The following is a 55,712-nucleotide window of genomic DNA, read 5'->3' as shown; positions in this document are numbered from 1 at the left end:
TCCAAGAACATGATCTCCATTCGCATCTTGCAAGCCGTGGGCACACGCAACGCACAAGAGTGGGTCACCAAGTTTGGCTTTGATGAAGAGAAACACCCCGCCTACCTCACCATGGCTTTGGGTGCGGGCTCTGTCACCCCCATGCAAATGGCCACGGGTTACTCGGTATTTGCCAACGGCGGCATGCGCGTGCAACCTCACATGATCACTCGCGTCACCGACCACAAAGGCAAAATTTTGGTCGACAGTCCGCCGGTGCCCGTGGACGAAAGCCATCGCGCCATCTCACCGCGCAATGCCTTTGTCATGACCAGCTTGCTGCAAGAGGTGACGCGCTCGGGTACTGCGGCCAAAGCCCGTGTGGCTTTGAAACGAGATGACATCTACGGCAAAACCGGTACCACCAACGATTCCATGGACGCTTGGTTTGCAGGCTACCACCGCAACTTGGCAGCTGTGGTCTGGATTGGTTACGACACGCCCCGCAAGTTGGGTGATCGCGAAACCGGGGGCGGCCTGAGCTTGCCTGTGTGGATCAGCTTCATGGAAACGGCCCTCAAAACACTGCCTGTGTCTGACGCCGTCGCGCCTGAAGGCGTTTTACACATCAATGGCGAATGGTATTTTGAAGAATATGCCAAGGGCGGTGGCGTCACCAGCTTGGGCCTTGGCAATGACAAAGGCGGTGCGCTGCCTGAAGCAGACGAGCGCAAGAAAATCTTAGATTTGTTCCGCAACTGATCAGCGGCGAAGCCGCCGCTGGTCAGAAACTCAGGCGCACACCCGACTGCTCTGTCGCGAAACGCGAGAGGTTTTCAAAGAACTCGCCTTGGCCCTTGGTGTCTTGCCACTGGCCCTCTTTGAACTTGTAGTGGTAGCCACCCGACTTGGCGGCCAGCCACACTTCATGCAAGGGCTTTTGCAAATTCACAATGATTTGGCTGCGGTTGCTGAAGGTGATGGTGATCATGCCGCCCACCCGCTGGTTGTCGATGTCAGCATCGGTTTCGTCATTGATGCGATCGCAACTGCCCTCAATGCGTGACAAAAGGCGTTCAGCAGTATCCAGAAATTCGAGGTCGGTCATTACAATCCGTCACATGTTCAAAGTTTTGAGAATTTTAGTCATTGCCCAAATCCTTGGGGTTTGTGCGGTGGCTTTGAGCGCCTGTGGCCAAAAAGGCCCGCTGGTTCACCCACAAGACCCCTTGGCGGCAGACCGCGCCACCTTGCTTCAAACTTTGATCCCTCAGACCCCTTCCAAAACTGAACCATGACAGCCAACGCACTTCCCGGTCAACCTCACATTGCTTACCAAGGCGAGTCCTTGCACATGGAAGGCGTGGCCATGGCCGACGTGGCCGCACAATTTGGCACCCCTGTGTTTGCCTATTCCAAAGCGTCTATGTTGTCTGCCTTGGCAGCATACCAGCGCGGTTTTGCGGGTCGCAAAGCGCAAATATGCTATGCCATGAAAGCCAATTCCAACTTGGCCATCTTGCAAGTGTTTGCCCAAGCGGGTTGTGGCTTTGACATTGTCTCGGGCGGCGAATTGGCGCGCGTTTTGGCTGCTGGCGGTGAACCCGCCAAAATCATTTTCTCGGGCGTGGGCAAAACTCGCGACGAAATGAAGCAAGCTTTGCAAATTGGCATTGGCTGCTTCAATGTGGAAAGTGATGCAGAGCTTGAAGTTTTGAACGAGGTGGCCTTGTCGCTCAACACTCGGGCACCAGTTAGCCTTCGCGTCAATCCCAATGTCGACCCCAAAACCCACCCCTACATTTCCACCGGTTTAAAGGGCAATAAGTTTGGTGTGGCGCACGAGCATGCGCTCCAAACCTATCAACGCGCTGCGGCCCTGCCTGGTTTGAAAGTGGTGGGCATTGACTGCCACATTGGCTCCCAAATTACCGAAGCCACGCCGTACCTCGATGCCATGGACCGCATCTTGGATTTGGTGGCCGAAGTTGAGGCTGCAGGCATTCCCATTCACCACATCGACTTTGGCGGTGGCTTGGGCATCAACTACAACGGCGATACACCGCCTGCTGCCGATCAACTGTGGCACCAGTTGTTGGCCAAACTGGATGCACGCGGCTATGGCGATCGTCAACTGATGATCGAGCCGGGTCGCTCCTTGGTCGGCAACGCTGGCGTCTGCTTAACCGACGTGGTGTTCATGAAACCCGGCGAGCAAAAAAACTTTTGCATCATTGACGCGGCCATGAACGATTTGCCGCGTCCTGCCATGTACCAAGCCTTCCACCACATCGTGCCCGTGTCACCTCGCGCCGGCGCCACCACCTTGGTGGACGTGGTGGGCCCCGTGTGCGAAAGCGGCGACTGGATTGGCCGTGACCGTGAATTGAATGTTCAAGCAGGCGACACCTTGGCCGTGTTGTCAGCGGGTGCCTACTGCATGAGCATGGCCAGCAACTACAACACCCGTGGCCGTGCAGCCGAAGTGTTGATCGACGGCAAGGCTGTGCATTTGATTCGCGATCGCGAAACGCCTCAAGACACTTTCCAAAGCGAACGCTTGGTGAAGTGAACCACGCGAAAGCCCAGAAGCACGCCTAAGATACCGGCGTAGAGCCAGACCTCATCGAAATTTCTTTTGGTGGCACGCATCCAAAAGAAATGCAGAATGGCCAGCACCGCGATGCCATACACCGCACGGTGCAATTGCCGCCAACGCTTGGCACCCATGGCCTTCACCGCAGCATTGAACGAGGTTGCGGCCAAGGCGGTTAACAACATCATGCCTGCCACACCCACTGCAATGAAGGGACGTTTGACAATGTCTTGGGCAATCTCATCCCATGCCCATGACATGTCCAGCAGGCTGTAACACAGCGCATGAATGCAGGCATAGAAAAAAGTCAGAAGCCCCAAGCTGCGTCTGAACAGCAGCCATTCTGGCCATTGGGTGATGATGCGCAAGGGCGTGATCAGCAGCGTGATGAACAAAAACCGCAGCGTCAAATCACCACTGGCGCGAATCAAATACTCCGCCGGATTGGGGCCTAAGCTATCAAAGTAGACACCGGCGCACAGGTAGGCAAACGGCACCAAGGACAACACGACCAGCACCCACTTGGCCAGGGGCTGGCGCAAGCGGTTTCTCAACATCAGAAGTTCTTGGCCAAGTCCATACCGGCATAGAGCGAAGCTACCTGCGCTTCGTAGCCATTGAACATGAGGGTCTTGCGCTTCTTGTCGAGCAAGCCCCCTTCGCCGATGCGGCGCTCGGAGGCTTGGCTCCAACGTGGATGGTCAACCTTGGGGTTGACGTTGGAATAGAAACCGTATTCTTGCGGTGCCGCTTTTTCCCAGGAGACCAGGGGTTGCTTTTCAACGAAGCGAATTTTGACAATGCTCTTGCCACTTTTGAAGCCGTATTTCCATGGCACCACCAAACGCACAGGCGCGCCATTTTGTTTGGGCAAGACCTCACCGTACATGCCAAAGGTGAGCAGCGTTAAGGGGTGCATGGCTTCGTCCATGCGCAGGCCTTCCACATAGGGCCAGTCCAAATAACCACCGCGCAGGCCCGGCATGGTTTGCGGGTCGGCCTGCGTGATGAACTCGACATACTTGGCACTGGGCAAAGGCTCAACGCGGCGAATCAAATCTGACAAGGAATACCCAATCCAAGGAATGACCATAGACCACCCCTCAACGCAGCGCAGCCGGTAAATGCGCTCTTGCATGGCGCCCCACTTCATGATGTCTTCCAAGTTGAAACGGGTGGGCTTTTTCACCAAACCTTCCACTTCAATCGACCAAGGTGAGGTTTTGAGGGTGTGCGCTTTGCGAGCGGGATCGGATTTGTCCGTGCCAAACTCATAAAAGTTGTTGTAGGTGGTGGCGTCTTGTTGAGACGTCAATTTCTCAACGGTCATGGCGCCTTGAATTTGCGACTGGGTGGCAGGCAAAGCCGCCAGCTTGGCCGCAACACCGCCGCCCTGCGCAAAAGCTTCGCGCTGCGCCCAGCCAGACAAGCCCGCAGCAGCAGCCCCCGCCGTCCATTGGCGCAGCAATTGGCGACGGGTGGCATAGGCCTCAGGCGAGGTGATTTCGCTGCTGAGCGGGTGAATGAATCCATCTTGATGGGTGCGAATGAGCATGGCGGACTTTCAATGTGTGAATGTCATTGGAAAACTTCAGGCATAACCCCGTGTAAGCAAGGGTTAAAGCGCCTCCTAGGGCATCTGTCACGGCCAAAAAAAATGGGCCCGAAAGGCCCATTTTGCAGGTTGACGGCTAACTCGCCGTCAAGCCTATGTGATTAACGCAAACCAGCGATGTAGTCTGCCACCGCTTTGATTTCACGGTCGTTCAACTTGGCTGCAACTTGCGTCATTTGCAGGTTGTTTTTGCGAATACCGTCGCGGAATTGTGTCAATTGGCTGACCGTGTAGTCGGCGTGTTGGCCAGACAAACGGGGGTACTGAGCAGGCATGCCAGAACCATTGGGGCCGTGGCAACCTGCGCAGGCAGCGATTTGGCGATCGGCAATGCCACCGCGGTAAATCTTTTCACCCAAAGCAACTGTTTCTTTTTCTTTGGCAAAACCGGGCGATGCTGTCTTGCTGGCCACGAAGTACGCCACGTTGCGCATGTCTTCAGGGCTCATTTGGGCGGCAAAGCCCATCATGACGGGGTTGGCACGCTTGCCTGATTTGAACTCTTGCAATTGCTTCAAGATGTACTCAGGGTGCTGCTGGGCCAATTTGGGGTTGGCGGGAATCATGGAATTGCCATCGGCTGCGTGGCATGCAGCACAGACACCGGCCACAATGGCTTCGCCTTTGGCCAGGTCTGGCTTGGCAGCTTTGGGGGCTGCGTCGGCGGCAAAAACAGAGCCAACCATCAAAACTGATGTGAAGGCGGCGAACAAAAATTTAGTCATTGACTTCATGGACGACATCCGAAATAGTGGGCGCTAAACCATGGGATTCTACAATGCCTGCTTGCGTCATTTCTGACGCCCTGAAAGTTTGACCTGAATGGCCACCAAAACCAGCCCCGTTTCCACCTCCAAAGCTGCCCCTGCCAAGCCGCGGAAAACCCCTGCCAAAGTGGCCTCTGCCCCCGAAACGCCAGAAATCAAGGCCATCACCCCCATGGGTTGGATGCACACAGCCCGGTTTCTGACCACGGCCGCCGAATTGTTCCATTTGCCCGAACTCGATGTCCCTGAAATTGCCTTTGTGGGCCGCTCCAATGCAGGCAAATCAACCTGCATCAACACCTTAACCCAGCAAAAACAGCTGGCTTTTGCCTCCAAAAAGCCCGGTCGCACCCAGCACATCAACCTGTTTGCCCTGGGCAAACAAGGCGTGACCGACGCTGTTTTGGCCGATTTGCCGGGCTATGGCTATGCAGCGGTCCCCAAGCAAGACAAGCTTCGCTGGCAAAAAGTGATGGCCAACTACCTGGTCACCCGCGAAAACCTCAAGGGCATCGTGCTCTTGTGCGACCCCCGCTTGGGCATGACCGAGTTGGACGAGGTGTTGCTGGAAGTCATTCGTCCCCGCGTTGAGGAAGGACTGAACTTTTTGGTGTTGCTCACCAAATCGGACAAGCTAACCCGCTCTGAAGGCGCCAAAGCTTTGTCCATTGCCAAACTGCAAGCCGGTGGCGGTCAAGCCAAACTGTTTTCTGCACTCAAGAAACAAGGCGTGGAGGATTTGGCGCAACTGATGTGGGATTGGACACACACCGATGATTGAAACCTGGCAACAAGACCTGCCGCATGGCATTCAATTGAGTTGCCGCGCGGCAGGCGCCAAAGGTCAACCCGTGCTGATGTTTTTGCACGGATTTCCCGAAGCGGCGTTTGTGTGGGACGAGATGCTGCTGCATTTTTCCAAACCCGAAAACGGCGGCTATCGATGTGTTGCGCCCAATTTGCGCGGCTATGAAAAATCCAGCCAACCTAAGGATGTGGCGTCTTACCGTGCCAAATTTTTGGTGCAAGACATTGCAGCCCTCATTCAAATTGAAGCGGGTGGAGCGCCCTTGAAAGCCTTGGTGGCGCACGATTGGGGCGGCGGTGTGGCTTGGAACTTGGCCAACCAATTGCCGCAGTTGATGCACAAGTTGGTGATCATCAACTCACCGCATCCGGGCACCTTCTTGCGCGACTTGAAAAGCAATCCTGCGCAAATTGCGGCCAGCGAGTACATGAACTATTTCTGTGAGCCGCAAGCGGCTGCAGAACTCAGTGCCAATGAATTTGAAGTGTTGTTTGGATTTTTAGCCAAAGGCGTCAAGCCCACTTGGCTCACGCCCGAAGTCAAAGCACACTACCGTGCCGCTTGGTCTTGCGGCCTGCAAGGAGGGCTCAACTATTACTGCGCCTCGCCCTTAAAGCCCAACAAGCCTGGTGAGAACACGCTGCAAAATTTGGAATTGCCCAACAGCATGTTGCACATCAACGTGCCCACTTTGTTGCTGTGGGGTTTGAAAGATGTGGCTTTGTTGCCTAGCCTGAATGAAGGCCTGGCCGAGCACATTCCCCAACTCACCTACGTGCCCATTGAAGAGGGCTCGCATTGGGTGGTGCATGAGCACCCCCACATCGTTCAGCGAGAAATCTCGGCCTTCTTGTAAACAGCCGGCGCGCCCTCGGGGCGCGTTTTAAATCGTTTGTGCACCCAGTAGTACTGGTCGGGTGTACGTTCAATGGCTTTGGCCAATTCATCGTTCATGCGCTGTGTGTCCGCTTGAACATCGGCGGTCGGAAAGTCTGACCACGCCTCGGACACTTCCATCTCATAACCTTGCGGCGTCATGCGCGTCACCAAACTCATGACAGGCGCACGGCCCAACCTGGCAAAGCGTGACAGTGAAGGCACGGTGGCCGCAGGCACGCCCATGAAAGACACAAAGACAGACTCTTCAGGCCCAAAGTCCATGTCGGGCGAGAGATGCAGCATCTCGCCCTGACGCAAACCACTCATGATGCGCTTGACACCTTCGTGACGGAAATAAGGTTTCACATTGCCCGTTCTTTGACGGCCCTTGTTCACCCACGCATCCATCACCTTGTTGTGTTGCGGCACAAAAATAAAGGCCACAGGCTTGCTGGCTTTCAAGGTCAAGGCCAACCCACCTGCGTCCAGACCGACAAAGTGCGGCGCAAACACAATCTTGGGGCCCTCTTGCGCCAGCTGCGCCATGGCCACGTCTGAACCGACCCACTTCAAACGCTGTTCAACCAATTGCAAAGGTGCGTGCCACAACCACGCACGATCGAGCAGGGATTGGGCAAACTGCACAAAATGCGCACGCGCCAAATGGTGAATCTCAGCGTCTGACTTGTGCGGAAAGCACAAACGCAAATTGATTTGCACAATGCGGCGCCGACTGGGGACCATTGCCCACAGCAACACGCCCAACACATGACCCAAAACCCGCAATGCAGGCAGTGGCCAGTGCGACAAAAACCGCATCAACGCAATGAACAGGACGCTCATGCGTGCGGCTCCTGCCGTGGTTGTTTGTAACGTGCGTAGCCCCACAAATACTGTTTGGGACGCGTCAAAATCAAACGCTCCATGGCTTGGTTGATTTGAAGCACCACAGCGTCGACGTCGCTTGCCAATTCATCTTGCAACACGCTGGCATGGATGCGATAGCCGCGCCCCCAAGACAAGCGCTCGCCCCAGACCAAAACCACCTTGGCACCTGTTTGCAAGGCCAAGCGCGCGGCCAAGGTCATGGTGTAAGCAGGCTTGCCAAAGAAAGGCACCCATTGGCCCATGCCTTCGGGGGGCACTTGATCGGGCAGCAAACCCACCGATCGACCTGCGCGCAAAGCCTTGATCATTTGCCGGACACCCGCCAAGGTGGTGGGTGCTGTTTCAAGCCCGGGTCGGGCACGCGAAGCTTCCATGACTTGGGCCAAGCCCTTTTGGCGAGACGGGCGAAACAGCACCGTCAAGGGACCTTGCGCAGCACTGAATGCGTTGGCCACCGCCTGCGCAGAAATTTCAAAACAACCCAAGTGGGGGGTTAAAAACAACACGCCCTGCCCTTCGGCATAAGCGGCTTCAATGACTTGAAAGGCGCCCTCGGTCCATTCGACTTTGGGCTGACGCCCCATCCACAAACGCGGCAACTCGGTCGACATGCAACCCGCTTGGCCGACGGCCCCCAGCACTTGCCAGCCACTCAGGCCCGCCGTTTTGACATTGGCCAAAAACCGGCGCCTGTAAGTGGGCGACAACAGCCATGCCAGCCAGCCAATCACTTGACCGATCGCATGCAGTGCCCACAAAGGCCAATGGGCCAAAAATCGAAACCAAAAGATCATGTTGTATTTGGTAAACTACGCAGGTCGCTGAGTTAAACAGAGCAACTTGCAGGGCGACACACACCGTCTGATCAGCATGCACCGCATGCCTCGGATTGTGCCTTGTCTTCGGACAAATCTGCTAAAGCGTTCGCCGAGGCCCCAAAGCTCAGGTAGCGCAAATCAACATGCATGCCAAACTTTAGGAGAACCCTCATGGCGAATGACTATCTTTTCACCTCAGAATCCGTGTCCGAAGGCCACCCCGACAAGGTTGCCGATCAAATTTCAGACGCCATTCTCGACGCGATTTTTGAACAAGACCCCCGCAGCCGTGTAGCCGCCGAAACCCTGACCAACACCGGTTTGGTGGTTCTGGCCGGTGAAATCACCACCAACGCCCACGTCGATTACATCCAAGTGGCGCGCGACACCATCAAGCGCATTGGCTACGACAACACCGAGTACGGCATTGACTACAAAGGCTGTGCCGTCATGGTTTGCTACGACAAGCAGTCCAATGACATTGCCCAAGGTGTGGACCACGCGTCTGACGACCACCTGAACACCGGCGCTGGCGACCAGGGTCTGATGTTTGGCTACGCTTGCAGCGAAACCCCCGACCTGATGCCTGCGCCTATTTATTACGCGCACCGTTTGGTGGAGCGTCAAGCGCAACTGCGCAAAGACGGTCGTTTGCCTTTCCTCCGTCCCGATGCCAAGAGCCAAGTGACCATGCGCTATGTCGACGGCAAGCCCCACAGCATTGACACCGTGGTGTTGTCGACACAGCACAGCCCCGACCAAAGCGAGTCGGCCACCAAAATGAAGGCCAGCTTCAATGAAGCCATCATTGAAGAGATCATCAAGCCTGTGTTGCCCAAAGAGTGGTTGCAAGACACCAAGTACTTGATCAACCCCACAGGCCGCTTTGTGATTGGCGGCCCCCAAGGCGATTGCGGCCTGACCGGTCGCAAGATCATTGTGGACACCTACGGCGGCGCTTGCCCACACGGCGGTGGCGCTTTCTCTGGCAAAGACCCTTCTAAAGTGGACCGCTCTGCTGCTTACGCCGCGCGCTATGTGGCCAAGAACATTGTGGCCGCCGGTTTGGCCACCAAGTGCCAAATTCAAGTGGCTTACGCCATTGGTGTGGCGCGCCCAATGAACATCACTGTCAACACCGAAGGCACTGGCGTGATTGCGGACGACAAGATTGCCGCCTTGGTAAACGAGCACTTTGATTTGCGACCCAAAGGCATTATTCAAATGCTCGACCTCTTGCGCCCCATCTACAGCAAAACGGCAGCCTACGGCCACTTCGGCCGCGATGAGCCCAACTTCACTTGGGAACGTACCAACTTGGCCGCCACACTGCGCTCTGCTGCTGGTTTGAAGTAATTTTCAAACGCCAAGTGCATCCCTTGCGATGCACATTAAAAAAGGGCAAACACCGCGAGGTGCTTGCCCTTTTTCTTTGTTCGATGTGATCTTTATTTAACGGGGTTCTCGATGGCGCCAATGCCATCAATTTCAACACGCACCACATCACCGGCCTTGAGGTATTTGGGCGGTGTAAAGCCAATGCCAACGCCCACTGGCGTGCCCGTGGCAATGACATCACCTGGGTACAAGGTGATGCCGGCGCTCAATGTTTCAACCAGCGTGGGAATGTCAAAAATCAAATCGGGCGTGGCAGCGTTTTGGCGCTCTTCGCCATTCACGTAGCAACGCACATGCGTGTTGGTGCCGTCGAGTTCGTCGGCACTCACCAGCCAAGGTCCCATGGGGCAGAAGGTGTCAAAGGATTTGCCCATGTGCCATTGCATGTGCTTGTTTTGCCAATCGCGCGCCGTCACGTCGTTGACGATGGTGTAACCCCAAACATGCTTCATGGCATCGGCTTTGGTGATGCCCTTGCCGCCTTTGCCAATGATCACGGCCAATTCGGCTTCGTAGTCAATGGCAGTTGACACTGCAGGCATCTCGATCGCCTCGCCCGTGGCGATGACGCACTCGGGCACTTTGGAAAAAATGATGGGCTCGGCGGGAATTTCGCCACCGGCTTTGGCGCTGCTGTCAAAACCGCTGCGGGCAAATTCTTTGGCGTGTGCGTGGTAGTTTTTACCGACGCAAAAGATGTTGCGGCGAGGGTGGGGCAGCGGCGCGCGCAACTGCACGTCTTTCAAAGCAATGGCAGCACCTTGAGGGGGCAATGCTTCACCGCGGGACAAGGTGTCCACCAATGTGAGTGCACCCAGTTCACGATCGGCCAATGGCAGATCAAAAGGCGTGACGGAATTCAGATCTTGAGACACCAAACCCACGTGAGGTTGGTCTTTGTAGAAGAAGGCTGCAATGCGCATGGTATTGGTTTGGGAAGTGAAATTGAGAACAGCCTCTATTGTGCCGTCATCCGCAATTTGTAGGGGTGAGACCAAGTCACCGGCCCACATGTCCCCTTGTGACATAGGTTCATGCAAAAAAGAAAGCGGGGTGTTAGAGTGCGTTTCAAAGGCATTGCACCCGAGCAATGCACCCCAATAAATAGCGCAGGAGACTTCATGAATTTCTTCCATGGGACCCGTCCCACCAAAGCAACTCGACGTCATGTGTTGGGCACTGCCCTCAGCTTAATGGGCGGCCTCTTTTTGCAGATGGGTTTGACTGGCAGCGCCGTTGCCCAAACTGCGCCCTACCCCAACAAATCCATCACCATGATCGTGCCCTTCCCGCCTGGCGGTTTGGCCGACATTGTGGCGCGCCCTGTGGCCGAGGCCATGAGCCGTGAGTTGGGACAACCCGTGGTGATTGAAAACAAAGCAGGTGCAGGCGGCGGCATAGGCATGGGCGTGGCGGCTCGCGCCAAGCCCGATGGCTACACCGTGCTGATGGCGCTGTCGTCTTTGACAGTGATTCCAGAGGCGGATGCCTTGTTGGGTCGCAGCCCTATGTTTTTGCTGAATGAATTGCGCCCCATTGCGCGCTACACCGCAGATCCCACTGTTTTGGCTGTGCGCGCTGACGCGCCTTGGAAAACCGTCAAAGAATTCATTGAAGACGCACGTAAACGACCTGGTGCCATCAACTATGGTTCGTCTGGTAACTACGGCACCATGCACGTCCCCATGGAAATCTTGGCGCAAACGGCTGGCGTCAAAATGACCCACATTCCGTTCACTGGCGCTGGCCCTGCTGTAGTGGCTATGTTGGGTGGACAAATCGACGCTGTTTCAACGGGGCCCGCTACCGTGTTGCAACATGTGAAAGCCGGCAAGATTCGCGTGCTAGGTCATTGGGGCAATGGTGCCTTGGCGTCCTTGCCCGACGTGAGCAGCTTGAAAGATGTGGGCTTCAACGCCGAGTACGCGCAGTGGTCTGGCCTGTTCATTCCCAGCGGCACCCCCGAGCCCATTGCACAGCGCATTCGCGCCGCCGCCAAAGTGGCGGCACAAGACGCCAAAGTGCGCGACGTGATTCAAAACACCGGCAGTCCCGTGGTGTATTTGGACAGCCCTGAATTTGAAAAATACGTGCAAGCCGATGCCAAACGCATGACCGATGTCGTCAAGAAAATTGGCAAAGTCGAATAAGCGCAAACAGAACTGCAACTCATCTTCAAAATTTCGGAGACACACATGAACTCTTACGGTCAATCGACTTATGGCAATGGCACACAGGCCAAAGCGCTGTCCAAGCATGCAAGCAAGCGTCGCAACATGGTGATTGCATTGGCCAGCCTTTTGGTCATGGGCACTGGCATCTTCTTGTCGCAACAAGCGCATGCGCAAAATTATCCCAACCATCCTGTCAAAATCATCGTGCCATTTGCCACAGGCGGTCCTGCCGACAACTACGCGCGGTTCATCGCGCAGCGTCTGCAAGAGAACTTAGGCCAATCATTTGTGGTCGACAACAAGCCAGGTGCAGGCTCTGTCATTGGCACCGACTTGGCAGCCAAAGCCCAACCCGATGGCTACACACTGCTCTTGATGTCCAACACCCAAACCGTGAATGAAACCCTCATTCCCAACAAGCCCTACGCGCTGATGAAGGACTTTGTGGGCATTGCCCCCATCAACTATTCAGACCTGGTGTTGGTGGTCAACCCCACCAAAGGCATGAACTCATTGGCCGACGTCATTCGTGTGGCCAAAGCACAACCTGGCAAGCTGAATTACGCATCGTCGGGTCCTGGGACGCCTTATCACATGGCCGGCGAATTGTTCAAGAGCATGGCCAAGATTGACATGGTGCACGTGCCCTACAAAGGCAGCTCTGGCGCGCGCACTGACGTGCTGGGTGGCCAGGTCGACATGATGTTTGATGCCGTCACCACCATGACAGAACAAGTCAAAGCGGGCAAAGTGAAAGCAGTGGGCACCAGCGGCAAATCTCGTTCAGATGTATTGCCCGACGTCCCCACCTTGAACGAAGCTGGCGTGACTGGCTACGAAGCCACCATTTGGTTAGGCCTGATGGCCCCCAAAGGCACACCAAAAGCCATCATCGACAAACTCAACGAAACCGTTTCAAAAATTGCATCACAAGCTGATGTGAAACAACAATGGGCCAAGCAAGGCGCTGTGCCCATGGTCATGAACCCTGCTGCGTTTGACAAATACTTGAACGACGACATTGCCAAATGGTCCAACGTGATCAAGTCGGCCAATATCAAACTGGACTAATTCTTTTGTCACGCTTTATTCATTTGCTCAGCGGCGGTGCCGCTCAAGGTTTGGTCAACGCTTTAAAGCCGTCCATTGAAACCGCCACCAACACCATGCTGTCCAACACCTTTGGTGCGGTGGGCTTGATGAAGCAAAAGCTCATCGATGGCGCGCCTTGCGATGTGGTCATTTTGACAGCGGCGCTGATTGAGCAACTCACTGCCTCAGGCCACGTGGTGGCTGGCAGTGCGCGCCATCTTGGCCCCGTGAAAACGGGCGTTGCCGTGAAGCACGGCACACCGCATCCCCAAGTAGAAACAGCCGAGCAACTCAAAGCCGCCATGCTGGCCGCCACAGGCATTTATTTTCCCGATCCCCAATTGGCCACAGCAGGCATTCACTTCATGAAGGTGCTCAATGGCTTGGGCATTGCCGAGACCGTGGCCAGCAAACTGCGCCCCTACCCCAACGGAAACACGGCCATGAATGCCATGGCAGCATGCGATGACCCGCATGTCATTGGCTGCACCCAAGTCACCGAAATTTTGATCACCGAAGGCGTTGATTTGGTGGCCAACTTGCCCCTCGAATTTGAATTGGCCACCATGTACACCGCAGGCGTTCGATCGACCAGCACATGCAAGGTCGAAGCGCAGGCCATGATTGACATTTTGACCAGTCCAGAGCAAGCAGCACTGCGCGCCAAGGGCGGCTTCTTGCCCCTGACCTGATTCAGTTCAGGCCAGCGCAGCTTTGGCCAAGTTGTCTGGCGTCATCGGCAACTGCCGCACACGCACGCCCACCGCATGAAAGACCGCATTGGCAATGGCCGCTGTGGTGGGGCCTTGTGTGGCCTCACCTGCGCCCAACGGCGGATTGAGTGATATTGCGTTGAGTGAATCTCCCGGCATCAAATGCACCTGCACTTCGGGCACTTCACTGAAACGCAAAATGGGATACGCGTCCCAATGGGTGCTGGTGATGTGGTTTGCATCCCAATGCGCTTGCTCTTTCAATGCCCAACTGGTGGACTGAATGGCGCCACCTTCCAACTGAGAGATGGCGCCATCGGCATGAATGATTTCACCAATGTCGGCCACCACCCACAATCTGCGCACGTTCACTTGGTGCGTCACCTCTACTTCGGCCACCACAGCGCAATAAGCGCCTTTGCTTTTGTAGCGTGCATACGCAATGCCCAAACCCCAGCCTTCTTTGTGCGCCAAGCTTTGACGACGTTCTAACCAATTCACTTGATCTGCTGCGGTTTGAACAACCGCTTTGGCGCGAGGATCTTCAAGCTTGCTCAAACGAAATGCCACAGGATCGCAATCTTGATCGTTGGCAATTTCATCCATGAAACTTTCGCAGGCAAACACATTGGCATGCGCGCCCAAACTTCTCAACGCAGAGGTTCTGAATGGCAAGCCCAACAAGCGGTGCGCATTCACCTTCACGTGTTGGCTGCTGTAGGGCGGTATGGCATTGCGCTCTGCACCAGCACCTGCTGCTGCGGCCACATTGATGGGCTCCAGCACAGGAAACTTTTGCGCTGTTTGCCAACTGTCTTTGAAGGCCGGCGTGGCCGCGCGGCCAGGCCTTGAACTGTGGCCTTGGCTCCAGACGTCGTGTTGCCAACTGAGCAACTCAACAGGGCCGCCATCTTTGGCCGCGCGAATGCTTGTTGTTTCAGCGCTGGCTTGCACCGTGGCCTGCAACTTCACGCGCATCGCAGGCGCCAAAGGCGATTGCTGCATCTCCTCTTCTCGCGTCCATTGCACACGCACGCACTGCCCTGGCACATGTCTGGCCATCCATGCCGCATCATAGGCCACATCGTCCGCACCGTTGTGTCCGTAACAGCCAGCGCCTCGCATGTGCTGCACTTCAATCTGCTCAGCCTTCACACCAAACGCCAACGCCAAATCTTTGCGCAAAGGGAAAATACCCTGCGTATGACTCCACACCTTCAAACCACTGTTGGTCTCAGCTGAGTCCCAAACCGCCAGCGCCACACTGGGCCCCATCGACCCATGGTGCAATGCGGGGCGGAAATAAACAGCTTCGTACACCTTTGCGCCGGTACTCGCTTCTTGAGGCTGACCTGCTTCATGAAACACCTGCGAATCCATCGCAGGCGCCACGTCAAACAAATCAACACCCCCCTCACGGCATTCAGGCAAGGTCTCAACATCCCATTTCAACAAACGCTGCAACTTGCTAGCGGCCTTCTCGGCCATATCTTCAGTAGGTGCAACAACACCTACCAAGCTGCCATCGCGAAACGCTTGGATCTCTTCAGACATTGCAGCCAAAGCGTCAGTCCACCCTTCGTCTCGCAACGTGCAACGTAAACCAGGCCCTCGCACCATCCGCCCATGTAGCAATTTAATGTTGATCTGACCCCCATTGTTTTTTATTGGGGTCAGATCAACATTAATTCCGAGGTCTTGGAGAAAGACGGGTTGGCCAAATACCAGCGCGGCCAAGTCTTCGCGGCCTTCTGTCAAATTCAAGGCGGAGGACTTGGTGGAGACAATGACATCCACAGGCAACTGCGCATCAAGCTGTGAACGCAATTCTGCGTAAGACGTGCATGCGTGCATTTTGAAAAGATGCGCTGCATGCGCACACGCTTGCCGAATGGCCAAACCGGAATCTTGAACGGACAAGCTGCCAGACGTCATGCCTTCATCGGGGCTATTGGCGGTGTTCGCTGCCTCTATGCGAATCCGTGTCAATGGCAGATCCAACTCGTGGGCCGCCATCAGCTTCAGTGCATGCCCGATGCCTTGACCCAATTCGGCTTTGCCAGTGAACACTGTCACAGAACCATCGGCTTCAAAGCGCAGCCAATGCGCCAGCAAAGGGTTGGCTTTGAGACTCACAGAAGTAGGCAAAGGCTGAATCATGCTGACACCTCGGCGTCGATCAGCTTCAAACCACACTGGCGCGCTGCTGTTTTCACTGCTCTGAGAATTCGGTTGTGTGCGCCACATCGGCACAAGTGCGGCTCTAAGGCTTCGCGAATTTGTCGTTCAGAAACAGTCGCTTGCGCATTCATCAGCAAAGCGGTCGCGCTGATCAGCAAGCCACTGGTGCAGTAGCCGCACTGTGCCGCTTGTTCGGCAATGAAGGCCGATTGCAGTGCTTTCAAGTAAGGCGTACTGGGCAAGTCGGGGTTCTGTGCCGACTCTAACGTCACAACACTGCGTCCCACCAATGCATCCACCGGTAATTGGCAGCTTGGCTTTGATTGGGCATCGATCAAAACATGACAGGCCCCACATTGCTCTTGGCCGCAGCCGTATCGACTGGCCGTTAAGCCCAATTGATTGCGAATAGTTTGCAGAGCGGTGCTGTCAGCGCCTGATTTGAAGGTGACAACTTGACCGTTGACATTCAACTGATGGGTTTGCAAGATGGTGGCTCTACTCTTTGTGAGCGGTCATATTAAAGGATCCTTTAATACGGCAGATCTAAATTAAAAAATACTTTAATTTGACCCGCGTAGAAATCATCGATTCCTATCATTTCAGAATTTTCCAAAAGCCGCCCTTTGACGGACCAATTCGCTCAAGTCGACCGTCAGCGCGCAAAGATTGAATGGCACGCTCGATGGTTCTCTCCGATAACTCAAGGGTGATTGCAAGCTCAGCTATCGTTAAGCTTGAGTCCTGCTTGATGAGACTCAAAATCTCCAAAGTAGGTTTCCCCGACAATTTCCCCGACATTTTCCCCGACATTTTCCCCGACACGGTCTCCAATGCACAGTCCATTGTCAGTAACGACTGGTCATACGGCTCAAATAACTCCTTCATTTTCAGCAACCGCCCCTCACTTTGCCAACTGGTCAAAATGCGGGGCAATCCTGATCCAGCGCGCTCGCCCAAGTTGATCATCAAGAACATTTGTTGCAGCGTGCGATTCCGGCAATCGCTTTCCCCGCCTTTAAGCGCCTGGGCAACGGGAACACGCAGCGCACCAGGATTGCGAAACTCAAAACCTGAAGGCCTTTTAATGACCCGCACCGAAGCCCGATCTGATTAGTCGGCATGGACCAAGGCCTCCCGCAGCGCTTGATGAATAGGCGTGTCGTCTACACGCTTGTCGCCCTGCAGATGAAATGGCACCTTTAAATCGGCCGTCAATTTGCGGATGACCTTTCTGTAAAAGTCAAATAAATTACCTGACCAAGTGCCGTCTGGCACCACCCTGTCTAGCCATCGAACAGAGGTATTGGGTTCATAGGGTTGTTCTTGGTAATCCACAAAATACATTGGGGCACAAGTCATGATGGCTGGCCATTGACCAAACATCAGCAAGCCAGCCAATGTGAGTCCGTTCTCTTTGGTTTCTCTGTCTTCTCGCCAGGCCCCTAGTAAGTGCAGAAACTCGGTGTCGTCCGCCCCTACCCATGGATGCCCGGACTTGTAACTTGCAAACTGATTTCGGTAAGCATGCAAACTCTCTAGGTCAATGTCATTCAAGCCATATCGATTGCAGATGTACGTATCTCGGCTGTCTTGCACCTGTTCTGCCAACATGCGTTTGACTGTGGTGTCATCGCACTTGCGGTCACCATCATTCAGCCGACGATAAGTGTTGCCAAGAGGCTGACCGTTCAGGTAAACCGGTTTGTCTTTTCGACCCGCCTGCGGTATGGACAAGATTAAAACAGCCTGACCCTACAAAATCACCTCCTGCACATCAATGTCGTTGAGTAGGTTGACGCTGACTTTGCCGGCATTGTTCAAGTTGTTGAACAAATCGGACCGCACTTTGTTGATGTCTTTCACCCCAAGCACACTGAATACGCCCGATTTTTCTTGGATACCCAAAATTACCAAGCCTCCATGCGCGTTAGCCATGGCAGAGTAGGTTGGCCAGAAATCCTTGGGTACTTCGCCTTGGCCAGAGGCACCTTGAGCAGCCTTGCATTCCAGTTCTAGGCTTTCGCGCAACAAACCTAAGTCCTCTAGTGAGGTTAGCTTGGTCATTCTGTATCTCTTTGCATGTTGAAGGCTCGCATAATTTATTAGAACTTTTTATTTCAATTAAAAGATTAACAAGCTATCAAGCAATTGCAAGCTTTGAAAGCAAATGCAAGATCTACCTAATAAAACTAAATCTGCCTGCTGCATAACCCCTTTCAAATCCCCTCATTTTTCAAGCCACCTCTTGAAATCCTCCCAAACACCCTTATCATTAGCACTCGCAGGAGATGAGTGCTAACAACCTCAGCACCCTCCAAAGAACCCTAAAGTATTCAATTTTGAATACTTTTTGTTTTTAACCTTGTTTCATATTTAGGAGATGCAATGAAACTACGTCCTCTCGGCGATCGCGTGATCGTTAAACGTGTCGAAAGCGAAACCAAAACTGCCTCTGGCATCGTGATCCCTGATGCAGCTGCTGAAAAGCCTGATCAAGGTGAAGTCTTGGCCGTTGGCCCAGGCAAGCGCAACGACAAAGGCGAAGTGTTGGCCATGAACGTGAAAGTCGGCGACCGCGTGTTGTTCGGCAAGTACAGCGGCCAAACCGTCAAGGTGATGGGCGATGAGCTGTTGGTCATGAAAGAAGAAGACCTCTTCGCGGTCGTGGAATAAATATTTTTTGTGGGACTGATCGGCCATCGCGCGAAGCGCATGACCGCTCTATCCCCAACTGATTAACTGAATTTAGGAGCTAAAAATGGCAGCAAAAGACGTAATTTTCGGCGGCGAAGCCCGCGCACGCATGGTTGAAGGCGTGAACATTTTGGCCAACGCGGTCAAAGTAACTTTGGGACCTAAGGGTCGCAACGTGGTGCTCGAGCGCTCTTTCGGCGCCCCCACCGTGACCAAGGACGGTGTGTCCGTGGCCAAAGAAATCGAACTCAAAGACAAGTTGCAAAACATGGGCGCCCAGATGGTCAAGGAAGTTGCTTCCAAGACTTCTGACAACGCTGGTGACGGTACAACAACTGCTACCGTGTTGGCACAAGCCATCGTTCGCGAAGGCATGAAGTACGTTGCCGCCGGCATGAACCCCATGGACTTGAAGCGCGGTATCGACAAAGCTGTCACAGCCTTGATCGAAGAGTTGAAGAAAGCCACTAAGGCCACTACAACCACCAAAGAAATCGCTCAAGTTGGTTCTATTTCTGCCAACAGCGACCACAGCATTGGCGAGATCATTGCTAAAGCCATGGACAAAGTGGGCAAAGAAGGCGTGATCACTGTTGAAGACGGCAAGTCACTCGACAACGAACTCGACATCGTTGAAGGCATGCAATTCGACCGTGGCTACCTGTCACCCTACTTCATCAACAACCCCGAGAAGCAAGCTGCTTTGCTCGACAACCCCTTCGTGTTGTTGTTCGACAAGAAAATCAGCAACATCCGTGACTTGTTGCCTACATTGGAAGCCGTTGCAAAAGCTGGCCGTCCTTTGTTGATCATTGCTGAAGAAGTTGAAGGCGAAGCCTTGGCAACTTTGGTGGTCAACACCATTCGCGGTATCTTGAAGGTTGTGGCTGTGAAAGCGCCTGGCTTCGGTGATCGTCGCAAAGCCATGTTGGAAGACATCGCGATCTTGACCGGCGGTAAAGTGATCGCTGAAGAAGTGGGCCTGACACTCGAAAAAGTGACATTGGCTGACTTGGGTCAAGCCAAACGTATCGAAGTGGGCAAAGAAAACACCATCATCATCGACGGTGCAGGCGCAGCTGGCGACATCGAAGCACGTGTGAAACAAATCCGCGTTCAAATCGAAGAAGCCACTTCTGACTACGACCGTGAAAAACTGCAAGAGCGCGTGGCCAAGTTGGCTGGCGGTGTTGCCGTGATCAAGGTTGGCGCGGCCACCGAAGTCGAAATGAAAGAAAAGAAAGCCCGTGTTGAAGACGCATTGCACGCTACTCGCGCTGCTGTGGAAGAAGGCATTGTGGCTGGCGGTGGCGTTGCCTTGTTGCGCGCTCGTCAAAACGCTGGCGCCATCAAAGGCGACAACGCTGACCAAGACGCTGGTATCAAGCTGGTGTTGAAAGCCATCGAAGCGCCTTTGCGCGAGATCGTGTACAACGCAGGTGGCGAGCCATCTGTGGTGGTGAACGCTGTGATGGCCGGCAAAGGCAACTACGGCTTCAACGCTGCCAACGACACCTACGGTGACATGATTGAAATGGGCATTTTGGACCCCACCAAAGTAACACGCACAGCTTTGCAAAACGCAGCATCCGTGGCTTCTTTGATGTTGACCACAGAGTGCATGGTTTCAGAAGCACCGAAAGACGACGCACCTGCCGGTGGCATGCCTGACATGGGCGGCATGGGTGGTATGGGCGGCATGGGCATGTAATTGCCCGCTGCCTCAAGGGTCTGCACAGACCTTTGACCTCGCACAAGAAACCCCGCAAGAAATTGCGGGGTTTTTTTTCGACCGCGCATTCTCAAAACAAGTCATCTAAGATGAGCTCGTGAATTACTTAACTTCTTATCAGGTAATCAAACACCCATGACCGCAAGCTTTCAAATTCAACACAGCGCCATGCTGCTCAAATATTCGGGCATCAGCTTTATTTCCGGCGCAGTGAACCATGGTTTCTTCAGTGGCGAACGTTCCCTCTGGACTGCAGCAATAGGCATCGTCCTTTTTGTGGCCGGCGCATGGATGGAGCACCGCAGTCAAAACAACACGCAAAGTTTGATTGAATCACTTTGGGTGGGCACGTTGCTGTCCATTGGTTTAGGCTTCTTCACAGGCGGACTACAACATTTTCCTGACTCGCCTGCGCGCAGTGCGTGGGTGGTGCCATTAGGATTCGCCATTTCTATTTTGGCGCTGATGTTCACACTCAAAATGCGCATGCAACGCGCATTGATCGTGTATTCATTGAGCTTGGGGCTTGCGGTTTGCGCCAGCAGTTGGGCCGCTTATCAAGCCTTCGAGCGCAACCCAGAATGGGCGGCTGGTGGTCATGCACATGGCGCAGAAGACGCGCATGACACACACAGTGCGCCCGACAGCACACCCATGCACAGCGCAATGGTGATCGATCGCACACTCCAAGTCGACATGAACGACACGATGCGCTTCACACCCGATCTGTTGCAAGTTGCAGCGGGTGAAACGCTCAAATTGGTGGTGCACAACAGCGGTAAATTGCCGCATGAAATGGTCTTGGGCTCTGAAGCCGCGCTCCAAGCCCACGCGGTTGAGATGAAACAATCGCCAGGGCACTCAGGCGGGCACGATCACGCTTCTGGCAATGACTTGCTGGCACTGAGCGTCAAACCAGGCGAAACCAAAGAATGGGTGATCAAGTTCGACCAAGCTCAAACTTTGCAGATGGCTTGCCTCATCCCAGGTCATTTTGAAGCCGGTATGAAGGGGCAAGTGATTGTGCAGGACAAGGGGGCAACAACGCCATCAGCGCAAACGAAAAAACCCGTCAACGAACACGATCACAGTAGCCACAAGCACTGAAGAAAGCTGGGCCAGAAATGTCTGGCCCTGTTCAAATTCAAGCTGCGCGAACCCTTTGCAGCAATTGGGCTGTAGAGGCATCTAGCCCGGCAACATCACCCGATTCAAAGCGAGCATGAATGTCTTTGGCCAACACTTTGCCCAACTCGACACCCCATTGGTCAAAACTGTTGATACCCCACACTGCACCGCTCACAAAGACGCGGTGTTCTTGCAAGGCAATCAAGGCGCCCAAATTGAAAGGCGTTAAGTCTTCCAGCAAGATGAAGGTACTGGGCCTATTGCCTGCAAAGTTTTTATGACCCCCTGCATCCGACTTGCCCACCATCAAGGCCTGCGCTTGCGCCAGCACGTTGGACAACAACAAAACTTGGTGATCGGGCAACGCATGCGTGGCATTTTTCACCGCCACAAACTCCAGCGGCACCACATCGGTTCCTTGGTGCAGCATTTGGAAAAAAGCATGCTGCCCGTTGGTACCAGGCTCGCCCCACAACACCGGTGACGTGCCATAAGGCAAAGCTTGTCCCGCATGGTCCACTTGCTTGCCGTTGCTTTCCATCTCGAGCTGCTGCAAGTAAGGCGCAAAACGTTTCAGGGCGCTGTGATACGGCGCAATGCACCGGCTGGTGTAGTGCAAAAAGTTGCGATACCAAACATCCAACAAGCCCAAACGGATGGGCAAATTCTGCGCCGCATTGGCATGCAAAAAGTGCTGGTCCATGGCGTGTGCGCCCGCTAAAAATTCACGGAACTTGTCCGCTCCAATGGCAATCGCCAAAGGCAATCCAATGGCCGACCACAATGAATAACGACCGCCGACCCAATCCCAAAAACCAAAACAAGTTTGAATGCCAAACTGGCCAGCGGCTTCGACATTGGTGGTGAGCGCTGCAAAGTGACGCGCCACATCGGTGCCGCCTTGCGCTTCAAACCATCGCTTGGCCGACAAAGCATTGGTCATGGTTTCCAACGTGGTGAAGGTTTTAGAGGCCACCAAGAACAAAGTGTTCTCTGACTTCAAGCCCTTCAAAACCTCATCAAGCTCATGACCATCCACATTGGACACAAAGTGAAAACGCTTGCCCTGCAGCGCATAAGACTGCAAAGCCATCACCGCCATTTGCGGCCCCAAATCAGAGCCGCCAATGCCGATGTTCACAACGTCGGTGATCTGCGTGTCCAAGCGAATCTTCTCAGCATACGACAGCATCGCATTCAAAGTCTGGTGCACATCGTTCAACGCTGCCTTGACTGGTGCTGGCAGCGCTTGCGCAGCGGCACCTTCAGCAGGATGGCGCAACAACCAATGCATCACAGCGCGTTGCTCAGTGTTGTTGATGGCCTCACCTCGGGACATGCGATCGCGATGCGTCAACACACCGGCTTGCGCCGCCAAAGCCAACAATTGCGATTCAACCTTGGCATCCCAATGGTTCTTCGACAGATCAGCAAACACGCCGGGCGCTTCTTGACTGAAACGCGACGCACGCTTTGCATCGGCTGCAAACGCATCGCGCAAATCAAATCCAGAAAACGCCTGGGCCAGTTCGCTCAGGCCCTGCCAAGCGGCTGTTTGATCTCCTCGCATCGCGGTCCTTTATGCCTTTTGCGCAGCCAACATCAAGCCTTCTAACTTGATGGCATCGACACAGAAAGCACGAATGCCTTCCGCCAATTTCTCTGTGGCCATCGCGTCTTCGTTCAACGCAAAACGGAAACTCGCTTCGTTGTATTGCACCAAAGGCAAGTCCATGCCTTTGGCCGCTTGCGCGTCCAGTGCAGGTGTCAAGGCCTTGTCATTGGCGGCCAACAAGGCCAACAAGTCGGGACTGATGGTGAGCAAGTCGCAACCTGCCAAAGCCACAATCTGGCCGACGTTGCGGAAGCTGGCGCCCATCACCTCAGTGGCAATGCCATTCTTCTTATAGTAGTTGTAGATGGCACGCACAGACTTCACGCCAGGATCGTTGGCGCCAGCATTTGTCGCTTCATCCCAAGCTGCGCCCGCTGTCTTTTTGTACCAGTCGTAAATGCGGCCCACAAAGGGCGAGATCAGTTGCACTTTGGCTTGACCACAGGCCACCGCTTGCGCAAACGAGAACAACAAAGTGAGGTTGGTGTGAATGCCTTCACGCTCCAACTCGGCGGCCGCTTGAATGCCCTCCCAAGTGGCGGCAATTTTAATCAACACGCGATCACGCGTAATGCCCTGCGCCCCATACAGGCTCATCAATCGGCGCGCACGCGCCAAGGTGCCTGCAGTGTCAAAGCTCAAACGTGCATCCACTTCGGTCGACACACGGCCAGGAATGGTCTTCAAAATTTCACATCCAAAGCGCACCAACAAATGGTCCATCACCACATCAAGCGGCTGCCCCTTGTGGGCTGCAACAGACTCCGTCAGCAATGGTGCATATTCTGGTTTTTGCACCGCCTTCAAGATCAAGGAAGGGTTGGTGGTCGCGTCCTGGGGCTGGAACTGGGCCAGTTGTTTGAAATCACCGGTGTCAGCCACCACGGTGGTATGAGATTTGAGGGCGTCGAGTTGGTTCATATCAAAAAATTTAAAACAAGGCTTGAATTATCGATGAAACAAAGTTACATTACAAACTCATTTTTATGTAACAAATAAACATGTCTTTCGATTTAGTCTTTTTTGGCGGCACTGGCGACCTGGTTTGGCGCAAATTAATGCCCGCCCTTTTTCAGGCATTTCGCCACGGCACCCTGCCCGAAGGCGGCCGCATCATTGGTGTCGCACGCGATGCCATGAGCGATGAGCAGTATCGCACCCTCATCCAGTCTCGCTTTGAGCAAGTCGAGGGCGCCAAACGCCCCAACGACGAAGAATTTGCCCGCTTCAAAGCCATGCTCCATTACGAGCGTGTGGACTTGTCCAATCCAGCCGATTACGCCAAATTGGCCGGGCGTCTGGCCGAGCGTCAAACCGACCATGTGGTGATGTACCTCGCCACAGCCCCCAGCTTGTTCAATACCGTTTGCGAGCAACTGGCCGCAGCCCAACTCAACACGCCCAAAACGCGCATTGTTTTAGAAAAACCCTTGGGCCACGACCTCAAATCCAACCGCGCCATCAACCAAAGCGTGCGCCAGGTCTTTGAAGAGCACCAAATCTTCCGCATCGATCATTACCTGGGCAAACCATCAGTTCAAAACCTGTTTGCCATGCGTTTTGGCAATGCCTTGTTTGAGCCCTTGTGGCGCCGCGAGCACATTGCCAACATTCAAATCACCATTGCCGAAGAACTGGGCGTTGAAAAACGCGGCGCGTTCTATGAAAACACCGGTGCACTGCGCGACATGGTGCAAAACCATGCGCTGCAATTGTTGTGCGCCATTGCCATGGAGCCCCCCATCAATGCGCACGCCGATGCCATTCGCGATGAAAAGCTCAAAGTCTTGCGCGCCCTCAAACCCTGGACGGCTGAAACACTGGGTCAACACGTGGTGCGTGGTCAATACAGCGCTGGCAATGTGCACGGTCAAGCAGTTCCGGGCTACACCGAAGAATCGGGCGTGAACCCCAACAGCAGCACCGAAACTTTTGTGGCACTGCGCACCGAAATTGCCAACTGGCGTTGGGCTGGCGTGCCTTTTTACATTCGCACTGGCAAACGCTTGGCTTCTCGCGAAGCCTACATTGAGATCAATTTCAGACCGACGCCGCATGCCATTTTTCAAGCCCCATCGGGTGGCGTGAACAAGCTCATCATTCACCTGCAACCCAAAGACGGTTTGGAATTGCACTTGTTCGCTGAAGGCCAACACAAACGCATCAAGTCCGGTCACACAACGTCAGGGGCACTCAGCCCTGTGCATTTGGACTTGGACTTTGACAAACGTTTTGGCAGCGAACGCGTGGGTGCCTACGAGCGTTTGTTGCTGGATGTGCTCGATGGGCGATTGAATTTGTTTGTGCGCAGCGACGAGCAAGAAGAAGCTTGGCGCTGGGTTGAACCTATTTTGCAACACTGGGCTGCGGACACCCAAGGCCCCCGTCCTTATGCAGCAGGCACTTGGGGCCCCAGCGCTTCAAGTGCCATGATTGCGCGGGACGGCTTTTGCTGGTCGGAAGAAACTTAAACCATGTTAGACCGAATCAAAGCCTCACTGCCCTCCCTCGCCCCTGCCGAGCAACGCGTTGGCAAATTGGTTTTGCAAGATCCCCGTGCGTTCGCCAATTTGCCAGTCACGGAATTGGCCGATCGTGCGCACGTCAGCAAACCCACCGTGGTTCGATTTTGCAGAAGTGTGGGCTACGACGGTCTGTCGGATTTCAAATTGAAGCTGGCAGGCAGTGTCAGCGAAGGCGTACCGTTCATCCACCGCAGCGTGGACGCAGACGACAAAACCAGTGACGTGGCGGTGAAGGTCATCGACAACACGGTGGCGGCATTTTTGAAGTACCGCAACGATGCGTCGTCTTTTGCCCTCGACCAAGCCGCACAAGCCTTGGCCGAAACACATGCCACTGGCAAACGCATAGAGTTTTATGGAGTCGGTAATTCTGGCATCGTGGCACAAGATGCACAGCACAAATTCTTTCGCTTGGGCATGAACACCATCGCCTACAGCGACGGCCATATGCAAGTGATGAGCGCCTCGATGTTGGGCAAAGGCGATTGCGTGGTGGTGATCTCCAACTCAGGCCGTACGCGCGATTTGATGGACGCCTGCGACATTGCACGCAAGCGCGGCGCCACCACCATTGTGATCACGGCCAGTGGCTCACCCTTGGCCACTGCAGGTCACATTCACCTCACCGCCGATCACCCAGAAAGTTACGATCGCTACAGCCCCATGGTCTCAAGGTTGTTGCACTTGTTGATCATTGACATTTTGGCCACCACCGTAGCGCTGCGCATTGGCGAGTCATTGCAGCCCGCCCTGCGCGAGATGAAACACAATTTGCGCAGCAAGCGCTACACCTGACACTTTAGGTGTGTTTGTAAAACTTGCCATCTTTCATGATGGCTTGAATGTGATCGCCTTGGCCCAACAAGCAAGACATGTCGTTCAAAGGATTGCCATCGACCAACAGCAAGTCGGCAATGGCCCCAGCTTTCACCACACCCAATTGGCCTGTCATATTGATCAGTTCTGCGGCATTGAGCGTGGCCTGTTGCAACGCGGCGCCGTTGCCCAAAATATCAGCGCGAATTCGCAACTCTTCCGATTGATGGCGATGTGACTCGCCCAACAAATCGGTGCCCAAAGCCATCTTGACGCCGGCTTTGGCCAAGATCTCCAAAGCCTTTTGACCTTGACTTCGCACGGTTTCAATTTTGGCCACCGACACCGCAGGCAAGCCTAGGCTGGCACCTTCATTGGCCAAAGCCTCGTAAGTAATCAGGGTCGGCACCATGTAGGCTTGCTGGTCGGCCATGAACTGCGCGGTTGACACGTCGATCAAGTTGCCGTGCTCAATGCTGCGCACACCATAGTCCACAGCGCGGTGAATGGCTTTGGGCGTGTAGGCATGGGCCATGACATACGTACCGGCATGCTCGGCCTCGTCCACAATGGCGCGAATTTCAGCTTCGGAATAGCCCAGGTAATGAATGGGGTCGTTGGGTGAAGCCACACCACCAGAGGCCATGATCTTGATCTGGTTGGCACCCTTCATGATTTCTTCGCGCACGGCCAAGCGCACGTTGTCCACACCGTCGACCACACGCGCCAGTGCGCCCACACGGCTGGAGCAACCACAAGGCTCGATCACATCACTGCGCGGACGGCCATCGCCATGGCCACCGGTTTGCGACAATGCGCGCCCCGCGGCAAAAATACGCGGGCCTTCCACCATGTCAGTGCGTGTTGCCTCCGCCAAATTCCAATCACCACCGCCCGCATCACGCACGGTGGTAAAGCCGCGCATCAGCATGCCCTTCATGATGGGCAAGGCGCGCAAAGTGGCAAACACATTGGGCTGGTTGGCGGTGATATTGAGGTTCAGGTGCGCCGCAATCACGTGCACGTGGCAATCAATCAAACCAGGCATCAAGGTTTTGCCTTGCGCCTTCACCACTTTGGTGCTGTCGGCAATGAACACATCGGGCTGATGCAGCACCACGGATTTGATCAGCCCGTTTTCGACCCAAACGTCTTGATTGGACTTCAAGGTCAAAGACTCGACATCCAAGACGTTGGCGGATTGAAACAAGATGGCGCTCATAGGACATTCACCCAGACATTTAAAAACCACATTAAAACTCAGAATGCCTGAGTTTGTCGCCCTCGGCATTAACCCTGATGGTCCTTGCGAAATGTCCCTAGCGTCCCCTAGAATGAACTGGTCATTTAACTTAGACAGGATTTAGCATGTACCAACGCTTCCTCAAAACCTCACGCCTGCTGACGCTGGCGATAGGCATGTCGGCAGCCCTGCTTGGCGCTACCAGCGCACAGGCCGTCGAATTCAAATGGGCCGCTCAAAACGACATCTTGACGCTCGACCCCCATTCACAAAATCACGCCACCACCAACAACATCGTGGGCCATACCTACGAAGGTTTGGTGCGCTACGACAAGAACTACAAAGTAGAGCCCTCATTGGCCACCAGCTGGTCCAACATCAACCCCACCACCGTGCGTTTCAATTTGCGCAAGAACGTCAAGTTCAACGACGGTTCTGCCTTCACGGCAGACGATGTGGTGTTTTCCTTTGATCGCATTCGCCAACCTCAAGGCACCATGCAGATTTATGTGGCGGGTGTGAAAGAAATGAAAAAGGTTGACGACCACACAGTGGACGTGATCTTGGACAAACCCAACCCCACACTGTTCAACAACTTCACCACTTTCTACATCATGAGCAAATCATGGTCGGTGAAAAACAAGTCTGAGAAAATTCAAGACTACAAAGCCAAAGAAATTACGTTCGCCTCCACCAATACCAACGGCACTGGCCCCTACATCATCAAAGAGTGGGCGCCCGACCAACGTGTGGTTTTGACGGCCAACAAATCTTGGTGGGACAAGTTGCAAGGCAATGTGACCGACATCATCTACACCCCCATCAAGTCAGACCCCACACGCATTGCTGCATTGTTGGCGGGTAACGTCGATGCCGTCACCGACCTGCCCACACAAGACGTTGCACGCCTGCGCAACACACCTACCTTGTCTGTGCTCGATGGTCCTGAAGTTCGTACCATCTTCTTTGGCTTTGATTTGGGCAGCGACGAGTTGAAATACGCGCCCAAAGGCAAAAACTTCTTCAAAGATGTTCGCGTTCGCAAAGCCTTGAGCATGGCCATTGACCGGACCGCCATTCAGCGCAGCATCATGCGCGGTATGTCTGTTCCAGCCAGCCTCATCATTGCCCCTGGCGTGAACGGTTACAACGCCGACATGGACAAAACAGGTCCTGCCGACGTAGAAGGTGCTAAGAAATTGTTGGCCGATGCGGGTTACCCCAACGGTGTGGAGTTCACACTTGACTGCCCTAACAACCGCTACGTTAACGACGAAGAAGTTTGCCAAGCTGTGGTCAACATGTGGGCCAAGATTGGTGTGAAAGCCAAGCTGAACGCCATCAACTTTGGTCCTTTCATTTCCAAGATCCAAAACTTCGACACCAGCGCTTACTTGCTGGGTTGGGGCGTGGCCACCTATGACGCACAGTACTCTTTGCAATCATTGGTCATGACACGTACTTCAGGTCCTGATGGCAGTTTCAACTTCTCCAAAATCAACAATGCCAAAGTAGATGCATTGATCGAAGCCATGAAAACAGAACTCGACAAGTCCAAGCGCGATGCCATGATCAAGGAAGCCTTGACCATCACGCGCGACGAAGTGTTGTACATCCCCTTGCACCACCAGATGCGCCCATGGGCCATGAAGAAAAACGTCACCATGACGCACAATTCAAATGATGCGCCCAAAATGTATTACGTGACTGTCAACTGATCTTCAGTGATTACCACGAAAAAGACGCTCCTCGGAGCGTCTTTTTTTATGCCTGCTGAAGCTCCAAAGAAGCGACTGACAGGGCTTCAGTGTCGCCCTTCTTCCACCGCATGGCACGCAATCTTGATGCCCTTGATGTTTTTCAAAACAGGGCGTTCCGTTCTGCAGCGCTCATTGGCCAAGGGGCAACGGGGGTTGAAGCTGCAGCCAGGTGGTGGGTTGAGTGGATTGGGCACCTCGCCTTGCACGGGGGTCCGCGCACGGCCAGTGTCTTTCATCTTGGGAATGGCATCGAGCAACATGCGCGTGTAGGGATGTTGCGGGTTGCTGAACAAGCTGTGCTTATCGGCCAATTCCACCAACTGCCCCAAATACATCACGCCCACGTTGTCACTCACGTGGCGCACCACCGCCAGGTTGTGCGAGATGAACAAATAAGTCAGGCCGCGCTCGCGCTGCAAATCTTTCATGATGTTGAGCACTTGCGCCTGCACGCTGACATCCAACGCGGAAGTGGGCTCATCGCAGACCAAAAACTCAGGTGCTGTAGCCAATGCGCGCGCAATTGAAATGCGCTGACGTTGACCGCCAGAGAATTGATGGGGGTACTTCACCATGTCGAGGGCAGACAAGCCTACTGACTGCAACAACTCTGCCACACGGGCTTTCAGTTCTTGCTCATCGTGAATCAGTCCGTGTTCTTTGAGAGGCTCACCAATGATGTCTTCCACTTTCCAGCGCGGGTTCAAACTGGCATAAGGGTCTTGGAAAATCATCTGAATGCGTTTGCGCATGGCTTTGGCGTTGTCGGATTTGAACGCTGCATGGGCGTCCTCTCCGTCAAAGGTGAGGCCACCGCGGGTTGGCTCATACAAACCCACCAACAAGCGCGCCACCGTGCTTTTGCCGCAACCGGACTCACCCACCAAGGCCAGTGTTTTGCCGCGTTCAATTTCAAAGCTCACGCCATCAACCGCCTTCAGTAGTTGGCGAGGCTTGCGTTCAATCACCCGACTGAGCCAAGGCGCAGAGACGTCAAAGGTTTTGGCCAAGTCGTGCGCGACCACCAAGGGCTGCTGGTTTGAAGAAGCATTGTGCTGGCTCATCGCACCGCCTCCGCGCTCACTTCGCTTTGCAACCAGCACGCAACATGCGTCTGACCGCTGTGGTCGAACTTGTTCACTTGAGTCAACTCAGGCCTTTCTTGTCTGCACCGATCAAACGCTTGGGGGCAACGAGGGTTGAAGGCACACCCTTGGGGGATGGCATTCAATCGCGGCATGGCGCCATCGATTTGGTTCAAGCGCTCGCGGTCGACTTCCATGTCGGGGATTGAAGCCATCAGGCCTGCGGTGTATGGATGCTCTGGGTGATTGATCACCTGATGCACAGGCCCAACTTCCACAATGCGGCCGGCATACATCACCGCCACACGGTCGCAGGTTTCGGCAATGACGCCCATGTCGTGCGTGATCAGCATCACGGCGGCGCCGCGCTGTTTGCAAATGTTTTTAAGCAAGCTGATGATCTGCGCTTGGATGGAAACGTCCAAAGCCGTGGTGGGCTCGTCCGCCACAATCAGTTGGGGTTCGGCCGCCAAGGCCAAGGCAATCACCACGCGCTGACGCATGCCGCCCGAAAACTGATGGGGGTAGTGGTCAATGCGCTCTGCCGCGGCAGGAATGCCAGTGTCTTGCAACAAAGCGATGGCGCGTTGACGCGCTTCCTGATCAGACACAGGCAAATGCGCCTGAATGGTTTCAGTCAGTTGCTTGCCCACCGAATACAAAGGGTTCAGTGAGGTGAGCGGGTCTTGAAAAATGGCCCCAATTTTGCGACCCCGAATGCTGCGCATTTGGTCGTTGTTCAAATTGTCGATGCGCTGACCTTGGAGCAAAATTTCACCGCCGGCCACACGACCTGGTGGTTCAAGCAAACCAATGATGGACGCACCGGTGAGGGACTTGCCCGCACCCGACTCGCCCACCACACCCAAGATTTCACCAGGGGCAATTTCAAATGAAATTTCGTCCAGCGCACGCAAGGTGCCATGCCGGCTTGGAAACTCCACGACCAAATTTTTAACTTGTAGAAGACTCATGACAACCAGTCAAAGGAATGAGGGCTCAACGCAAACGAGGGTTCAAGGCATCGCGCAGCCAATCGCCCAACAAGTTCACAGACAAGGCGATGAGGACCAAGGTCACGCCTGGGAAAATGGTGATCCACCATTCACCGGAAAACAAAAAGTCATTGCCAATGCGAATCAGTGTGCCCAGCGATGGCGAGGTAGGCGGCACACCGACGCCCAAGAATGACAGCGTCGCTTCGGTGATGATGGCGGTGGCCACTTGAATGGTGGCCAGAACCATCACTGGGCCGAGCACATTGGGCAGTACATGACGGATCATGATGCGAAGGGGTGCAACCCCAGTAACGCGGGCAGCTTGAACATATTCTTTGTTGCGCTCGACCAAGGTGGTGCCACGAACGGTGCGCGCGTATTGCACCCACCCGGTGAGTGAAATTGAAATGATGAGCACGCCAAAGGCCAATGAGTCATCGGCATCTGGAAACAGTGCACGTCCAACACCCGCAATCAGCAAGGCCACCAAGATGGCCGGGAAGGAGAGCATCACATCGCACAAGCGCATGAGGAAGGCATCCAACCAGCCGCCTCGAAAGCCAGCCAACAGGCCCAAGGTCACACCCACCAACAAGGACACAAAGACGGATGCAAAACCCACCACCAATGAGATCCGTGTGCCGTACATCAAGGCCGACAAAATGTCGCGGCCTTGGTCATCCGTGCCTAGCAAATACTTGACACTTCCTTCCGCCGACCATGCGGGGGGCAAACGGGCATCCATGAGGTCTAGACTGGCGGCATCGAAGGGGTTGTAAGGCGCAACCCACTTGGCAAACAACGCGCAAAAAATAAAGATGAAGGCAATCAAAGCCGCCGACATGGCTGTTTTGGAATGCTTGAAACTGTAGCCAACATCGCTGTTGAGCCAACGGGAAATGGGATTGGACATGCCGTCTGAATCTTTCTGAATGAGGGTCTTCGTGGCCAAGTGTTAAACGCCAGACAGTGGCAGCGCATGCTCCACCAAGCTGGCATGCAACGCTGCCCCTAAAGGCAGGATGGCATCGTTGAAATCGTAGCGACTGTTGTGCAAAGGGTGAGGGCCGGGGCCATCGATGGCGCCTTGACCCACGCGCAAATACGCACCCGGCTTGGCCTGCAACATGAACGAAAAATCTTCCGCCCCCATGCTGGGTGGCATGTTGCGCCATACGCGCTCTGCGCCCACCAAGGTGGTGGCCACATCGGCCGCAAAGTTGGCCTCGGGTACCGTGTTGACGGTGGCCGGATAACCGCGCTTGTAGGTGAGTTGTGCCGTGGCACCAAAGCCATGGGCCACCGATTCGCACAAATGGCGCAAGCGGTCCTCAATGGTTTGCTGAACCGCTTCGTTGTAAGTGCGCACGGTGCCCACCAAAGTGGCCTCGCCAGGGATGACGCTGGAGGCCCCCGGGTTGCCTGCTTGCATCGAGCAAATGCTGATGACCGCTTGATCAAACGCAGACAGATTGCGGGCCACAATGCTTTGCGCCGCCGTGATGATGTGCGCCGCTACCAGCACAGGATCCACCGCTTGATGCGGTCTGGCACCATGACCGCCCTTGCCGGTGATGTGAATGCGAATGGTATCGGCTGCGGCTTGCATGGGGCCTGGTGTGACGCCAATGACGCCTAAGGGTGTTTCGGGCGAGTTGTGCTGTGCATACACCTGTTCGCAAGGAAAGCGGTCGAACAAACCATCTTCCATCATGGCGCGTGCACCCGCGTAGCCTTCTTCGCCTGGCTGAAAAATCAGCACGGCGGTGCCGTCAAACTGACGTGTCTCGGCCAAGTATCTCGCCGCACCCAATAACATGGCCGTATGGCCATCGTGACCACAGGCATGCATCAAGCCTGAATTTTTGGATTTCCACAAACTGTCGTTGTGCTCGGGCAAGGGCAGCGCATCCATGTCGGCGCGCAAACCAATCATGCGCCCTGGGTTTGCTGCATTTCGACCTTGGCCATGCACCAAGGCCACCACGCCTGTTTTGCCGATGCCTGTGTGAATGGCGTCGACACCAGAAACTTTCAGCGCTTCAACCACACGGCTCGAGGTGTAAATTTCTTCAAAGCCCAACTCGGGGTTGGCATGGAGGTCACGCCGGAACGCTGTGAGCTCGGGGTGGAATTTGGCAATGTGTGCAAAGGCGCGACCTTGGGCCAAGGCATTTTTCAAAGAAGCGCCTTGAAAGGCCGGGTCGGCTGCACTCAGGTCATGTGAACTGTTGCGCAACATGCTCAGTGCCCTCCCGCCTTGCCAACGCGCAACCGGGGGTCCACCAAAAAGTACAGCAAGTCCACAATCAAATTGATGACCACAAAAATCAACGCAATCAAACACAGGTACGCCGCCATGACCGGAATGTCGGCAAAGGTCACCGCTTGAATGAACAACAAGCCCATGCCGGGCCACTGAAACACCGTCTCCGTGATGATGGCAAAGGCAATGAGGCCACCCAATTGCAAACCGGTGATGGTCATCACGGGCACCAGGGTGTTTTTAAGTGCATGACCAAAGTGAATAGCCCGGTTGGACAAGCCACGTGCACGCGCAAACTTGATGTAATCGGTGCGCAACACTTCCAACATTTCAGCGCGCACCAAACGCATGATGAGGGTCAACTGAAACACCGTGAGCGTGAGGGCCGGCAAGATGATGTGGTGCCAACCTTTGGCCGTGAGCAAGCCTGTGCTCCACCAACCAATTTTGACGACATCGCCACGGCCAAAACTTGGGAACCAGCCCAGCAAGACCGCGAAAAACAAAATCAACAAAATGCCAATGAGGAAAGTGGGCAATGACACACCCAGCAAAGACAGGGTCATGAGCAGTTGGCTGCCAAAGGTACCGCGGCGCAGGGCGGCATAAACGCCCATGGGAATGCCAATCAACAAGGCCATGCCGGCGGCCAAAACAGCCAACTCTAAGGTGGCTGGAAAGCGATCTGCAATGAGTTGGGACACTTTGGCGCCTTGGCGCAGGCTGATGCCAAATTCGCCCTGTGCGGCATTGAGCAAAAAGTGCCAAAACTGCACCACAAAGGGCTGGTCTAAGCCCAAATCTTTGCGCAGCGCTGTAATTTGGTCAGCGGTGGCGTCTTGGCCCAAAATGAACAACACGGGGTCGCCCACATACTGGAACAGCAAAAATGCGATGAACGCCACCGAAACCATGACCATGACTGCCTGGATCAGGCGTTGAATGACAAATGCAAACATTCAATTCCCTTAATTCGAACCCTGAACTATGCAACAAACAGGCCTACTTTGGCCAGAGGGGATTCCCGACTGCGCTTCACTCGCGGAAATTGCCAACGAACGCTCAAAATGACAGCTTGTCAATGCAAGCGAATCGCACCATACCAAGATTGTGCATGGCTGCGCGTGTTGTCGCTGTCGGTCATCAAGCCAATGCCAATCAGCGCCCCGGGCGGTTCACCGAATGCTTTTTCATAGTCTTCACGAATATTGCGTTCATAGGTCAACCACTGGTTCAAACGCTGCGACCCCGACTCGACGACAATTTTTTGAATTCGATCGGTTCGAGGGTTTTGAATGACCGACTCAACCGGCCGATGGTTGCACCACACATACATCAGGGTGGCATACGGCATGGGACGTCCCGACATCACATGAGACAGCTCACTCAGCATGGCGTTTTTGGCAGAAAACTGACTTCGATCACCATCAAAGGCCAACACAAGGCGAACTGGCGAGTCGTCTTGATCTCGTTGTGCCATGTCAGCACCGTCTATCAATTTTTTGATTTGCCAAGAAAAACTCAAGACACCCAGTTGTTCGGGTTCAATGTGCAAATCTTTGCGCAGCATGCTGGCCGAAGATTGCGCATTGGCCTGCAAGGCACTGCGATTGCTCAAGCGCACCACAGAATATTGCGTCGATACTTTGCCAGGGAGTTTGACGGCGTCCCACTTCAATTGGTCTTCGGGCTGCCAAGCGGTTTGATTGCTGACAGCGACTGATTTTCCTGGAAGAGGCAAGCTGCCACAGCCCTGCAAGGCCCACACCGTGACGCCAAGGCACAGGGCCCAAGCCAAACGAGTACCAAAGGGCAAAGTCATGTTCACAGCGTTTCAGTTGCGTTGAAAGAATTGTGTCACAACATCCTGTGCAACTTGTTGAAGCTGGGTTGCCAGCCCTTCATCAATAAGGCCATCTGCACGGTACACATTGCCCACGGGCGAGCGGCCATACAAAGCGGCAAATGTGGTGCAAGCCGCCAGGTAAGTGCCCAGCAATGATGGGTGTGTGCCATCGCGATTGTGAAACTTCAAATCTGGAAAGCGGCGATACGCCTCCTCAAAAGCCAAGCCCACGGGAATCACCAAGGCACCGATCTCGTTGCCCACATCGACGTACATCGATTCTGTCGCCACAATGTTTTCTGGCTTGACTTGACGGTGCGGCTTGACATAGACATGCGTCATGTAAAGCGCTACTTGCCCGCCTTTGGCACGAATCAAATCCGCATTGAGGGCCGCCGTCTGTCGAAAAATCTCACGGCGACGCGGCGAGAGTGGCTCACCACTGCCGCCTTGCATCACCACCCACTCAAACGGCTGCGACACACCAATGCGGCCCGGCTCGATGAGGTGCGGCATGTTGTGGTGATTGAGCGCAGCACCCCCAATGGTGGACGACTTGAATTGCAAACGCGCGCCCAATGCAGGTTCAGCGGCTTCGACAAGATAAGACACGTGGTTGTGAAGGCTGTTGTTGTAATAGTAGTAACTGTTGCCAACAAACAAGACGCGCTCTGGACTGGCGTTGCTGATCGGCTTGATGTTGAGCGTCTTAGCAAACGATACCGATGCGCCAAGCGAACATCCCAACACCAGCCAAAGCACAAAACATTTCAATGAATTTTTCATCGCTTGAAAAGCCATTCAATTCATGGCTGCAACAATCGTTGAAAGTCTTTTTCAAGAAGCGCTAGCGATTGATTTATTTTTTGTCGTTTCTCAGTCGTCCACTTTTGCTGGTCTTTGAGCTTGTCTTTGGCCAGCGCCACCATGCGCTTCATTTCAGAAGCCTGAGGTCCGCCTACCGTGGCCCGATTTTGAACAATCGCGACAGGATTGAGCGTGCTCTTAAATTCAACTTCAGACATGGGCAATTCCATCTGAGGATCAAACTCTTTCATGACTTCTTTGTAGATGCGTTTGGCTTCGGCATAAGGAAAGTCAAGCGGCTTGATGTTGTGTTGCTTGGCATGCTTAACTATGTCGGTTGAGAAATGATGTCCCACGCGAAACGGCACTTTGTACTTGCGCATCAACACATCTGCCAATTCTTGTGACGCAGTCCAGTCACTGTTCAACTCCTCCAATGCTCTATCGGGATCAACCACAAGGGCATTCAAAATTCGATCAAAACGTTTGAGAAATTGCACCGCACTTTGAACCATTTCGGTGTTGCTGCTTTCCTCTTTGGGATCTTGCATGCCAGGTGTGATGTTATGCGCCCGCATCAATGGCCCCATTGCCAAAGCCAAGGTTGAAGAAATTTCTCGACGCGTTTCAGTCAACAAAATTGGGTTTTGTTTTTGCGGCATGGCACTTGAGATTTGCGTATTCACAAATCGCAGTGGCACCAGAAAAATCCAGGGCCGAATCTGACCGTATTGACTCATAACGTCTTGAATAAAGTGCCCCGTATGCAAACCAATGCTGGTCACAATGGCGCTGACTTCAACGGGATACTCGCTCGACGAAATTTGCGCCGCGTCATAGGCGTTGTCGACGATCGTTTCAAAGCCTAAGTAATTCGCCATGCGCGTGCGATTCAAGGGCCAACTGCTGCCATTCAAAACGGTTGTCCCCATGGGTGACCTGTCGATACGCGCATAGGCTTCTCGTATGCGTTGCGCATCGCGCTCAAAACCAGCAGCATGTCCCAGCCAAGCATGCCCCAAGCTATTTGGTTGGGCCGCAATGCCATTGGTGTAGTTGGGAACAATGGTTTGCGCATGTTTTTCAGACAAGCGAACAAGCGTTTCGGAGGTTTTGGTGAGCTGATCGGCCAAATCCAAGAGATTGTCACGCATGATCGCCGCCCGATAAGTGGCAAACATGTCTTGGCTAGAGCGCCCGGCATGCAACAAGCTGGCTTCTTGTCCTGCAGCGCTAATCAGCAAGGGTTCAAATTCAACCACACGAAAGGGACGCGCCGCACCAGGCTTGTCGCCATCTGCCATGACCTTGACGATGCCAGCGGCAATCTTGGGTGCTTTCTCACGTTCAAGCAAGCCTTCATCGACGTTGATGACTGCCGAAGCTTTGTTAATTTGACCTAACCAAAAAAATTGATCTCTCCCTGCATTCTTTTGCGCGACAGCCCAAGAGCAAGCAAACACCAAGGTCACACCTGTCCAAAATTTTTGATAACTGCCAGTCATTTCAAAGATCCTCAATTCGGCGAACACAACGATGCCGTCAAATAGGTTCAAGCATCAAGCCCGAACATAGCACACGATGGCTTCACAGATGGCTTGCCGCCTAGATAGGCTGTTGCTGGGCAGGTTTGAATCGTAGTCAAACAAAACCTGGTAGTTGAAGTGCGAGGAGATGTGATAGTGACACTGGCCAATGAAGTTGATGTACACATTCATGGGGTCGAGTTCTTTGCGCATGCTGCCATTGGCCTGACCACGGCGGACCAAATCCTGCACCATGGCAAAGGTTGCGCGATTCATTTGAACAATGGTGGGGGAAGATTTTAAAAATCTTGCACCTTGCAAATTTTCCTGCAGGCTGAGGCGAATGAAGTCGGGGTATTTGCTGAAATTGTCAAACGCATACCCTGCCAGCCTGGCCAAAGCTTCAATCGGCGGCAAATCATCCGGTGGATCGACGTGATCTTCTCGCACGATGCGGTAGGCAAACTCCAACACTTGCGCATACAAATTTTCTTTGCTACCAAAGTGGTAGTAAATCATGCGTTTGCTGGTGTGCGTGCCCGCCGCGATAGATTCAATGCGACTGCCTTCCAAACCAAAGTTGGCGAATTCGGCCAGCGCAACTTCCAATATATTGCGCTTGACCGGATCCATGGGCTTGTCCGTTATGGGATCTAGCAAGGTGTTAGGTGGAGAGGTGGGCTCGGAGGTCATCGCACAACTGATCGGCTGCAGCAGCTGACGCCGTCGACACTGCGGTGTAGCTGAAGAAGCCGTGATTTAAATCACCGTAAACCCGCAAGCATAACGCCACATTGGCAGCCTTCAAGGCAGCTGCATAGACCATATTGTCATGGTACAAAAAGTCATGCACACCTACGCCCAGAATGGCAGGCGCCAAACCAGCCAATGTTGAGGCTTTCAATGGCGACACACGAGGGTCAAGGGCTTTTTGTTCAGCGTCTTCACCCAAGTAAGATTTCTCTGGCCCGCCACGTCCCGTCAAGTTGGTGGCAGGGTACATCAACAACTGGCACGCCAGGGCAATGCCATGGTCACGGCAGTACAAAGCCGCCACAGCGGCTAAATTACCGCCGGCGCTGTCGCCGCCCACGGCCAAGGGCTTGTCAGCACCACCTAACGCTGCCAAGTTGGCCGCCGCCCATCGCATCGCTGCTTCCGCATCGTCGGCCGCAGCAGGAAAGCGATGTTCGGGCGCCAAACGATAGGCCACATTAAGCACCACCACACCCGCACGATTGGCCAAGCGAATGGCGTGCGCTTCGTGCGACTCCAAATCACCGACCACCCAACCACCGCCATGGAAATAGACCAAAGTGCCCGTCACTGCGCCTTCAAGTGGCCGAATGATGCGCACGTCGATGTCGCCACCCGGGCCAGGAATAGTCCGTGATGCAATACTGCCTTGGGGCAACTTGGGTTTGGGATAGAGAAATGCGCGTACATTGTGCGCACGCTCTCGGCTAACGGGACCATTGCCCCCCTCGTACAGGTCGGGAATGCCGGCCGCTTTCCATTGCCGATCGATGTCGACAATGGCAGGGTCCAGCGGCAAGGTGGAAACGTTGTGAAGCATGCTGACGCTCATGGCTCTCTTCTTATTTGGCAGGCACAAAGTCGATGGTATCGATGACCACCGATTGACCAATTCGTGGCGCTTTCACACTGTTAGACACGAAGTACACGGTGTGGCTGGCAACGATGGGCGCAAACCAAGCAATTTCCGCAGTGTGTGCGTAAACTTTTTTCCATGCGCTTTCAGCTTTGTCCAAAGGCAGTGCAGCAGCTTCGTCCATCAATTTGGTCAAGGTGGCGTCTTCAGATTTGTAAAAATTCAAGCTGCCTTTGCCCAAGGTTTGGAAGCGCGCCAAATTGGGCACACCCGAATTGCTGTTGAACATCAAGGCGCCAATTTTCTTGCCGCGCTCTGCCGCCAACATGGCACCAAAGTTTTGGAACTCTTCGGTAACAGGGCGAATGCCCACTTTCTTCAATTGACCCGCGACGGCCATGGTCAAGAAGCGGCTAAGGGTGTTGTTGACATATTGCAACTTCAACTCAAAGCCATTGGGGTAACCCGCTTCTGCCAACAAGGCTTTGGCTTTGGCTGGATCGTAGGGGTAACGTTTTTCAATCTCAGGGTCGTAACCCAAGAAGCCTTTGCTTTGCAGTTGAGCAGAGGGCTCTGCCAACTTGCCAAACAAAGCAGTGGCCAACAGTTTGCGGTCCAATGCGTAGTTGATTGCTTGGCGAACACGCACGTCTTTCAACTCAGGCTGAAAGACACCTTCGCGGTCGGCCAAAATCAGGCCCGTCCACTGTACGGGGTCGGAGACGATGCGCAAATCCTTGGGCAAGTTGCCAGCGTTAGAGTTGCCCGTAAAAGGATCGCTGACCAAGACCTTCAGCTGACCGGCCTTCATGGCTTGAATACCCGCATTTTGGTCTTCAAACACTTGAACCACCACCTTGTCCCACTTCACGCGGCTCTTGTCGTAGTAGTGCTCGTTGGGCACGTAGGTGTAACTTTTGCCTGTGATGGTGGCCGAAGGATCGAGCTTGTAAGGTCCCGCGCCAAAGGTGGCCGCGCCCAACTGATCTGGCTTGGCCACACCGTTGGGACTGATGATGTCGCCACTGTTGAAGTAAGCATCAAACAGCGACAACAACGCAGGCTGCGGTGCAGACAGTTTGATTTTGAGTTTGAACTTGTCCAGAATTTCAATGCCGGTCATGGTGGACAAGTTGGCAGAGAACGGGCCTTTTTTGCCCACGAAGTATTCGATGGATTTCTTCACTGCTTCCGCTGTGACCAACTCACCATCGCTGAACTTGGCATCCTGACGCAATGTGAAAGTCACTTCTTTGCTGTCGGGTGAAATTTGCCAAGCCGTGGCCAAAGCGGGTGCAAATTTGCCATCGGCTTGTGTGCGAATAAGGGGCTCATAAGCGGGTGACAAATGCACGCCCGCACGGCCATTGCCGCTGATAGAGGGGTCCATGCTCAAGGGCGAGAAGGGCATGCCAATGCTCAATACCTTGGCATTGTTTTGCGCCATGGCGGGTGCGCTGATCAGGCCCACGCTCAAAGTGCAGGCGCCAAGCACACTGGCAAGCAAAGCATGGCGTCGGTTGAGGTTCATTTTCTTCATACGTGTCTCCTGAGGTCTATTGAGAAATGAAAGGGAAAACTGAAACTGAATGGCCGTGTTAAATCAATCCCGACAGTGCTTGTCGGGCCAAGTCAAACTGCGCACGGCGTTCGCGCTGAATCAAAGGATCGGGCACCGGTGCAGCAGCCAACAACGCACGCGTGTAGGGGTGCTCGGGATGGTCATGCACTTGGCCGGCATCGCCCTGCTCCACAATGTCACCTCGGTACAGCACCACGGTGCGATGCGACACATGCCGAACCACCGTCAGATCGTGCGAGATGAACAACATGGCCAAACCCATGCTTTGTTGCAAAGACTTCAGCAGATTCAAAACCTGTGCTTGCACTGACAAATCCAAGGCACTCACAGGCTCGTCACACACAATCAGTCGCGGCTTGGCAATGACGGCGCGGGCAATCGCAATGCGTTGACGCTGGCCGCCTGAAAACATGCCTGGGTAACGCGAAGCCGTGTCGGTGGGCATGCCCACTTGTTGCAAAACTTCAGCCACTCGTTCAGAAATGTCTTTGCCCGTTAGACTTTTGTCGTTCATCAAAGGTTCGGCCAAGGTGTCACCTATGGTGCGCGCTGGATTGAGTGAACCGTAGGGGTCTTGAAACACCACCTGAATGTCGCGACCCAAGGCCCGTCTGCGCTCACGCGATGCATGCGTGATGTTTTCACCTTCAAACCACACGTCGCCGCTGGTGGCTTCTGTCAGACCTAAGATGACACGGCCGACGGTGGTTTTGCCAGACCCAGACTCGCCCACCAAACCGACCGTTTCGCCGGGCTGAATGTCCAAGCTGATGCCTTTGAGCGCCTGAAACACTTTGCCACGGCCTTGGGGGAAATTCACACGCAAGTCTTTCACTTGCAATAGGGCTTGCTGGCTCATGCGGCACCGCCTGTCAGGGTCATCAATTGTTCGTCCACGGTGGGCAACACATCACCAGGTTTGGCGCTGTGGGGATTGGCCGCCAGCAAGGCTTGTGTGTAGGGGTGTTGCGGGCGATGGAACAAGTCCACCACCGAGGCTGACTCGAGCACTTCACCGTGGCGCAAGACCAAGGCACGATCGCAGATGTCGGCCACCACACCCCAGTCGTGCGTCACCAACACCACCGCCATTTGGCGCGACTGGCTCAGGCTGCGAATGAGGGCCAAGATTTCAGCTTGCACCGTGACATCAAGTGCCGTGGTCGGCTCGTCGGCCAACAAAATTTGTGGTTCACTGGCCAAAGCGCGTGCAATGCCAACACGCTGCGCCATGCCACCCGAAATTTGATGCGGATAGCGTGCAGCCACTTCGTCGGGATTTGGAATTTTGACTTGTTCCAGTAACTCAATCACTTTGGCTTGAACTTGTGATTCGCTCAAGGCTTGCAAGCGCAGCACTTCCGCCAATTGATGGCCAATGGTGAAACACGGATCAAGCGCCGCCATCGGCTCTTGGAAAATCATGCCCACTGTGGCGCCGCGCAATTGCGCCAGACGCGCCTCATTCGACAGGTCAATCACCTCACCAGCCACCACTGCGGTGCCCGCACTGACATTCACGCCAGGTGGTAATAAACCCATCAAGGACAAACTGGTGAGTGTTTTGCCACTGCCTGATTCGCCCACAATGCCGAGCGTTTCACCGCGTTTTAAATCAAAACTGACGCCTTTGACCAAGACACGTGCAGGCAGTTTGTCTGCCTTAAATTCGCGGCCATGCGTGCCATCCACCACAATGGTCACATTGCGCATCGACAACAAACTGTCTGCAGGTACATCGGTTGGTGCAACAGCTTCTCGTGCTTTGACTTTTTGACGCACAGCAGGACGCGACCAAGCCTCGGTCGAGGTGTCACGCAAACTGTCGCCCAACAAACCAAACGACAACACCGTCAAGGCCACCACACCACCGGAGGGCACCAACAACCAAGGAAAATCATTCAAGCTGGCCGAGGCTTCAAAAATCATGCTGCCCCATGTCGGCGCGGGTGGTGCCACACCCAGGCCTAAAAAGCTGATGCCCGTTTGCACAATCACGGCAATGGCCGCAAACAAAGACATCTGCACAATCACGGGCCCTGCAATGCGTGGCAACACGTGCCGCGCAATGATGTGCCAATCACTCAATCCAGAAATGCGTGCAGCGGCAATGTAGAGCTCTTCTCGCACCGCCAAGGTGACGCTTCGCAGCACGCGCGACACACCCGCCGAGCCCATCACCCCCAAGGTCACCATGGCTGGCAGCATGGCCTGGCCAAATACGGCCAACACCGCCAGCATGATGAGCATGGTCGGCAATGACTGCACAAGGCTCACATACTGCTGCACCAGACGGTCCCATAAACCACCGAAGTAGCCAGCACTCACCCCCAAACTCAAGCCCAAGACGCTGGCCACCAACACGGCCTCAAGGACGCCGGCCATCGTGAGTGCGATGCCATGTACCATGCGGCTGTAGACATCACGGCCCAAAGCATCGGTGCCCAGCCAATGCTCGCTGCTGGGCATTTGCTTCAACGCCAATAAATCTTGATCCAAGGGGTCCAATGGCACCAGCACACCAGAGCCCACCGACAAAATGAGCAAGAACAAAAGCCAAACCAATGCCACTACCGCCAACGGACGGCTTAACAACCGGCGCCAATAGCTCATGACACCCTCACTTTCGGATTCAACCAACCGTAGCTGAGGTCTACCAACAAATTGATGGCCACGGTCATGAGTGTGAAATACAAGGTGACACCTTGCAGCAGCAAAATGTCTTTGTTCAATGCGGCACTGACCGCCAAGCTGCCCAAGCCAGGCAACACAAACACGCGCTCAACAAACACCGTACCGCTGATGGCCCCAATCATGACCAAACCCAACACGGTGACCACGGGCAGCGCAGCGTTGCGCAGCGCATGTTTCCAAATGACGCTGCGTTCGGGCAAACCGCAAGCGCGCAGCGCACGGACAAAGTCGCGCCCCATCACATCGTTCATGGCGTCGCGCGTTTGTTTGGCGATGCTGGTGATGGAATACATCGCGACTGAAAAAATAGGCAACACCAAACTCAGCGCCCAATCTTTGGGGCTTTCGCTGAAGAACACATAGCCCGTCGCAGGCAACCATCGCAGGCTGACCGCAAAGACAGAGATCAGCACCAAGGCCAACCAGAACGAAGGGAAAATCAAACCCACCAGCGAAAACGCATCGATGGCACGCCCCACCCAGCCGCCCTTCAAAGCGCTTGCCACACCCAGCATCAAACCGACACTGAGGCACACCACCAACACGCCCGCCATGATGGACACCGAAACGCCCAAGCGCGGATTCAAAAGTGACGTGACCGTTTCTTTGGTGAAGTGCGACAAGCCCAAATCGCCCTGAACGGCGTTGCCCAACCAAGACAGGTACTGAACCAAGATGGGCCGGTCTAAGCCCAACTCGATGCGCAAGGCTTCATACTGTTCGCGGGTACCGTCTGCGCCCAAGATGGTCATGGCCATGTCACCCGGTGCCAAGCTGTTCAGCACAAAGGTCAGCAAGGTGACCAGAATGATCAAAGGCACTGACAACAGCAAGCGATGGAGAACCAGTTTAAACACGCACCATTCCTTTTAAATTGGATGTGTACGTTTTGGTACACACACCTATTTTAGAAATGTACGGTTTGGTACATAACCCCGTAATTACCCTTGATTTGCAGAAAAAAGACGAAAAAAAACCCACCGCGTTGCCACGGTGGATTTTTTACTTTTCTAAATCAACTGACTTGCGTCAGCGTCAAATTAGAAAGAGTGCTTCACGCCGAACTCGTAACCTGTAGAGGATGCGTTAGCAGCTGTAGAAGCGCCGTTCAAAGCAACTGCGGAACCACCAGAGTTAGACACGCGAGCGTATGTGGCGTACAAGTCTGTGCGCTTGCTCAGTGGGTTCACGAAACCAACAGAAGTTTGCTTGGCAATTTTGCCAGCTTGGTCTGTTTGAGCTTGTGACACGCGGAATGTACCGCCAGCCATTGGCACCAAAGCACCGATGTTGCGACCTTTGATGTCAGCAGCGCCGGTCAACTTGGTTGTGTTGGATTGAGCCATCAACTTAGCAACGCCCAGGTCATAAGAAGCACCGAGGTTGGAAGTTTTGTTGGTTGTACCAGCGCCAGTTGTCAAAGAGCTGTCAGCATAAGCTGCGCTGAATTTGCCTTGGTCGAAAGTGATACGGAAGCCATTGCCGTTACCGACTTTAGCTGCTGTAGATGCGTTTTCGCCCATGTAAGACTGAGCCCACAATGCAACGCCACCCACGGAAGGTGACTTCCAGCCGATACCGTTGGAAGAACGAACACCAGTTGTGCCGCCTTTGAATGCGGAGATGCTGGTACCAACACCGTTTGTACCGAATGCGTCATACACAGTCTCAGACCAGAACTGGGGCGTGTAGTCACGGCCCAAGATCAACTCGCCCATAGAACCAGACAATGTGACCACTGAACGGCGGTTGAATGTCAAACCTTGTGTGCCAACGTTGGCAGCAGTTTGAGCTTGGTTAGCTGCGCTAGAAGCAGAGCCTGTACCGTCGTCGTTGTTCACGCCAGCTTCCAAGTGGAAACCTGCTTTCAAGCCACCGCCGAGGTCTTCAACGCCACGGAAACCCAAACGGCTAGAGTTGTAGCCAGAGTTTTTCAATGATGTTTTGTTGCTGACAGAGCCTTTACCAACACCGTAGGCCGCGTCAACGATACCGAACAATGTGACAGAAGATTGGGCCATAGCGGCACCAGAAGCGGCCAAAACAGCCAAAGCTACGAGGGATTTTTTCATTTGAGAAGTTCTCCAAGGTTTAACAAGGGCCCCAGTTCTAGTGTTTACGGATTCGCAAACCACCGAAACCCTGAGCCAACCTCCGTTAGGGAAGTTGTGTGTATTCCACCAGAGGTCTGACCAATTCGCAAAGAATATTGAATCAAACCGAGGCTTTTTGTTGCTTCCGAGCAACAAGCGGGCTAAACTTCCGGCCATGAATGCCGATGCTTTGATCCTTGCCGCCGACAGCGCCCTGCGCACCCTGTTTGCCACGCCTAGAGCTGCGCGCCCTACGCCCAAAGCAACTGCCCGCCTCATTCCGCAACAAGACGGCGCGCTCGCTGCGCAAGAGTCCACGCCCGAGCTCACCGAGGCTGAGAAGTCTTTGTCAGCGGCCCTGATGCGCGTCAATCATGTCGGGGAAGTGTGCGCACAGGCCCTCTATACGGGACAAGCCCTGGCCACCAAGAATTCAGCTTTGCGCGCCAAGCTGGATGCCGCTTGTCGCGAAGAAACCGATCACCTGGCTTGGACTGCTGAGCGCTTAGAACAACTCAACAGCCGCCCTTCTCTGCTCAACCCGCTTTGGTATGCCGGCGCTTTCGCCATTGGCTATGGCGCGGGCAAATTGGGGGGCGACAAGCTCAGCTTGGGCTTTGTGGTCGAAACAGAAAACCAAGTAGAAGCCCATCTGGCCAGCCACATGACGCATCTGCCGGCCAATGATCTGGCCTCCAGAGCCATCGTGGCTCAAATGAAAACGGACGAGGTAGCCCATGCACGCATGGCACAAAAGTCAGGTGCTGTGGAGTTGCCCGAACCTGTCAAACGCATGATGGGCGCAGCCGCCAAGGTGATGACCACCGTGGCGCACCACGTTTAATCAAGCTTCAACCAAATCAAAGCTGGTGGTGATTTCGGCCGTTTTGGCCAACATGATGCTGGCCGAGCAGTATTTGTCGTGGCTCATGGCCACGGCGCGCTCAATGGCCGATGCAGGAATGCCTTTGCCAGTGACCGTGAAATGCATGTGAATCTTGGTGAAGACCTTGGGGTCTGTGTCAGCGCGCTCAGACCTTAACTTCACAGAGCAGCCACGCACGTCGTGGCGGCCGCGTTTCAAAATCAAGACCACGTCATAGGCTGTGCAACCACCGGTTCCCGCCAACACGGTTTCCATGGGGCGAGGGGCCAAGTTTTGACCGCCGTTTTCAGGCTTGGCGGCATCGGGTGCGCCGTCCATCATCAAGACGTGGCCGCTGCCAGTTTCGGCCACAAAACCCATGCCTGAGCGCGTGCCGCTTGCGCCGGTCCAGCTGACTGTGCATTCCATGTTGGATTCTTCTTTCGCTTCTGATGTTTGAATATTTTCCAGGCTGCGATCGTAAAGCTTTTGCAAAAGTGTTGCACCGCAGCAATTTTTATGTAGAATTTCGAACAGTCGTGCTTTTTTAGTTGAATTGCTTCCTAAAAAGCCCGAACCCTTTGTCTCCTCCACCCTCCGAAAAGGTGGATTTGCCCCAAGTCGCAAGGCTTGGGGCATTTTTTTCGCCCGTATCATTCAGGGATGACTGCGAAAAATCTCAAACCGGCCGATTACCTGAAAAAAATTCTGAATGCGCGCGTCTACGACGTGGCCACAGAGTCAGGCCTTGAAATCGCCAAAAACCTCAGCGAACGTCTGCACAACTCGGTCTTGCTCAAGCGCGAAGACCAGCAACCGGTGCACAGCTTCAAGCTGCGCGGCGCCTACAACAAGATGGCGCACCTCACACCTGCGCAGTTGAAGAAAGGCGTGATTTGCGCCTCTGCTGGCAACCACGCACAAGGCGTTGCCTTGGGTGCCAGCAAATTGGGTTGCCGTGCTGTGATCGTGATGCCCACCACCACGCCCCAAGTGAAGATTGACGCCGTGCGCGCCTTGGGCGGCGAAGTGGTGCTGGTGGGTGACAGCTATTCAGATGCTTTCAAACACGCCGCCATGCTTGAGAAAAAAATGGGCATGACCTTTGTGCACCCCTTTGATGATCCTGAAGTAATTGCCGGTCAAGGCACCATTGCCATGGAAATCTTGCGCCAGCATCAAGGCCGTTTGAATGCGGTGTTTGTGGCCATTGGCGGCGGTGGCTTGATCTCTGGCGTGGCCAATTACATCAAGGCCGTGCGCCCCGAAATCAAAGTCATTGGCGTGCAAATGAACGACTCCGACGCCATGATTCAATCGGTTGGCGCTAAGAAGCGCGTCACCTTGGACGATGTCGGTTTGTTCTCTGATGGCACCGCCGTGAAATTGGTGGGCGAAGAAACTTTCCGTGTCACGCGCGGTTTGGTGGATGAGTTCATGACCGTTGACACCGACTCGGTGTGTGCGGCCATCAAAGATGTGTTCGTTGACACTCGCTCCATTGTGGAACCCGCAGGCGCATTGGCTGTAGCGGCCATCAAGCAATACGTGGCCAAACACAAAACCAAAGGCGAGACGTATGCCGCCATTTTGTGCGGCGCCAACATGAACTTTGACCGCTTGCGCTTCGTGGCCGAACGCGCCGAAGTGGGTGAAGAACGTGAAGCCATTTTTGCGGTCACCATTCCGGAAGAACGCGGCAGTTTCAAGCGCTTTTGCGAATTGATTGGCAACTTGCCAGGTGGTCCTCGCAACGTCACCGAGTTCAACTACCGCATCAGCGATGCCGCCAAGGCGCACGTGTTTGTGGGCCTCACCACGCAAGGCGCTGGCGAGAGCACCAAGATCTCCAACAACTTCAAAAAGCATGGCTTTGAGAACATCGATTTGACGCACGACGATTTGGCCAAAGAGCACATTCGCCACATGGTGGGCGGTCACTCCAGCTTGGCACAAAACGAGCGTCTGATGCGCTTTGTGTTTCCAGAGCGCCCTGGTGCATTGCTGAAGTTTTTGAATTTGATGCGGCCTGGTTGGAATATCAGTTTGTTCCACTACCGCAACCAAGGTGCCGATTACGGCCGCATTTTGGTGGGCTTGCAAGTGCCCGACAAAGACGACAAAGCGTTTGAAAAATTCTTGAGCACCTTGGGCTATCCGTACGTGGAAGAAACCCACAACCCGGTGTACCGGATGTTCTTGCAGCAGTAAACGCGGCAAGCTTTCAAAGCCCAAAGCGGGGGCTTACTGTCCCAACTTGGGCAATTCGAGGGTGACGCTGGCTTCGGCTTGGCCCTCGGGCGCCAAGCGGGCCAAGCGATGGCCTACCGAATGCAAGACCCAACCGGGCGCCACCACTTGTCCCGGCAAATAGGCTTTAGGGGCTTGGCCATCCACAGCCAACAAAGCGCTGCCTTTGCCAGAGGCGCCAGCAACCACGCCCATCAAAGCCCATTGGTGAGACGCCACAGCAGCTGAGCCACTTTGTGCATCCACTGGCGCAGGCGCGCCCAAGGCTTGCGCCACACGCCCTGAATCGACAGGGAGACCCGCCATGGCAGCCGTGTTGTTTTGCGCGACAGGCGCCATCGACACCGGTACCGACAGGCTTTGAATTTGCAAAAACCAACTGACGGCCCCATAAGCCGCCAACGCACCCAAGCCCAAGGCACACAGTGCGGGCGCCATGGATTTGGTGGGGGTGCGTAGGACTTGCAACATGGGGCGATTATGATGGAGAAGTGTCAGAAATTGCAGAGAGACTTTGCACCATGAAATCGATCCCCGAAAATTCCAACCAAGCCGCACGCAAACAGCGCGGCTTTACCTTGATTGAGTTGATGGTGGTCTTGGCCATCATTGGCATCTTGGCCGCCTTGGTGGTGCCCAATGTACTGGGCCGCGCAGACGATGCCCGCATCACCGCAGCCCGCACCGACGTTGGCAATTTGGTGCAAGCCCTCAAACTTTACAAGCTCGACAACCAACGCTTTCCAACCGCCGAGCAAGGCCTGCAAGCGCTGGTCACCAAACCCACTGCCGAGCCCGTGCCTACCAACTGGAAAAGCTATTTGGACAAGTTGCCTGCCGACCCCTGGGGCCGTCCTTACCAGTACCTCAACCCTGGCCTCAAAGGCGAAGTGGATGTGATGTCATGGGGCGCAGATGGTCAATCGGGTGGTGAGGGCGTGAATGCCGACATCGGCAGCTGGCAATAAGTCCAACTTGCACCCCGCTGCGACAAGCCATGCGCTTTCGCAAGAACGCGTGCGCGCCCAGTCCCGCGCACGTGCTGCCTTGGGTTTTACCTTGATCGAGTTGTTGGTGGTGATCGCGCTGATTGCCATTGGCACGGCCGCTGTGAGTTTCACCTTGCGTGACTCTGCGGAAACAGTTTTAGAGCGTGATGCAGAACGTTTGGCTGCATTGTTTGAGTCTGCACGCGCCAGGTCGCGAGCCAGTGGCATGCCGGTCAAATGGCATCCTGCCGCGCTGACCTCAGCCCCCAACTCAAATACAAATGCAACAGGGTTTGTGTTTGAAGGTTTACCCCCGAACACCTTGCCAAGCGAGTGGCTGTCACCTCAAACGCAAGTGGACGCCGCCGCTGTGGTGGTGTTGGGCCCCGATCCCATCATTGGTCCGCAAAGCGTGATGTTGCGCGCAAATGACCGGCAACTGTGGGTCAGCACGGATGGCCTGCAGCCATTCAAAGTGAAACGAGTGGCGCCATGACGCAAGTTCGCAAAGTCGCAGTTTGTGCGTCTGACCGAGCGCGCGCCCAAGTCGGCTTTACCTTGATTGAAGTCTTGGTGGCCTTGGGCATTGTGGCCATTGCTTTGATGGCAGGACTGCGGTCCACCGACGCCCTCACCCGCAACGCCTCGCGTCAATCCACGCAATGGTTGGCCCAAATTTGCGCAGAAAACGAATTCACCCGATTGCGCTTGTCGCGCCAAGTGCCGCCCATTGGCGAAAGCCAAGTGGCGTGCCCTCAAGCCCAGCTGAATTTGCAAGTGAACTTGTCGGTGCAAGTCACGCCCAACCCCAATTTCAGGCGCGTGGATGCGCGCGTGTTGCAAGTTCAGGGGTCTGAAGCCACGCCCCTTTTGCAACTCTCCACGGTGATGGGGCGCTACTGATGAAACGCAGCACCGCCTTCCAAAAATCCGCTGGCTTCACCTTGATCGAAGTGTTGGTGGCCAGTGCCATTTTGGCCTTGATGGCGCTCATCAGTTGGCGCGGTTTAGATGGCATGGCCAAAGCCCAAAGCAGTTTGCAAACACGCAGCGAGGCCCACCAAATACTGCAAGTGGGCTTGTCGCAATGGCGCACCGACCTCGACAACATGGCCAGCTTGCCCAACGTGCCCGCACTGGATTGGGACGGCCGCGTGCTTCGCATCACACGCCAACATTCACAAGATCCACAAGCAGGCCTGCAAGTGGTGGCTTGGTCTTTGGGCAATGGCCAATGGACGCGTTGGCAGTCTGCGCCCCTCACGCGCCGCGAGGCTTGGCAGCAAGCGTGGACGCAAGCGCAAGTTTGGGGTGAAGCAGCAGGCACTCCTTCGCCTTCTGACGCGCACGAAGTCTTGATCCAAGCACTTCGCAGTTGGCAAATTTATTACCACCGCGATGGCGCATGGAGCAATGCACTGTCGAGTGCAGGCAACAACAGCACATCAGTCACCAACACTTTAAGTGCCCTGAGCACCTTGCCAGAAGGCATTCGCTTGGTGATTGAACTGTCAGACAACGCGCCCGTCAGCGGCAAGATCACCCTGGATTGGGTGAGACCTACGTTCACGGTGGCCAAGCAATGAAGCGCTCAACAGCCTACCAACAACGCGGTGCGGCCTTGATCAGTGCCATGTTGGTGGTCACCTTGGTGGCCACCTTGGCCAGCGTGGCGCTGTGGCAGCAATGGCGCCATGTCGAGGTGGAAGGTGCAGAACGCCATCGCGTGCAATCGGGCTGGTTGCTCAATGGCGCCTTGGACTGGTCGCGTTTGATCTTGCGTGAAGATGCCTTGGCCAGTGGCGCCAGCAATGCAGGCAATGCGACTGGCGGCTCACCGCCCACCAGCGCGGGCAGTGGCGCCGATCATTTGGCCGAACCTTGGGCTTTGCCCTTGCAAGAAGCCAAGTTGTCGACCTTTTTGGCACAAGACCAGCAACTGCGCGAAGGCGATCCTGAGGTCTTTTTGTCAGGACAGGTCACCGACGCACAAAGCCGACTCAACCTGAGCAATTGGTATGAGCCGGCAGATGGCCAGCGCATGGGCCAATTGAACCCCAGCATGCAAGCGGCCTTGAGCCGTTTGTTCAGTGTGCTGGGCTTGCCCGCCTCAGAATTGACCCTGTTGTCGCGTGAGTGGTTGGCCGCAGCGCAGGCTTCACGCAAACCGCTGAGCGCCTCAAGTGCGACCTCGGGTAGCAACACGGCCGGCGCGGCATTGCTACCGCAACAGGTACCGCAGCTGCAGTGGCTGGGTCTGAGCCGCGACACCGTGACTCGCTTGGCCCCCCACATCACCATCCTGCCCGAAGTAACGCCTGTCAACCTGAACACCGCCAGTGCCGAGGTCATTTACGCCAGCGTGCCCGGCTTGGACTTGGCCGCCGCCCAGCAATTTGTGCAGCAACGTGCCCGTGCGCACTTCAGCAATTTGCCTGACGCCAGCAAAGCGCTAGGGGGTAAGCCCTTAGAGGCAAGGTGGCACACCGTGGGCTCGCGTTTCTTCCAAGTTTGGGGGCGATTGCGCATGGAAGAGCGCACCCAAGAAGAAACCGCCCTGATTTTGCGAGATGCAGGCAACGTCAGCTTTGTCTGGCGCCAAAAAATTGCGGGAATTCTCCCTCCCCCCAAGCGTGAGTCGCTTCTACAATCAAGCCAGCCATGAGCACTCTCCTTTTTACGCTGCCAACGCAGGCTGCCAACGGCAGCACCCCTCCTCAACATGTCTTGTCGACACATGAGGCTGGCGCGCGCGACAAAGAAATTTGGGCTATCGTGCCCGCTACCGCCCTGTCATGGCAGCGGATCGAATTGCCTGCGGGTCTGCAACGCCAAACACAGCGTTTGCAAACGGCGCTGCACAGTTTGCTCGAAGAGCCTTTGTTAGATGATGCCGACGCCGTGCACATGGCACTGCAACCCAACTGGCAAGCTGGCCAAAGCGCATGGGTGGCCGTGTGCAACAAGGCTTGGCTTCAAGGTCACTTGGCGCAATTGCAAGCAGGTGGACACACCGTGCATCGCATCGTGCCCGAGTGGACACCTTCAATGGGCGATGCTGCTGACATCAGTGCTTGGATAGGCGGCACCCCTGCCGATGCACAACTCTGGGTTCATGACGCGCAAGGCACATGGCACTTGCCATTGCAAGCGGGTCTGCAACACTGGGCTGATCAACTCAACAAAATGGCCAGCACTGGCATCGACAAGCTGGCGTTGAACGTGGCCGTATTGGCCGACCCCGCCGTGGCCGACTTGGCCCTCAAAGCCTTGAGCACCTTGCAAGCACAAACACACAGTGCTGTGTCGGAGCGACTTCAGTCATGGCGCATTCAAGTCACCCCTGCAATCTCGCGTTATCGACAAGCTGCAGACACCCAATGGGATTTGGCGCAGTTTGAATTTGCCGCCAACGGCAGCGCCAGATGGCGGCAAGCAGCGCAACGCATTTGGCAAAACCTCTTGCGCCATCCTGAATGGCGACCTGTGCGTTGGTGCGCCGGACTTTTGGTGGCCTCGCAGTTGGTGGGCCTGAACATGGCGGCGTGGCAACTCAATGCGCAAGTGGCCTCACAAAAAGAATTGCAAAAAAACATCCTCAAGCAAAGCTTTCCGAATGTCGTGGTGGTGGATGCGCCTTTGCAAATGGCCAAAGAATTGAGCCTGCTGCAAAGCGCTTCGGGTACGTTGACATCGCGCGATTTAGAGCATGCGCTGCAAGCCACAGGCGCTGCATTGCCTGCAGGACAAAGCATCACGGGCATTGATTACACAGCGCAAGGCCAAGTCGAAACCAAACTTCAAGGCCTGCAATTGAGTGGGGCGCAAGCACCTGCTTTTGCGCAAGCCCTGCGTGCGCAACAGTTGGATGCGCAAGCCAATGGTGCGCAATGGCGCATCACCCCCCTCAAGGAGGCGCCATGAGCTTAGACGTATCAAGCGCTTTCAAACACATGCCCGCCCAAGACAAGCAACGTCTGCAATGGGCCGCCCTTGTTTTGGGTGCAGTGTTGCTGTGGACCTTCAATGTGGCGCCAGCCTTGAAAACTTTGCGCGACGTGCCCCCGCAATTGGCCAAACTGGATGCGCAAACACAAACGCTCAAAACACTGCAGACGCAAGCACAAGCCTTGCAAAAGTCACCGCGCTTAAGCGCCTCAGATGCCACCACTTTGCTGCAACAAAGCAGCCGTGAACTCTTAGGGACTGGCGCACAACTGACCATTCAAGGCGCACGCGCAAGCCTGACCTTGACCGGCGTGTCGGCAGACAACTTGGCGCAATTCTTGGCCACAGCACGAACACAGTCGCATGCCTTGCCCATCGAAGCGCATTTGCAAAAGTTCACAGGCACGGGTGCCAACGCCAAAGAACTTTGGCGGGGTGCCCTCATTTTGAATTTACCCACCACAGGCTCATGAACCGCGCCCGCACCCCATCCCTCGCCCACAGGCCCTCCGGCTGGGCTTGGGCATGGTCTGGCATCTTCATTGGCGCGTTGGTCGCCTTGCTGATGCATTGGCCCGCGCAATGGCTGGCCACAAGTTTGTCGCAGGCCACACAAGGGCAAGTGCAATTGCAAGAAGCGCAAGGTTCTGTTTGGCAAGGATCTGGCAAATTGGTGTTGACCGGCGGCGAAGGCAGCCGAGATGCCATGGCGCTGCCAGGTCGCATTGAATGGCAATTGCACCTCAGCCCTCAAGGTCTGCGCTTGCCCAGTTTGAATTTGCAATTGCTGGCACCTTGCTGCATGACACAGCCTGCACTGGTTCAAATCAATGCGCAACTTGGCAATGCGTCATGGCAATTGCAAATGAACGATCACCGCTCGCAATGGCCTGCCCATTTGTTAAGTGGTTTGGGCGCCCCTTGGAACACCCTGCAACCCGAAGGCAATTTGAATTTGGTCACCGAACAACTCCAACTTCAAGCTTGGCCTGGCCGCATCGACATGCAAGGTCGCATGGTGCTCACCGCCGAAAACATGTCCTCCAAATTAAGCACCTTGCGGCCCATGGGCACCTACCAAGTGAGCCTTGGCAAGCTCGGCAAAGACTCGACCTCCGCAACATCCCCTGCATTGGCTTTGACCACACTCTCAGGCAGTTTGCTGCTCAGCGGCCAAGGTCAGTGGCAAAACAACCGACTTCAATTTCGCGGCGAAGCGTCTGCAGTGCCTGAGCACGCAGCCGCTTTGTCAAATTTACTGAACATCATTGGACGGCGCCAAGGCGCGCGCAGCTTGCTCTCATTGGGTTGAACATCATGGCCTCACGCACACACACCTCCAACTACATGCTGCAAAGCAAACCGCTCACAACACTGTTGGTCAGCCTCAGCGTCTGCTTGCCCTTGGCATTCACTGCGGGCAGCGTGAGCGCGCAGGCACCCAAGGCCAACAAAAAAACCAGTGCCAACGCCAATAACAACACCCCCGCCAAAGCCACGCAAGAACCCGTCACGTTGAATTTCAACAATGCCGAAATTGAAGCTGTGGCGAAAACCTTGGCCACCTTGTCGGGCCACAACGTGGTGGTGGACCCTCGCGTCAAAGGCACCATCACCCTGACCAGCACCGTGCCTGTGGCACCCGCCCAAGCACTGCGTTTGTTTGCAGCCCAGCTTCGCACGCAAAGTTTTGCACTGGTGGAATCAGCAGGCTTGTATTTGGTCGT

Annotated in this window: 58 protein-coding genes (2 of these 58 only partly in view); 26 read left to right on the top strand and 32 right to left on the bottom strand. The window is 54.7% G+C overall.

Going from position 1 to position 55,712, the window contains the following annotated elements:
* A protein-coding gene (locus L103DPR2_RS03545; protein ID WP_055359779.1) for a penicillin-binding protein 1A crosses the window boundary here: on the top strand, positions 1-741 show its end. 1,626 nt of this gene lie to the left of the window's left edge; 741 of the gene's 2,367 nt are visible here — the last part of the coding sequence; its start codon lies beyond the left edge, outside the window; the stop codon is at positions 739-741.
* Positions 742-763: 22 nt separating this feature from the next.
* Here the strand turns inward: L103DPR2_RS03545 and cyaY are convergent, their stop codons facing one another.
* The gene (cyaY, locus tag L103DPR2_RS03540; RefSeq protein WP_055359778.1) at positions 764-1,087 is read right to left on the bottom strand and encodes an iron donor protein CyaY; all 324 of its coding nucleotides are present in this window, start codon (positions 1,085-1,087) and stop codon (positions 764-766) included.
* Here cyaY and lptM point away from each other — a divergent pair.
* Together lptM and lysA are read left to right on the top strand one after the other, a co-directional pair.
* Complete coding sequence (lptM, locus tag L103DPR2_RS14525) at positions 969-1,277, top strand: LPS translocon maturation chaperone LptM (protein ID WP_335337957.1); 309 nt, start codon at positions 969-971, stop codon at positions 1,275-1,277. The genes cyaY and lptM overlap by 119 nt on opposite strands.
* On the top strand, positions 1,274-2,551 hold the full coding sequence (gene lysA, locus L103DPR2_RS03535) for a diaminopimelate decarboxylase (protein WP_055359777.1): 1,278 nt from the start codon (positions 1,274-1,276) through the stop codon (positions 2,549-2,551). The genes lptM and lysA overlap by 4 nt, the downstream gene beginning before the upstream one ends.
* Here the strand turns inward: lysA and L103DPR2_RS03530 are convergent.
* The 3 genes from L103DPR2_RS03530 to L103DPR2_RS03520 all read right to left on the bottom strand — a co-directional run bounded on the left by L103DPR2_RS03530 (position 2,515) and on the right by L103DPR2_RS03520 (position 4,876).
* Positions 2,515-3,132: a sulfite oxidase heme-binding subunit YedZ gene (locus L103DPR2_RS03530; RefSeq protein WP_055359776.1), complete on the bottom strand. Its 618-nt coding sequence runs from the start codon at positions 3,130-3,132 to the stop codon at positions 2,515-2,517. The two genes, lysA and L103DPR2_RS03530, sit on opposite strands and share 37 nt — an antisense overlap.
* Complete coding sequence (gene msrP, locus L103DPR2_RS03525) at positions 3,132-4,130, bottom strand: protein-methionine-sulfoxide reductase catalytic subunit MsrP (RefSeq protein WP_055359775.1); 999 nt, start codon at positions 4,128-4,130, stop codon at positions 3,132-3,134. The genes L103DPR2_RS03530 and msrP overlap by 1 nt, the downstream gene beginning before the upstream one ends.
* A 161-nt stretch (positions 4,131-4,291) precedes the next feature.
* Positions 4,292-4,876, bottom strand: a complete 585-nt coding sequence (locus tag L103DPR2_RS03520) for a c-type cytochrome (protein ID WP_231717714.1) — start codon at positions 4,874-4,876, stop codon at positions 4,292-4,294.
* Positions 4,877-5,129: 253 nt separating this feature from the next.
* Between L103DPR2_RS03520 and yihA the strand changes: the two genes are divergently transcribed.
* Positions 5,130-5,738, top strand: coding sequence for a ribosome biogenesis GTP-binding protein YihA/YsxC (yihA, locus tag L103DPR2_RS03515; protein WP_055361821.1), 609 nt, complete (start codon positions 5,130-5,132; stop codon positions 5,736-5,738).
* Positions 5,731-6,621: an alpha/beta fold hydrolase gene (locus tag L103DPR2_RS03510; RefSeq protein ID WP_055359774.1), complete on the top strand. Its 891-nt coding sequence runs from the start codon at positions 5,731-5,733 to the stop codon at positions 6,619-6,621. Before yihA ends, L103DPR2_RS03510 begins: the two co-directional genes overlap by 8 nt.
* Here L103DPR2_RS03510 and L103DPR2_RS03505 read toward each other — a convergent pair.
* Together L103DPR2_RS03505 and L103DPR2_RS03500 are read right to left on the bottom strand one after the other, a co-directional pair.
* Positions 6,594-7,487: a lysophospholipid acyltransferase family protein gene (locus L103DPR2_RS03505; RefSeq protein ID WP_055359773.1), complete on the bottom strand. Its 894-nt coding sequence runs from the start codon at positions 7,485-7,487 to the stop codon at positions 6,594-6,596. The genes L103DPR2_RS03510 and L103DPR2_RS03505 overlap by 28 nt on opposite strands.
* Positions 7,484-8,326 carry a lysophospholipid acyltransferase family protein gene (locus tag L103DPR2_RS03500; RefSeq protein ID WP_055359772.1) on the bottom strand — a complete coding sequence of 281 codons (843 nt, stop codon included), beginning with the start codon at positions 8,324-8,326 and terminating at the stop codon, positions 7,484-7,486. The genes L103DPR2_RS03505 and L103DPR2_RS03500 overlap by 4 nt, the downstream gene beginning before the upstream one ends.
* Positions 8,327-8,521: 195 nt before the next feature.
* Between L103DPR2_RS03500 and metK the strand changes: the two genes are divergently transcribed.
* Entirely contained in the window at positions 8,522-9,706 is a 1,185-nt protein-coding gene (gene metK / locus L103DPR2_RS03495) for a methionine adenosyltransferase (RefSeq protein WP_055359771.1), read from the top strand.
* Between the two features lie 92 nt (positions 9,707-9,798).
* Here metK and L103DPR2_RS03490 read toward each other — a convergent pair whose 3' ends face one another.
* A complete protein-coding gene (locus L103DPR2_RS03490) occupies positions 9,799-10,671 on the bottom strand; it encodes a fumarylacetoacetate hydrolase family protein (RefSeq protein WP_055361820.1) in 873 nt (290 codons plus the stop codon).
* 270 nt (positions 10,672-10,941) lie between these two features.
* Here L103DPR2_RS03490 and L103DPR2_RS03485 point away from each other — a divergent pair, with 270 nt between their 5' ends.
* Genes L103DPR2_RS03485 through L103DPR2_RS03475 form a run of 3 tightly spaced genes read left to right on the top strand, consistent with a single transcriptional unit; the run spans position 10,942 to position 13,706 of the window.
* Positions 10,942-11,898: a tripartite tricarboxylate transporter substrate binding protein gene (locus tag L103DPR2_RS03485; RefSeq protein ID WP_055361819.1), complete on the top strand. Its 957-nt coding sequence runs from the start codon at positions 10,942-10,944 to the stop codon at positions 11,896-11,898.
* A gap of 45 nt (positions 11,899-11,943) precedes the next feature.
* Positions 11,944-12,993, top strand: a complete 1,050-nt coding sequence (locus L103DPR2_RS03480) for a tripartite tricarboxylate transporter substrate binding protein (protein WP_335337956.1) — start codon at positions 11,944-11,946, stop codon at positions 12,991-12,993.
* A 5-nt stretch (positions 12,994-12,998) separates the two neighbouring features.
* The gene (locus L103DPR2_RS03475) at positions 12,999-13,706 is read left to right on the top strand and encodes a molybdate ABC transporter substrate-binding protein (RefSeq protein ID WP_231717674.1); all 708 of its coding nucleotides are present in this window, start codon (positions 12,999-13,001) and stop codon (positions 13,704-13,706) included.
* 6 nt (positions 13,707-13,712) lie between these two features.
* Here L103DPR2_RS03475 and L103DPR2_RS03470 read toward each other — a convergent pair whose 3' ends face one another.
* From L103DPR2_RS03470 to L103DPR2_RS14460, 5 genes are all read right to left on the bottom strand, one after another.
* Complete coding sequence (locus tag L103DPR2_RS03470) at positions 13,713-15,887, bottom strand: xanthine dehydrogenase family protein molybdopterin-binding subunit (RefSeq protein WP_055359769.1); 2,175 nt, start codon at positions 15,885-15,887, stop codon at positions 13,713-13,715.
* The gene (locus tag L103DPR2_RS03465; protein ID WP_055359768.1) at positions 15,884-16,396 is read right to left on the bottom strand and encodes a (2Fe-2S)-binding protein; all 513 of its coding nucleotides are present in this window, start codon (positions 16,394-16,396) and stop codon (positions 15,884-15,886) included. The genes L103DPR2_RS03470 and L103DPR2_RS03465 overlap by 4 nt, the downstream gene beginning before the upstream one ends.
* A gap of 109 nt (positions 16,397-16,505) precedes the next feature.
* A complete protein-coding gene (locus L103DPR2_RS14470; protein ID WP_231717673.1) occupies positions 16,506-17,006 on the bottom strand; it encodes an HTH domain-containing protein in 501 nt (166 codons plus the stop codon).
* 15 nt (positions 17,007-17,021) lie between these two features.
* Positions 17,022-17,645, bottom strand: coding sequence for a hypothetical protein (locus tag L103DPR2_RS14465; protein ID WP_231717672.1), 624 nt, complete (start codon positions 17,643-17,645; stop codon positions 17,022-17,024).
* A gap of 18 nt (positions 17,646-17,663) precedes the next feature.
* Entirely contained in the window at positions 17,664-17,975 is a 312-nt protein-coding gene (locus tag L103DPR2_RS14460; RefSeq protein WP_231717671.1) for an AlbA family DNA-binding domain-containing protein, read from the bottom strand.
* Positions 17,976-18,296: 321 nt separating this feature from the next.
* Between L103DPR2_RS14460 and groES the strand changes: the two genes are divergently transcribed.
* From groES to L103DPR2_RS03445, 3 genes are all read left to right on the top strand, one after another.
* Entirely contained in the window at positions 18,297-18,584 is a 288-nt protein-coding gene (gene groES, locus L103DPR2_RS03455; RefSeq protein ID WP_028819828.1) for a co-chaperone GroES, read from the top strand.
* A gap of 85 nt (positions 18,585-18,669) precedes the next feature.
* On the top strand, positions 18,670-20,316 hold the full coding sequence (gene groL / locus L103DPR2_RS03450) for a chaperonin GroEL (protein WP_055359767.1): 1,647 nt from the start codon (positions 18,670-18,672) through the stop codon (positions 20,314-20,316).
* A gap of 156 nt (positions 20,317-20,472) precedes the next feature.
* Positions 20,473-21,444, top strand: coding sequence for a cupredoxin domain-containing protein (locus L103DPR2_RS03445; protein ID WP_055359766.1), 972 nt, complete (start codon positions 20,473-20,475; stop codon positions 21,442-21,444).
* A gap of 37 nt (positions 21,445-21,481) precedes the next feature.
* On the opposite strand, the gene pgi is transcribed toward L103DPR2_RS03445, so the two are convergent.
* Both pgi and tal read right to left on the bottom strand, forming a co-directional pair.
* Positions 21,482-23,035 (bottom strand): glucose-6-phosphate isomerase, encoded by a 1,554-nt coding sequence (gene pgi, locus L103DPR2_RS03440; protein WP_055359765.1) that lies wholly within the window; start codon positions 23,033-23,035, stop codon positions 21,482-21,484.
* A gap of 9 nt (positions 23,036-23,044) precedes the next feature.
* The gene (tal, locus tag L103DPR2_RS03435) at positions 23,045-24,001 is read right to left on the bottom strand and encodes a transaldolase (RefSeq protein WP_055359764.1); all 957 of its coding nucleotides are present in this window, start codon (positions 23,999-24,001) and stop codon (positions 23,045-23,047) included.
* Between the two features lie 80 nt (positions 24,002-24,081).
* Between tal and zwf the strand changes: the two genes are divergently transcribed.
* Together zwf and L103DPR2_RS03425 are read left to right on the top strand one after the other, a co-directional pair.
* Positions 24,082-25,551 carry a glucose-6-phosphate dehydrogenase gene (zwf, locus tag L103DPR2_RS03430; protein WP_055359763.1) on the top strand — a complete coding sequence of 490 codons (1,470 nt, stop codon included), beginning with the start codon at positions 24,082-24,084 and terminating at the stop codon, positions 25,549-25,551.
* 3 nt (positions 25,552-25,554) lie between these two features.
* Positions 25,555-26,400, top strand: a complete 846-nt coding sequence (locus L103DPR2_RS03425; protein ID WP_055359762.1) for a MurR/RpiR family transcriptional regulator — start codon at positions 25,555-25,557, stop codon at positions 26,398-26,400.
* 4 nt (positions 26,401-26,404) lie between these two features.
* On the opposite strand, the gene L103DPR2_RS03420 is transcribed toward L103DPR2_RS03425, so the two are convergent.
* Complete coding sequence (locus L103DPR2_RS03420) at positions 26,405-27,643, bottom strand: metal-dependent hydrolase family protein (protein ID WP_055359761.1); 1,239 nt, start codon at positions 27,641-27,643, stop codon at positions 26,405-26,407.
* Between the two features lie 146 nt (positions 27,644-27,789).
* Between L103DPR2_RS03420 and L103DPR2_RS03415 the strand changes: the two genes are divergently transcribed.
* Positions 27,790-29,382 (top strand): ABC transporter substrate-binding protein, encoded by a 1,593-nt coding sequence (locus L103DPR2_RS03415; RefSeq protein ID WP_055359760.1) that lies wholly within the window; start codon positions 27,790-27,792, stop codon positions 29,380-29,382.
* An 86-nt stretch (positions 29,383-29,468) separates the two neighbouring features.
* Here L103DPR2_RS03415 and L103DPR2_RS03410 read toward each other — a convergent pair whose 3' ends face one another.
* From L103DPR2_RS03410 to L103DPR2_RS03340, 15 genes are all read right to left on the bottom strand, one after another.
* Complete coding sequence (locus tag L103DPR2_RS03410; protein ID WP_055359759.1) at positions 29,469-30,488, bottom strand: ABC transporter ATP-binding protein; 1,020 nt, start codon at positions 30,486-30,488, stop codon at positions 29,469-29,471.
* Positions 30,485-31,483, bottom strand: a complete 999-nt coding sequence (locus tag L103DPR2_RS03405; RefSeq protein WP_055359758.1) for an ABC transporter ATP-binding protein — start codon at positions 31,481-31,483, stop codon at positions 30,485-30,487. Before L103DPR2_RS03405 ends, L103DPR2_RS03410 begins: the two co-directional genes overlap by 4 nt.
* Before the next feature lie 25 nt (positions 31,484-31,508).
* Positions 31,509-32,420: an ABC transporter permease gene (locus L103DPR2_RS03400; RefSeq protein ID WP_055359757.1), complete on the bottom strand. Its 912-nt coding sequence runs from the start codon at positions 32,418-32,420 to the stop codon at positions 31,509-31,511.
* Between the two features lie 42 nt (positions 32,421-32,462).
* Positions 32,463-33,749 carry a M20 aminoacylase family protein gene (locus L103DPR2_RS03395; RefSeq protein ID WP_055359756.1) on the bottom strand — a complete coding sequence of 429 codons (1,287 nt, stop codon included), beginning with the start codon at positions 33,747-33,749 and terminating at the stop codon, positions 32,463-32,465.
* Positions 33,750-33,751: 2 nt separating this feature from the next.
* Positions 33,752-34,732, bottom strand: coding sequence for an ABC transporter permease (locus L103DPR2_RS03390; RefSeq protein ID WP_055359755.1), 981 nt, complete (start codon positions 34,730-34,732; stop codon positions 33,752-33,754).
* Positions 34,733-34,851: 119 nt separating this feature from the next.
* Positions 34,852-35,595, bottom strand: a complete 744-nt coding sequence (locus L103DPR2_RS03385; RefSeq protein WP_082466698.1) for a DUF3047 domain-containing protein — start codon at positions 35,593-35,595, stop codon at positions 34,852-34,854.
* A 12-nt stretch (positions 35,596-35,607) separates the two neighbouring features.
* Positions 35,608-36,405: a DUF4886 domain-containing protein gene (locus tag L103DPR2_RS03380; protein WP_197274901.1), complete on the bottom strand. Its 798-nt coding sequence runs from the start codon at positions 36,403-36,405 to the stop codon at positions 35,608-35,610.
* Between the two features lie 20 nt (positions 36,406-36,425).
* Positions 36,426-37,931 carry a lyase family protein gene (locus L103DPR2_RS03375; protein WP_055359753.1) on the bottom strand — a complete coding sequence of 502 codons (1,506 nt, stop codon included), beginning with the start codon at positions 37,929-37,931 and terminating at the stop codon, positions 36,426-36,428.
* 54 nt (positions 37,932-37,985) lie between these two features.
* Positions 37,986-38,585 carry a TetR family transcriptional regulator gene (locus tag L103DPR2_RS03370; protein WP_055359752.1) on the bottom strand — a complete coding sequence of 200 codons (600 nt, stop codon included), beginning with the start codon at positions 38,583-38,585 and terminating at the stop codon, positions 37,986-37,988.
* Between the two features lie 31 nt (positions 38,586-38,616).
* On the bottom strand, positions 38,617-39,540 hold the full coding sequence (locus L103DPR2_RS03365) for an alpha/beta hydrolase fold domain-containing protein (RefSeq protein WP_055359751.1): 924 nt from the start codon (positions 39,538-39,540) through the stop codon (positions 38,617-38,619).
* Positions 39,541-39,550: 10 nt separating this feature from the next.
* A complete protein-coding gene (locus tag L103DPR2_RS03360) occupies positions 39,551-41,104 on the bottom strand; it encodes an ABC transporter substrate-binding protein (protein WP_055359750.1) in 1,554 nt (517 codons plus the stop codon).
* Between the two features lie 58 nt (positions 41,105-41,162).
* Positions 41,163-42,005, bottom strand: a complete 843-nt coding sequence (locus L103DPR2_RS03355) for an ATP-binding cassette domain-containing protein (protein WP_055359749.1) — start codon at positions 42,003-42,005, stop codon at positions 41,163-41,165.
* On the bottom strand, positions 42,002-43,759 hold the full coding sequence (locus L103DPR2_RS03350; RefSeq protein ID WP_055359748.1) for a dipeptide/oligopeptide/nickel ABC transporter permease/ATP-binding protein: 1,758 nt from the start codon (positions 43,757-43,759) through the stop codon (positions 42,002-42,004). Before L103DPR2_RS03350 ends, L103DPR2_RS03355 begins: the two co-directional genes overlap by 4 nt.
* Positions 43,756-44,697, bottom strand: a complete 942-nt coding sequence (locus tag L103DPR2_RS03345; protein WP_055359747.1) for an ABC transporter permease — start codon at positions 44,695-44,697, stop codon at positions 43,756-43,758. Before L103DPR2_RS03345 ends, L103DPR2_RS03350 begins: the two co-directional genes overlap by 4 nt.
* A gap of 183 nt (positions 44,698-44,880) precedes the next feature.
* The gene (locus tag L103DPR2_RS03340) at positions 44,881-45,912 is read right to left on the bottom strand and encodes a porin (protein ID WP_055359746.1); all 1,032 of its coding nucleotides are present in this window, start codon (positions 45,910-45,912) and stop codon (positions 44,881-44,883) included.
* A gap of 196 nt (positions 45,913-46,108) precedes the next feature.
* Here L103DPR2_RS03340 and coq7 point away from each other — a divergent pair, with 196 nt between their 5' ends.
* Positions 46,109-46,777 (top strand): 2-polyprenyl-3-methyl-6-methoxy-1,4-benzoquinone monooxygenase, encoded by a 669-nt coding sequence (coq7, locus tag L103DPR2_RS03335; protein ID WP_055359745.1) that lies wholly within the window; start codon positions 46,109-46,111, stop codon positions 46,775-46,777.
* Here coq7 and L103DPR2_RS03330 read toward each other — a convergent pair whose 3' ends face one another.
* On the bottom strand, positions 46,778-47,227 hold the full coding sequence (locus tag L103DPR2_RS03330; RefSeq protein ID WP_055361816.1) for an OsmC family protein: 450 nt from the start codon (positions 47,225-47,227) through the stop codon (positions 46,778-46,780). It lies immediately after the preceding gene.
* Between the two features lie 234 nt (positions 47,228-47,461).
* Here L103DPR2_RS03330 and ilvA point away from each other — a divergent pair, with 234 nt between their 5' ends.
* On the top strand, positions 47,462-49,009 hold the full coding sequence (gene ilvA, locus L103DPR2_RS03325) for a threonine ammonia-lyase, biosynthetic (protein WP_055359744.1): 1,548 nt from the start codon (positions 47,462-47,464) through the stop codon (positions 49,007-49,009).
* Positions 49,010-49,042: 33 nt separating this feature from the next.
* Here the strand turns inward: ilvA and L103DPR2_RS03320 are convergent, their stop codons facing one another.
* On the bottom strand, positions 49,043-49,519 hold the full coding sequence (locus L103DPR2_RS03320; RefSeq protein WP_055359743.1) for a hypothetical protein: 477 nt from the start codon (positions 49,517-49,519) through the stop codon (positions 49,043-49,045).
* Positions 49,520-49,569: 50 nt separating this feature from the next.
* On the opposite strand from L103DPR2_RS03320, the gene gspG reads away from it, so the two are divergent.
* The 9 genes in view from gspG to gspD are tightly spaced (at most 35 nt apart) and all read left to right on the top strand, a layout consistent with a single transcriptional unit that may run on beyond the window.
* Complete coding sequence (gene gspG, locus L103DPR2_RS03315; protein WP_055359742.1) at positions 49,570-50,016, top strand: type II secretion system major pseudopilin GspG; 447 nt, start codon at positions 49,570-49,572, stop codon at positions 50,014-50,016.
* The gene (locus L103DPR2_RS03310) at positions 49,991-50,533 is read left to right on the top strand and encodes a prepilin-type N-terminal cleavage/methylation domain-containing protein (RefSeq protein WP_082466696.1); all 543 of its coding nucleotides are present in this window, start codon (positions 49,991-49,993) and stop codon (positions 50,531-50,533) included. The genes gspG and L103DPR2_RS03310 overlap by 26 nt, the downstream gene beginning before the upstream one ends.
* A complete protein-coding gene (gspI, locus tag L103DPR2_RS03305; RefSeq protein WP_055359740.1) occupies positions 50,530-50,940 on the top strand; it encodes a type II secretion system minor pseudopilin GspI in 411 nt (136 codons plus the stop codon). Before L103DPR2_RS03310 ends, gspI begins: the two co-directional genes overlap by 4 nt.
* The gene (locus L103DPR2_RS03300; protein ID WP_055359739.1) at positions 50,940-51,623 is read left to right on the top strand and encodes a PulJ/GspJ family protein; all 684 of its coding nucleotides are present in this window, start codon (positions 50,940-50,942) and stop codon (positions 51,621-51,623) included. The genes gspI and L103DPR2_RS03300 overlap by 1 nt, the downstream gene beginning before the upstream one ends.
* Positions 51,620-52,702 carry a type II secretion system minor pseudopilin GspK gene (gene gspK / locus L103DPR2_RS03295; protein ID WP_055359738.1) on the top strand — a complete coding sequence of 361 codons (1,083 nt, stop codon included), beginning with the start codon at positions 51,620-51,622 and terminating at the stop codon, positions 52,700-52,702. Before L103DPR2_RS03300 ends, gspK begins: the two co-directional genes overlap by 4 nt.
* Complete coding sequence (gene gspL, locus L103DPR2_RS03290) at positions 52,699-53,961, top strand: type II secretion system protein GspL (protein ID WP_055359737.1); 1,263 nt, start codon at positions 52,699-52,701, stop codon at positions 53,959-53,961. Before gspK ends, gspL begins: the two co-directional genes overlap by 4 nt.
* On the top strand, positions 53,958-54,458 hold the full coding sequence (gspM, locus tag L103DPR2_RS03285) for a type II secretion system protein GspM (RefSeq protein ID WP_197274900.1): 501 nt from the start codon (positions 53,958-53,960) through the stop codon (positions 54,456-54,458). Before gspL ends, gspM begins: the two co-directional genes overlap by 4 nt.
* Positions 54,455-55,297: a type II secretion system protein N gene (gene gspN, locus L103DPR2_RS03280; RefSeq protein WP_055359735.1), complete on the top strand. Its 843-nt coding sequence runs from the start codon at positions 54,455-54,457 to the stop codon at positions 55,295-55,297. The genes gspM and gspN overlap by 4 nt, the downstream gene beginning before the upstream one ends.
* A gap of 35 nt (positions 55,298-55,332) precedes the next feature.
* A protein-coding gene (gene gspD / locus L103DPR2_RS03275) for a type II secretion system secretin GspD (protein WP_082466851.1) crosses the window boundary here: on the top strand, positions 55,333-55,712 show its start. 1,741 nt of this gene lie beyond the right edge of the window; only the first 380 of its 2,121 coding nucleotides appear in the window; it begins with the start codon at positions 55,333-55,335; its stop codon lies beyond the right edge, outside the window.

Origin of the sequence: Limnohabitans sp. 103DPR2 (genome assembly GCF_001412575.1) — a bacterium.
Classification (GTDB): Bacteria; Pseudomonadota; Gammaproteobacteria; order Burkholderiales; family Burkholderiaceae_C; genus Limnohabitans_A.
Note: the sequence above shows the minus strand (reverse complement) of the source record. Positions and strands in the feature narration are given on the sequence as shown.

Excerpts from the sequence above, each read along its gene's own strand:
- lptM (WP_335337957.1), top strand. The coding sequence starts at position 969 with ATGCCGCCCACCCGCTGGTTGTCGATGTCAGCATCGGTTTCGTCATTG.
- cyaY (WP_055359778.1), bottom strand. The coding sequence starts at position 1,087 with ATGACCGACCTCGAATTTCTGGATACTGCTGAACGCCTTTTGTCACGC.
- lysA (WP_055359777.1), top strand. The coding sequence starts at position 1,274 with ATGACAGCCAACGCACTTCCCGGTCAACCTCACATTGCTTACCAAGGC.
- L103DPR2_RS03530 (WP_055359776.1), bottom strand. The coding sequence starts at position 3,132 with ATGTTGAGAAACCGCTTGCGCCAGCCCCTGGCCAAGTGGGTGCTGGTC.
- msrP (WP_055359775.1), bottom strand. The coding sequence starts at position 4,130 with ATGCTCATTCGCACCCATCAAGATGGATTCATTCACCCGCTCAGCAGC.
- L103DPR2_RS03520 (WP_231717714.1), bottom strand. The coding sequence starts at position 4,876 with ATGGTTGGCTCTGTTTTTGCCGCCGACGCAGCCCCCAAAGCTGCCAAG.
- yihA (WP_055361821.1), top strand. The coding sequence starts at position 5,130 with ATGGGTTGGATGCACACAGCCCGGTTTCTGACCACGGCCGCCGAATTG.
- L103DPR2_RS03510 (WP_055359774.1), top strand. The coding sequence starts at position 5,731 with ATGATTGAAACCTGGCAACAAGACCTGCCGCATGGCATTCAATTGAGT.
- L103DPR2_RS03505 (WP_055359773.1), bottom strand. The coding sequence starts at position 7,487 with ATGAGCGTCCTGTTCATTGCGTTGATGCGGTTTTTGTCGCACTGGCCA.
- L103DPR2_RS03500 (WP_055359772.1), bottom strand. The coding sequence starts at position 8,326 with ATGATCTTTTGGTTTCGATTTTTGGCCCATTGGCCTTTGTGGGCACTG.
- metK (WP_055359771.1), top strand. The coding sequence starts at position 8,522 with ATGGCGAATGACTATCTTTTCACCTCAGAATCCGTGTCCGAAGGCCAC.
- L103DPR2_RS03490 (WP_055361820.1), bottom strand. The coding sequence starts at position 10,671 with ATGCGCATTGCAGCCTTCTTCTACAAAGACCAACCTCACGTGGGTTTG.
- L103DPR2_RS03485 (WP_055361819.1), top strand. The coding sequence starts at position 10,942 with ATGGGCGGCCTCTTTTTGCAGATGGGTTTGACTGGCAGCGCCGTTGCC.
- L103DPR2_RS03480 (WP_335337956.1), top strand. The coding sequence starts at position 11,944 with ATGAACTCTTACGGTCAATCGACTTATGGCAATGGCACACAGGCCAAA.
- L103DPR2_RS03470 (WP_055359769.1), bottom strand. The coding sequence starts at position 15,887 with ATGATTCAGCCTTTGCCTACTTCTGTGAGTCTCAAAGCCAACCCTTTG.
- L103DPR2_RS14460 (WP_231717671.1), bottom strand. The coding sequence starts at position 17,975 with ATGACCAAGCTAACCTCACTAGAGGACTTAGGTTTGTTGCGCGAAAGC.
- groES (WP_028819828.1), top strand. The coding sequence starts at position 18,297 with ATGAAACTACGTCCTCTCGGCGATCGCGTGATCGTTAAACGTGTCGAA.
- groL (WP_055359767.1), top strand. The coding sequence starts at position 18,670 with ATGGCAGCAAAAGACGTAATTTTCGGCGGCGAAGCCCGCGCACGCATG.
- L103DPR2_RS03445 (WP_055359766.1), top strand. The coding sequence starts at position 20,473 with ATGACCGCAAGCTTTCAAATTCAACACAGCGCCATGCTGCTCAAATAT.
- pgi (WP_055359765.1), bottom strand. The coding sequence starts at position 23,035 with ATGCGAGGAGATCAAACAGCCGCTTGGCAGGGCCTGAGCGAACTGGCC.
- tal (WP_055359764.1), bottom strand. The coding sequence starts at position 24,001 with ATGAACCAACTCGACGCCCTCAAATCTCATACCACCGTGGTGGCTGAC.
- zwf (WP_055359763.1), top strand. The coding sequence starts at position 24,082 with ATGTCTTTCGATTTAGTCTTTTTTGGCGGCACTGGCGACCTGGTTTGG.
- L103DPR2_RS03425 (WP_055359762.1), top strand. The coding sequence starts at position 25,555 with ATGTTAGACCGAATCAAAGCCTCACTGCCCTCCCTCGCCCCTGCCGAG.
- L103DPR2_RS03420 (WP_055359761.1), bottom strand. The coding sequence starts at position 27,643 with ATGAGCGCCATCTTGTTTCAATCCGCCAACGTCTTGGATGTCGAGTCT.
- L103DPR2_RS03415 (WP_055359760.1), top strand. The coding sequence starts at position 27,790 with ATGTACCAACGCTTCCTCAAAACCTCACGCCTGCTGACGCTGGCGATA.
- L103DPR2_RS03410 (WP_055359759.1), bottom strand. The coding sequence starts at position 30,488 with ATGAGCCAGCACAATGCTTCTTCAAACCAGCAGCCCTTGGTGGTCGCG.
- L103DPR2_RS03405 (WP_055359758.1), bottom strand. The coding sequence starts at position 31,483 with ATGAGTCTTCTACAAGTTAAAAATTTGGTCGTGGAGTTTCCAAGCCGG.
- L103DPR2_RS03400 (WP_055359757.1), bottom strand. The coding sequence starts at position 32,420 with ATGTCCAATCCCATTTCCCGTTGGCTCAACAGCGATGTTGGCTACAGT.
- L103DPR2_RS03395 (WP_055359756.1), bottom strand. The coding sequence starts at position 33,749 with ATGTTGCGCAACAGTTCACATGACCTGAGTGCAGCCGACCCGGCCTTT.
- L103DPR2_RS03390 (WP_055359755.1), bottom strand. The coding sequence starts at position 34,732 with ATGTTTGCATTTGTCATTCAACGCCTGATCCAGGCAGTCATGGTCATG.
- L103DPR2_RS03385 (WP_082466698.1), bottom strand. The coding sequence starts at position 35,595 with ATGACTTTGCCCTTTGGTACTCGTTTGGCTTGGGCCCTGTGCCTTGGC.
- L103DPR2_RS03380 (WP_197274901.1), bottom strand. The coding sequence starts at position 36,405 with ATGAAAAATTCATTGAAATGTTTTGTGCTTTGGCTGGTGTTGGGATGT.
- L103DPR2_RS03375 (WP_055359753.1), bottom strand. The coding sequence starts at position 37,931 with ATGACTGGCAGTTATCAAAAATTTTGGACAGGTGTGACCTTGGTGTTT.
- L103DPR2_RS03370 (WP_055359752.1), bottom strand. The coding sequence starts at position 38,585 with ATGGATCCGGTCAAGCGCAATATATTGGAAGTTGCGCTGGCCGAATTC.
- L103DPR2_RS03365 (WP_055359751.1), bottom strand. The coding sequence starts at position 39,540 with ATGAGCGTCAGCATGCTTCACAACGTTTCCACCTTGCCGCTGGACCCT.
- L103DPR2_RS03360 (WP_055359750.1), bottom strand. The coding sequence starts at position 41,104 with ATGAAGAAAATGAACCTCAACCGACGCCATGCTTTGCTTGCCAGTGTG.
- L103DPR2_RS03355 (WP_055359749.1), bottom strand. The coding sequence starts at position 42,005 with ATGAGCCAGCAAGCCCTATTGCAAGTGAAAGACTTGCGTGTGAATTTC.
- L103DPR2_RS03350 (WP_055359748.1), bottom strand. The coding sequence starts at position 43,759 with ATGAGCTATTGGCGCCGGTTGTTAAGCCGTCCGTTGGCGGTAGTGGCA.
- L103DPR2_RS03340 (WP_055359746.1), bottom strand. The coding sequence starts at position 45,912 with ATGAAAAAATCCCTCGTAGCTTTGGCTGTTTTGGCCGCTTCTGGTGCC.
- coq7 (WP_055359745.1), top strand. The coding sequence starts at position 46,109 with ATGAATGCCGATGCTTTGATCCTTGCCGCCGACAGCGCCCTGCGCACC.
- L103DPR2_RS03330 (WP_055361816.1), bottom strand. The coding sequence starts at position 47,227 with ATGGAATGCACAGTCAGCTGGACCGGCGCAAGCGGCACGCGCTCAGGC.
- ilvA (WP_055359744.1), top strand. The coding sequence starts at position 47,462 with ATGACTGCGAAAAATCTCAAACCGGCCGATTACCTGAAAAAAATTCTG.
- L103DPR2_RS03320 (WP_055359743.1), bottom strand. The coding sequence starts at position 49,519 with ATGTTGCAAGTCCTACGCACCCCCACCAAATCCATGGCGCCCGCACTG.
- gspG (WP_055359742.1), top strand. The coding sequence starts at position 49,570 with ATGAAATCGATCCCCGAAAATTCCAACCAAGCCGCACGCAAACAGCGC.
- L103DPR2_RS03310 (WP_082466696.1), top strand. The coding sequence starts at position 49,991 with ATGCCGACATCGGCAGCTGGCAATAAGTCCAACTTGCACCCCGCTGCG.
- gspI (WP_055359740.1), top strand. The coding sequence starts at position 50,530 with ATGACGCAAGTTCGCAAAGTCGCAGTTTGTGCGTCTGACCGAGCGCGC.
- L103DPR2_RS03300 (WP_055359739.1), top strand. The coding sequence starts at position 50,940 with ATGAAACGCAGCACCGCCTTCCAAAAATCCGCTGGCTTCACCTTGATC.
- gspK (WP_055359738.1), top strand. The coding sequence starts at position 51,620 with ATGAAGCGCTCAACAGCCTACCAACAACGCGGTGCGGCCTTGATCAGT.
- gspL (WP_055359737.1), top strand. The coding sequence starts at position 52,699 with ATGAGCACTCTCCTTTTTACGCTGCCAACGCAGGCTGCCAACGGCAGC.
- gspM (WP_197274900.1), top strand. The coding sequence starts at position 53,958 with ATGAGCTTAGACGTATCAAGCGCTTTCAAACACATGCCCGCCCAAGAC.
- gspN (WP_055359735.1), top strand. The coding sequence starts at position 54,455 with ATGAACCGCGCCCGCACCCCATCCCTCGCCCACAGGCCCTCCGGCTGG.